General features: G+C 68.3%; 51 protein-coding genes (1 of these 51 running past the window's edge). 41 read left to right on the top strand and 10 right to left on the bottom strand.

Annotated elements, in window-relative coordinates; genetic code table 11:
- The 4 genes from GOHSU_RS00170 to GOHSU_RS00185 form a co-directional block, all read right to left on the bottom strand.
- Window positions 1-886, bottom strand: an 886-nt coding sequence (locus GOHSU_RS00170) for a phytoene/squalene synthase family protein (RefSeq protein WP_005935047.1), incomplete at its 3' end; no start/stop codon positions are given.
- The gene (gene mptB, locus GOHSU_RS00175) at window positions 879-2,426 is read right to left on the bottom strand and encodes a polyprenol phosphomannose-dependent alpha 1,6 mannosyltransferase MptB (RefSeq protein ID WP_005935049.1); all 1,548 of its coding nucleotides are present in this window, start codon (window positions 2,424-2,426) and stop codon (window positions 879-881) included. The genes GOHSU_RS00170 and mptB, both read right to left, overlap by 8 nt.
- Window positions 2,423-3,949, bottom strand: coding sequence for a phytoene desaturase family protein (crtI, locus tag GOHSU_RS00180; RefSeq protein ID WP_005935052.1), 1,527 nt, complete (start codon window positions 3,947-3,949; stop codon window positions 2,423-2,425). Before crtI ends, mptB begins: the two co-directional genes overlap by 4 nt.
- 12 nt (window positions 3,950-3,961) lie before the next feature.
- Complete coding sequence (locus GOHSU_RS00185) at window positions 3,962-5,056, bottom strand: polyprenyl synthetase family protein (protein ID WP_005935054.1); 1,095 nt, start codon at window positions 5,054-5,056, stop codon at window positions 3,962-3,964.
- A 48-nt stretch (window positions 5,057-5,104) separates the two neighbouring features.
- On the opposite strand from GOHSU_RS00185, the gene metF reads away from it, so the two are divergent.
- Window positions 5,105-6,166 (top strand): methylenetetrahydrofolate reductase [NAD(P)H], encoded by a 1,062-nt coding sequence (metF, locus tag GOHSU_RS00190; RefSeq protein ID WP_005935056.1) that lies wholly within the window; start codon window positions 5,105-5,107, stop codon window positions 6,164-6,166.
- A gap of 60 nt (window positions 6,167-6,226) precedes the next feature.
- Here metF and GOHSU_RS00195 read toward each other — a convergent pair whose 3' ends face one another.
- Both GOHSU_RS00195 and GOHSU_RS00200 read right to left on the bottom strand, forming a co-directional pair.
- The gene (locus GOHSU_RS00195) at window positions 6,227-7,246 is read right to left on the bottom strand and encodes an LppM family (lipo)protein (RefSeq protein ID WP_005935058.1); all 1,020 of its coding nucleotides are present in this window, start codon (window positions 7,244-7,246) and stop codon (window positions 6,227-6,229) included.
- A 74-nt stretch (window positions 7,247-7,320) separates the two neighbouring features.
- Window positions 7,321-7,965: a GNAT family N-acetyltransferase gene (locus tag GOHSU_RS00200; protein ID WP_005935060.1), complete on the bottom strand. Its 645-nt coding sequence runs from the start codon at window positions 7,963-7,965 to the stop codon at window positions 7,321-7,323.
- 234 nt (window positions 7,966-8,199) lie between these two features.
- Between GOHSU_RS00200 and GOHSU_RS00205 the strand changes: the two genes are divergently transcribed.
- The 21 genes from GOHSU_RS00205 (at window position 8,200) to GOHSU_RS00305 (ending at window position 33,872) form a co-directional block, all read left to right on the top strand.
- Window positions 8,200-8,679, top strand: a complete 480-nt coding sequence (locus GOHSU_RS00205) for an SAV_6107 family HEPN domain-containing protein (protein WP_245551657.1) — start codon at window positions 8,200-8,202, stop codon at window positions 8,677-8,679.
- A 114-nt stretch (window positions 8,680-8,793) separates the two neighbouring features.
- Window positions 8,794-9,189: an SCO2097 family morphological protein gene (locus tag GOHSU_RS00210; RefSeq protein WP_024332654.1), complete on the top strand. Its 396-nt coding sequence runs from the start codon at window positions 8,794-8,796 to the stop codon at window positions 9,187-9,189.
- A 676-nt stretch (window positions 9,190-9,865) separates the two neighbouring features.
- Window positions 9,866-10,303, top strand: a complete 438-nt coding sequence (gene mraZ / locus GOHSU_RS00215) for a division/cell wall cluster transcriptional repressor MraZ (RefSeq protein ID WP_024332655.1) — start codon at window positions 9,866-9,868, stop codon at window positions 10,301-10,303.
- 196 nt (window positions 10,304-10,499) lie between these two features.
- The gene (gene rsmH / locus GOHSU_RS00220) at window positions 10,500-11,567 is read left to right on the top strand and encodes a 16S rRNA (cytosine(1402)-N(4))-methyltransferase RsmH (protein ID WP_005935068.1); all 1,068 of its coding nucleotides are present in this window, start codon (window positions 10,500-10,502) and stop codon (window positions 11,565-11,567) included.
- On the top strand, window positions 11,564-12,403 hold the full coding sequence (gene ftsL, locus GOHSU_RS00225; RefSeq protein WP_005935070.1) for a cell division protein FtsL: 840 nt from the start codon (window positions 11,564-11,566) through the stop codon (window positions 12,401-12,403). Before rsmH ends, ftsL begins: the two co-directional genes overlap by 4 nt.
- Window positions 12,404-12,426: 23 nt before the next feature.
- A complete protein-coding gene (locus GOHSU_RS00230) occupies window positions 12,427-14,280 on the top strand; it encodes a peptidoglycan D,D-transpeptidase FtsI family protein (RefSeq protein WP_245551658.1) in 1,854 nt (617 codons plus the stop codon).
- 98 nt (window positions 14,281-14,378) lie between these two features.
- Window positions 14,379-16,469, top strand: a complete 2,091-nt coding sequence (locus GOHSU_RS00235) for a UDP-N-acetylmuramoyl-L-alanyl-D-glutamate--2,6-diaminopimelate ligase (RefSeq protein ID WP_005935074.1) — start codon at window positions 14,379-14,381, stop codon at window positions 16,467-16,469.
- 124 nt (window positions 16,470-16,593) lie between these two features.
- The gene (gene mraY, locus GOHSU_RS00240) at window positions 16,594-17,697 is read left to right on the top strand and encodes a phospho-N-acetylmuramoyl-pentapeptide-transferase (protein WP_005935076.1); all 1,104 of its coding nucleotides are present in this window, start codon (window positions 16,594-16,596) and stop codon (window positions 17,695-17,697) included.
- 86 nt (window positions 17,698-17,783) lie between these two features.
- Window positions 17,784-19,919 carry a putative lipid II flippase FtsW gene (gene ftsW / locus GOHSU_RS00245; protein ID WP_005935078.1) on the top strand — a complete coding sequence of 712 codons (2,136 nt, stop codon included), beginning with the start codon at window positions 17,784-17,786 and terminating at the stop codon, window positions 19,917-19,919.
- Window positions 19,916-21,088, top strand: a complete 1,173-nt coding sequence (gene murG, locus GOHSU_RS00250; protein ID WP_005935080.1) for an undecaprenyldiphospho-muramoylpentapeptide beta-N-acetylglucosaminyltransferase — start codon at window positions 19,916-19,918, stop codon at window positions 21,086-21,088. Before ftsW ends, murG begins: the two co-directional genes overlap by 4 nt.
- The gene (gene murC / locus GOHSU_RS00255) at window positions 21,085-22,554 is read left to right on the top strand and encodes a UDP-N-acetylmuramate--L-alanine ligase (RefSeq protein ID WP_005935082.1); all 1,470 of its coding nucleotides are present in this window, start codon (window positions 21,085-21,087) and stop codon (window positions 22,552-22,554) included. Before murG ends, murC begins: the two co-directional genes overlap by 4 nt.
- The gene (locus tag GOHSU_RS00260; protein WP_005935085.1) at window positions 22,551-23,372 is read left to right on the top strand and encodes a cell division protein FtsQ/DivIB; all 822 of its coding nucleotides are present in this window, start codon (window positions 22,551-22,553) and stop codon (window positions 23,370-23,372) included. The genes murC and GOHSU_RS00260 overlap by 4 nt, the downstream gene beginning before the upstream one ends.
- Window positions 23,373-23,546: 174 nt before the next feature.
- Complete coding sequence (gene ftsZ / locus GOHSU_RS00265) at window positions 23,547-24,713, top strand: cell division protein FtsZ (protein WP_005935087.1); 1,167 nt, start codon at window positions 23,547-23,549, stop codon at window positions 24,711-24,713.
- Entirely contained in the window at window positions 24,713-25,459 is a 747-nt protein-coding gene (pgeF, locus tag GOHSU_RS00270) for a peptidoglycan editing factor PgeF (protein WP_005935089.1), read from the top strand. Before ftsZ ends, pgeF begins: the two co-directional genes overlap by 1 nt.
- Window positions 25,456-26,193 (top strand): alanine racemase, encoded by a 738-nt coding sequence (locus GOHSU_RS00275; RefSeq protein WP_005935091.1) that lies wholly within the window; start codon window positions 25,456-25,458, stop codon window positions 26,191-26,193. Before pgeF ends, GOHSU_RS00275 begins: the two co-directional genes overlap by 4 nt.
- 54 nt (window positions 26,194-26,247) lie before the next feature.
- Window positions 26,248-26,991 (top strand): cell division protein SepF, encoded by a 744-nt coding sequence (locus tag GOHSU_RS00280; protein WP_005935092.1) that lies wholly within the window; start codon window positions 26,248-26,250, stop codon window positions 26,989-26,991.
- Between the two features lie 59 nt (window positions 26,992-27,050).
- On the top strand, window positions 27,051-27,383 hold the full coding sequence (locus GOHSU_RS00285; RefSeq protein ID WP_005935094.1) for a YggT family protein: 333 nt from the start codon (window positions 27,051-27,053) through the stop codon (window positions 27,381-27,383).
- A 258-nt stretch (window positions 27,384-27,641) separates the two neighbouring features.
- Window positions 27,642-28,430, top strand: coding sequence for a DivIVA-like cell division protein Wag31 (gene wag31 / locus GOHSU_RS00290; RefSeq protein WP_005935095.1), 789 nt, complete (start codon window positions 27,642-27,644; stop codon window positions 28,428-28,430).
- A 34-nt stretch (window positions 28,431-28,464) separates the two neighbouring features.
- On the top strand, window positions 28,465-29,505 hold the full coding sequence (locus tag GOHSU_RS16145) for a hypothetical protein (protein WP_005935096.1): 1,041 nt from the start codon (window positions 28,465-28,467) through the stop codon (window positions 29,503-29,505).
- A gap of 300 nt (window positions 29,506-29,805) precedes the next feature.
- On the top strand, window positions 29,806-33,018 hold the full coding sequence (ileS, locus tag GOHSU_RS00300) for an isoleucine--tRNA ligase (protein WP_005935097.1): 3,213 nt from the start codon (window positions 29,806-29,808) through the stop codon (window positions 33,016-33,018).
- Window positions 33,015-33,872, top strand: a complete 858-nt coding sequence (locus GOHSU_RS00305; protein ID WP_005935098.1) for a phosphatase PAP2 family protein — start codon at window positions 33,015-33,017, stop codon at window positions 33,870-33,872. The genes ileS and GOHSU_RS00305 overlap by 4 nt, the downstream gene beginning before the upstream one ends.
- A gap of 4 nt (window positions 33,873-33,876) precedes the next feature.
- On the opposite strand, the gene GOHSU_RS00310 is transcribed toward GOHSU_RS00305, so the two are convergent.
- Window positions 33,877-34,656 carry an SGNH/GDSL hydrolase family protein gene (locus GOHSU_RS00310; protein WP_005935099.1) on the bottom strand — a complete coding sequence of 260 codons (780 nt, stop codon included), beginning with the start codon at window positions 34,654-34,656 and terminating at the stop codon, window positions 33,877-33,879.
- A gap of 359 nt (window positions 34,657-35,015) precedes the next feature.
- Between GOHSU_RS00310 and GOHSU_RS00315 the strand changes: the two genes are divergently transcribed.
- The gene (locus tag GOHSU_RS00315; protein ID WP_005935100.1) at window positions 35,016-35,216 is read left to right on the top strand and encodes a hypothetical protein; all 201 of its coding nucleotides are present in this window, start codon (window positions 35,016-35,018) and stop codon (window positions 35,214-35,216) included.
- Window positions 35,217-35,237: 21 nt separating this feature from the next.
- Here GOHSU_RS00315 and GOHSU_RS00320 read toward each other — a convergent pair whose 3' ends face one another.
- On the bottom strand, window positions 35,238-35,936 hold the full coding sequence (locus GOHSU_RS00320) for a TetR/AcrR family transcriptional regulator (RefSeq protein ID WP_005935101.1): 699 nt from the start codon (window positions 35,934-35,936) through the stop codon (window positions 35,238-35,240).
- A gap of 192 nt (window positions 35,937-36,128) precedes the next feature.
- On the opposite strand from GOHSU_RS00320, the gene GOHSU_RS00325 reads away from it, so the two are divergent.
- The gene (locus GOHSU_RS00325; protein ID WP_005935102.1) at window positions 36,129-36,563 is read left to right on the top strand and encodes a nitroreductase/quinone reductase family protein; all 435 of its coding nucleotides are present in this window, start codon (window positions 36,129-36,131) and stop codon (window positions 36,561-36,563) included.
- Window positions 36,564-36,640: 77 nt separating this feature from the next.
- Window positions 36,641-38,011, top strand: a complete 1,371-nt coding sequence (locus tag GOHSU_RS00330) for a DNA polymerase IV (protein WP_051139496.1) — start codon at window positions 36,641-36,643, stop codon at window positions 38,009-38,011.
- Window positions 38,012-38,064: 53 nt separating this feature from the next.
- Here the strand turns inward: GOHSU_RS00330 and GOHSU_RS00335 are convergent, their stop codons facing one another.
- Window positions 38,065-39,003: an asparaginase domain-containing protein gene (locus GOHSU_RS00335; RefSeq protein WP_005935104.1), complete on the bottom strand. Its 939-nt coding sequence runs from the start codon at window positions 39,001-39,003 to the stop codon at window positions 38,065-38,067.
- A gap of 180 nt (window positions 39,004-39,183) precedes the next feature.
- Here GOHSU_RS00335 and GOHSU_RS00340 point away from each other — a divergent pair, with 180 nt between their 5' ends.
- Entirely contained in the window at window positions 39,184-39,810 is a 627-nt protein-coding gene (locus tag GOHSU_RS00340; protein ID WP_005935105.1) for a WKL family lipoprotein, read from the top strand.
- Between the two features lie 81 nt (window positions 39,811-39,891).
- Here the strand turns inward: GOHSU_RS00340 and GOHSU_RS00345 are convergent, their stop codons facing one another.
- The gene (locus GOHSU_RS00345; RefSeq protein ID WP_005935106.1) at window positions 39,892-40,851 is read right to left on the bottom strand and encodes a hypothetical protein; all 960 of its coding nucleotides are present in this window, start codon (window positions 40,849-40,851) and stop codon (window positions 39,892-39,894) included.
- Between the two features lie 107 nt (window positions 40,852-40,958).
- Here GOHSU_RS00345 and lspA point away from each other — a divergent pair, with 107 nt between their 5' ends.
- The 15 genes from lspA to GOHSU_RS00420 form a co-directional block, all read left to right on the top strand.
- Entirely contained in the window at window positions 40,959-41,642 is a 684-nt protein-coding gene (gene lspA, locus GOHSU_RS00350) for a signal peptidase II (protein WP_005935107.1), read from the top strand.
- Window positions 41,635-42,561 (top strand): RluA family pseudouridine synthase, encoded by a 927-nt coding sequence (locus GOHSU_RS00355; RefSeq protein ID WP_005935108.1) that lies wholly within the window; start codon window positions 41,635-41,637, stop codon window positions 42,559-42,561. The genes lspA and GOHSU_RS00355 overlap by 8 nt, the downstream gene beginning before the upstream one ends.
- 150 nt (window positions 42,562-42,711) lie before the next feature.
- Window positions 42,712-46,251 (top strand): DNA polymerase III subunit alpha, encoded by a 3,540-nt coding sequence (gene dnaE, locus GOHSU_RS00360; RefSeq protein ID WP_005935109.1) that lies wholly within the window; start codon window positions 42,712-42,714, stop codon window positions 46,249-46,251.
- Between the two features lie 69 nt (window positions 46,252-46,320).
- Window positions 46,321-46,890 carry an IMPACT family protein gene (locus tag GOHSU_RS00365; RefSeq protein ID WP_245551659.1) on the top strand — a complete coding sequence of 190 codons (570 nt, stop codon included), beginning with the start codon at window positions 46,321-46,323 and terminating at the stop codon, window positions 46,888-46,890.
- A 69-nt stretch (window positions 46,891-46,959) separates the two neighbouring features.
- Entirely contained in the window at window positions 46,960-47,223 is a 264-nt protein-coding gene (locus GOHSU_RS00370; RefSeq protein ID WP_005935112.1) for a hypothetical protein, read from the top strand.
- Window positions 47,192-48,574 (top strand): threonine ammonia-lyase IlvA, encoded by a 1,383-nt coding sequence (ilvA, locus tag GOHSU_RS00375; RefSeq protein ID WP_005935114.1) that lies wholly within the window; start codon window positions 47,192-47,194, stop codon window positions 48,572-48,574. Before GOHSU_RS00370 ends, ilvA begins: the two co-directional genes overlap by 32 nt.
- A gap of 124 nt (window positions 48,575-48,698) precedes the next feature.
- Entirely contained in the window at window positions 48,699-49,451 is a 753-nt protein-coding gene (locus tag GOHSU_RS00380; RefSeq protein WP_024332659.1) for an SIR2 family NAD-dependent protein deacylase, read from the top strand.
- 344 nt (window positions 49,452-49,795) lie between these two features.
- Complete coding sequence (locus tag GOHSU_RS00385; RefSeq protein ID WP_024332660.1) at window positions 49,796-50,593, top strand: MlaE family ABC transporter permease; 798 nt, start codon at window positions 49,796-49,798, stop codon at window positions 50,591-50,593.
- 1 nt (window position 50,594) lies between these two features.
- Window positions 50,595-51,461 carry an ABC transporter permease gene (locus GOHSU_RS00390; protein ID WP_005935119.1) on the top strand — a complete coding sequence of 289 codons (867 nt, stop codon included), beginning with the start codon at window positions 50,595-50,597 and terminating at the stop codon, window positions 51,459-51,461.
- Between the two features lie 6 nt (window positions 51,462-51,467).
- Entirely contained in the window at window positions 51,468-52,862 is a 1,395-nt protein-coding gene (locus GOHSU_RS00395) for an MlaD family protein (RefSeq protein ID WP_005935121.1), read from the top strand.
- Window positions 52,859-53,896 (top strand): MCE family protein, encoded by a 1,038-nt coding sequence (locus GOHSU_RS00400; protein ID WP_005935123.1) that lies wholly within the window; start codon window positions 52,859-52,861, stop codon window positions 53,894-53,896. Before GOHSU_RS00395 ends, GOHSU_RS00400 begins: the two co-directional genes overlap by 4 nt.
- Window positions 53,896-54,888 (top strand): MCE family protein, encoded by a 993-nt coding sequence (locus GOHSU_RS00405; protein ID WP_005935127.1) that lies wholly within the window; start codon window positions 53,896-53,898, stop codon window positions 54,886-54,888. Before GOHSU_RS00400 ends, GOHSU_RS00405 begins: the two co-directional genes overlap by 1 nt.
- Window positions 54,882-55,991 carry an MCE family protein gene (locus tag GOHSU_RS00410; RefSeq protein ID WP_005935130.1) on the top strand — a complete coding sequence of 370 codons (1,110 nt, stop codon included), beginning with the start codon at window positions 54,882-54,884 and terminating at the stop codon, window positions 55,989-55,991. The genes GOHSU_RS00405 and GOHSU_RS00410 overlap by 7 nt, the downstream gene beginning before the upstream one ends.
- Window positions 55,988-57,094, top strand: coding sequence for an MlaD family protein (locus GOHSU_RS00415; RefSeq protein ID WP_005935132.1), 1,107 nt, complete (start codon window positions 55,988-55,990; stop codon window positions 57,092-57,094). Before GOHSU_RS00410 ends, GOHSU_RS00415 begins: the two co-directional genes overlap by 4 nt.
- Window positions 57,095-57,671, top strand: the beginning of a protein-coding gene (locus GOHSU_RS00420) for an MCE family protein (protein ID WP_005935134.1). It continues 581 nt past the right edge of the window; 577 of the gene's 1,158 nt are visible here — the first part of the coding sequence; it begins with the start codon at window positions 57,095-57,097; its stop codon lies beyond the right edge, outside the window.

Genomic DNA, 57,671 nt, shown 5'->3' on the forward strand with positions numbered 1-57,671 from the left:
CGGCCTGGCGCAGCCGGCGCCGCGTCGGCACCACCGCACGGCGCGCGAACACCTGGTAGTCGGACTCCTCGATCTGGTCGAGAATGCCGCTGTAGGACACTGCGGCGGCCGCGATCGCCGGGCGCGTCCGGGGCGGTAGGCCGGCGATGGCCGGTGCGGTACGCCGGTACAGGTCCCGATTCAGGCAGATCAGGTGCGCCAGCGCGCGTCGCAGCGGCGGGCTCGATCGGCGTGCCCGCGCATCGGCGCGCAGCAACGCCTCGTCGACGCCGAAGGCGGCCAGCTGGTCGGCGGGCAGGTAGATGCGGTCGCGGGAAAGGTCTTCACCCACATCGCGCAGGAAGTTCGTGAGTTGGAAGGCCTCACCGAGCAGCGCAGCACCCGGAGCCAGCGGGCCGTCGGGTGCGGCACCGAGGATCGGCAACATCTGCAGCCCGATCACCGCAGCCGAGCCGTAGGTGTATTCGCCCAGCTCGGTCAGGTCGGCGTAGCGACTGCGGAACTCCGCCGTCCCGGGCACATCCATCCGCATCGAATGCAGGAACGCGGTGAAGGTGGCCGGATCGATTCCGAAGGAGTGCACGGTATCGGCCAGCGCGGCCAGCAGGTGGTGGTGCGCCCCGGTGAGAGCGTCCGCAGGCGAACCGGGCACGGGGTCTCGTCCCGCCAGGGCCGCATGCAGCCCCGATTCCAGCGCGTCCAGGGCTGCGGCGGCGGCCGCCGGATCGGCGTCGCCGTCGACCACATCGTCGACGGTGCGGGCGAACCCGTAGAGCGCGAAAACACCGCGGCGCTGGCGGGCCGGCAGCAGCCCCGAGGCCAGATAGTAGGTGCGGCCGGCGTGGGCGGTCAGCGTGCGGGCCAGCCGGTAGCCGGTCTCAGGCATCGGACGAGACCGGAGGAGGCGGGGCGGCAGAAGGTGGGGCGGCAGGTGCCGGAGTGCGGGCGAAAGCCCAGTTCCGGACCCGGTGCAGACGCAGTGGGTCGGCGGTGCCCAGCGAGACCGCGGCCAGTGCGGCCAGGGCCACGGCGATCAGTGTCTCGACCGGCTTGTAGAACAGGATCGAGTCGTCGGGCTGGAAGACGATCAGGAAGTAGACGCTGACCCCCACAACGATCCGGCGGGTCCACAGGGGCAGGTCGAAGGCGACCGCCGGCACCAGCGTCCACACGTAGTACCAGGGCAGGGTGGACGGTTCCAGGAGCAGCAGCGCCAGCATCGCCCAGGCCGCCCCCGCGACGGCCGTGCGCGAGTCGGCCCGGAAACGCCACCACAACCAGACCAGCAGCACCACCAGCACCACCTGGCCGATGGCACGGGTCACCGGCAGGACCTCCTGCAGATTCCAGACCTGCCACGGGGCGGCGATATAGGTGACCACGTGGCCTGCCAGCGTCGGAATCGTGAACGGGTTGATGATGCGCGAGGCCCACGACAGACCGTTGATCCAGCCGACACCGAGCCCCAGGAGCAGTGTGAACACGCCGAAGACCGCCGCCGGAATCACTGCGGTCGCGGCGAACACGCCGATTCGTTCGGCCGGCCGGACGAGCCGTTGTCGGCGCAACTGGTCGAGCCAGATCCAGACGACGAACGGGACGGCGATCGCCGCGGTGATCTTGATCGAGGCGGCCAGGCCCAGGATCACCAGTCCGCCGGCTGGCCGGCCGGTGACAGCGACGGCGATCCCGGCGGCCAGCAGCCCCATCATCAACAGTTCCAGGTGCGCCCCGGCCACCAGGTGGCCCAGCAGCATCGGGTTGAGCAGAACCAGCCACAGCGCGGTGCGGGTGGAGGCGCCGAACCGGGCGGCCAGCACCGGCAGCGCCCACAGGCACAGGATCAGGCCGATCAGCAGCACCAGCCGCATCAGCAACACCCCGAGCCAGACGTTCTCCCCGGCCACCCCGACCACGCCTCGGACGATCAGCAGGAACGCCGGACTGTACGGGGAGGTGGTCGGTGCCCAGATCTGCGCCATCGAGTCGACGATCGGACCGGGATGGTGGGCGGGCCCGTCGTGGTACGGGTCGAAGCCCTGCGCCAGGAGCATCGCCTGCCCGAGATAGGCGTAGACGTCGCGACTGAACACCGGGATCGCGACGACCATCGGTGCGGCCCAGGCGATCACCGTCCAGCGGGCACCGCGCAGATCCAGTGTGCAGGTGCGCTGGTACAGGGCACGTCCGATACGGACCCAGGCGATCACCATCAGGGCCGCGCCGCACCAAAAGATCAGCCAGGCCAGAGTCTTACCGTGCCCGTAGGTCAGCGGAGCCAGCCCCAGGTCCGACAACGCTGAGTCGTTGCGCGGAATGTCGGCCAGCCCGTAGGTGCCGACGGTGAACAGGAGTGCGCCGAAGAATCCGAGAACCGCATCGGGATGCAGGCGGCGCAGCCGGGCGGCCGCAGGTGGGACGCTCACCGCCGGTCGCTCCGGGGCAACCGGGCGTTGACCCGGTCGGCCGCCAGGCCGCCGGAGACCAGCACAGGTGGGATGCCGACGCCGGGGACGGTGGCGCTGCCGGCCAAGAAGAGATTGTCCACACCCGGCCAGGTGTTGCGGGTGCGGAGCGGACCGGTCTGGGCGACGGTGTGGGCGGCCGAGAACGGGGTGCCGGCGGGCAGGCCGGTGCGCGCCCAGGTGCGGGGATGGTCGATCCGCAGCATCTGCAGCGCGTCGATTCCGGCGTATCCGCGGCCGGCCAGGGTGCCCAGCACCTCCTGGGCGTACGGCCGGGCCACCGCGTCCCAGTCCAGTGGTGCGCTGTCGAGGTTGGGGGTCGGCGCCAGCACCGACACCGATTCGAGGCCGTCGGCGATGAAGGTCTGGCGATCGCTGGCGGCGCCGCGGGTGATCAGGAAGGAACCGTCGGACATCGGTGTGCCGCGCCGCCCGGTGATCTCGGCGAAGGTCTTGGTCCAGGCCGCACCGAAATCGAGGGTGTGATGGCCCGACGACCACGCTGCCGTGGTGCCCTCGGGCAGCAGGCCGTGCACGACCACGGCGCTGGGGGAGTAGGTGAGCCGGCGACGTGGCCGCTGTCCGAGCAGGGCGGCCACCTGGTCGCGTTCGCCGGTGGCCACCACCGCATCCGCGGGGAGCATCTGTCCGGTGTCGGTGACCACACCGCTGACGGTGCGCCCCTCGTGCAGCAGTGCCCGGACCGTCGTGTCGTAGGTCAGCGTGACCCCGGCCTCGGCCAGCGCCGTGGCCATCACCTCGCCGACGCGCCCCATACCGCCGGCCGGGGCCGACAGGCCGCGGCCGATGTCCATATCGGCGATGATCGCGTAGATCGCCCGGGCCCGATGCGGGGGGACCCCGGCGTAGAGGGCCTGGAAGGTGAAGGCGCGCTGCAGCCGCTCGTCGTCGACGAACCGGGCGACGGCACCGGTCAGGCCGCCGAGCGTGTGCAGCTGGACCAGTCGTTTGGCCGCCTGTCGGGTCTGCGGACCGGTCAGATCACGCAGACCCCCGTAGTTGCGGTCGATGAAGACGTCGAACTCGGCGTCGTAGACCTGCCGGAGCCAGTCCAGCAGCTGATCGACCCCGCGGGCGGCACGCGGCCCGAAGGCCTGGGCCACGGCGGCGGGGATGTCGGCGGTGTTGCGCGGCAGCGCCAGGCTGGTGCCGTCGGCGTAGTTCATGACGTAGCCGGGGTCGACGGGGGTCAGGGCCAGGCGCTCGAGAACATCGGCCGGGTCGAGCCCCAGCTCGGTGAGCGGGCCGACGATGAGCTCGGGCATCGTGAGCACCGTGGCGCCGGTGTCGAAGCGGTGGCGCGTTCCACCCGGCGCGGTGAGGGTTTCGGTGCGGACCATCCCGCCGGGAGTCGGTGATGTCTCAAGGACGGTCACCGCGTAACCGCGGCCCCGCAGCCGGGCGGCGGCAGCCAACCCGGACAGGCCGGCGCCGATGACGATAACGTGCGGATCAGTGGTCAACGCGAATGTCCTCTAGGCCTGACGGTCGGCGATACGGTGTGCCAGCGCGGTCAGATCGGCGCGGGCGGCGGCGGAGATGTCGAGATCGTCGATCTCGTCGAGTGCGGTGGTCAGGTGACCGGTGATCTGCTCTTCGACGGCGGCCAGAGCACCGGAGTCTGCCAGAATCGCGCGGGCATCGGCCAGTTCGGTGGCCGATAGGTTCCGTCCGAGCAGGCCGCGCAGACGATCGGCGGCCGGCGGAGCGGAGTTCGCCAGGGCCAGCGCGACGATGACGGTGCGTTTGCCGGCCACCAGGTCGTCGCCGGAGGGTTTACCGGTCTGGGCAGGATCGCCGACCACCCCCAGCAGGTCGTCGCGCAACTGGAAAGCCAGTCCCAGTCCGACGCCGATGCGGCCCAGCGCGGTGGACAGCTCGGGTGAACCGCCGGCCAGCGCGACCCCGATTTGGAGGGGCCGGGCGACGGTGTAGGCGGCGGTCTTGAACTCCATCACCCGGTAGGCGGCGTCGGCGGTCTCGTCGGCGGACACCTCGTTGGTAATGTCGAGCAGCTGACCGGCCAGGACCTCGGTGCGCATCCGGGACCACAGGGCTGCAGCGGCTACCGGCAGCACCGGCGGGGCCGGCAGATCCAGCCCCGGACGGAAACCGTGGACCAGATCGTCGGCCCACGACAGTGCGAGGTCGCCGAGCAGGATCGCCACGGATTTCCCGTGATGGGCGGCATCACCGCCCCATCCAAGGCGCTCGTGCTGGGCCTGGAAACGCCGGTGAACAGTGGGGTTGCCGCGGCGGGTGTCGCTGCGGTCGAGGATGTCGTCGTGCACCAGCGCGCACGCCTGGATCAGCTCGATCGCCGCACCGGTGCGCACCATCAGTGATTCGGTGTCCTTTGTGGGGCGTCCGGCAGCGGACACCGCGCACTGCCATCCGGCGTGCACGCACAGGGGACGGATCCGCTTGCCGCCGTCGAGGACGAAATCCTCCAACTCCCGGCCGGCTTGGGCGACGACCGGGGAGATCTGGTCCAGCGCGGCCCGGCCAGCCCGGAAGAAGTCCCGGAGGGCGGCCTCGACGGCGCCGGGCACCTGCTGTTGACTCAACACGCAGGTAAGCCTACCGGGGCCGTTCGACGGCCTTCCCGCGCGTCGAATGTGCGTCTAGCGCACCGGGCGGCCCTGGTCAAGGCGATGCCGACCGGTGAGTTAAACCCCGTCGCAGAATCGATGTTCGGTGCGGCGATCCGTAGAATCAGCCGGGTGAGTGTCGTTTCTGAGCACGGCGGTCAGTTGCCCGTCGTCGAGGCCATCGCCCAGCCGCACAGCGGTCCGGTGCCGTTCTCTGTCGAATTCTTCCCGCCGCGTACCGAGGCCGACGAAGCCCGGCTGTGGCATGCCGTCCGGGTTTTCGAGCGAATGAACCCTGCCTTCGTCTCGCTGACCTACGGGGCCGGCGGGTCCACCCGCGACCGCACCGTCCGCATCGCCGGGGAGCTGGCCGAGGCGACCACGCTGACTACCGTGGCACACCTGACCGCCGTCGACCACAGCGTCGACGAGCTGCGCGGGCTGATCGGCTCGTACGCCGATAGGGGCATCACGAATCTGCTGGCGCTGCGCGGCGATCCGCCCGGTAGCCCGATGGGTGAGTGGGTCGCGCACCCCGACGGCGTGGAGTACGCCAGTGAGCTGGTGGAGTTGATCGGTTCGCTCGGGGACTTCCACACCGGCGTCGCATCCTTCCCCGAAGGCCACCACCGGGCGCCGAATCTGGCCGCCGACACCGGCAACCTGGTGCGCAAGCTGCGTGCGGGCGCCGAATACTCGGTGACGCAGATCTTCTTTGACGTCGAGCACTACCTGCGGTTGCGCGATCGCGTGGTAGCGGCCGATCCTGAGCAGGGTGTAAAACCCATCATCCCCGGCCTGATGCCGATCACATCGCTGCAGAGTGTGCGGCGCATGATGGAACTGTCCGGCAGCGCGCTGCCGGACAAGGTGGCCGACCGGTTGGCCGCCGCGGCAGGAACCGGCCCGGAAGAGGACCGCGCCGCGGTGCGGGCGGTGGGCATCGACCTGGCGACCGAGATGTCGGAGCGCCTGATCGCCGAGGGCGCCCCGTGTCTGCACTTCTGCACCCTGAACTTCGCCCGGGCGACCAGTGAGGTGCTCGACCGGATCGGCGTCGACACCCGGGGTGCACTCGTCCCGGCCTGACCGTCCGATGTCAGCCGGTCCGACCGGCGGCGGTCGCTCGACGTCGAGGCGTCGGCGCCGTCACGACGTCGGGCCTGCGGTCCCCGACCCCTCGGCTGTGACCGTCGGCGTGCTGGGCCCGGCCGTATCGTGGTCGGCCGGCGTCGACTGGTCGGCGGTGCCCTGTGTCGGTCCGGTCTGTTTCGGCCCGGATCGGTGCGGTGCGGCCTCGTCGGCTGCCGAGTCCGGTTCACCCCGGCCCGGTTCACCCCGGTCGCCGGATACGCCCTCGCTGTCTCCGGTCGAAGCAGACTCGCCCTTGGCGCCTGCGCGCCGTTTGGTGCGGGACTTCAGGGCGGCCACGACGGCGGGCAGCGCAGCCTCGCGTTCGGCGGCGCTGGGGACATAACGCGGGGAGCGGTCGCGGTACATGTAGGCGATGGCCCCCACCCCGGCCACGATGATCAAGCACAGCAGGACGAGGAAGATCGTCCACCCGGGGAAGGCGGCGGTAGCCGGATCCGGGTACTCCGCGTCGGCGTTGAACTCGGCGTTCTGTCCCGGTTCGGGCACCCAGGTGACCGAGGAATCGCCGGACAGGTTGCCGTTGGTGGCCACGATCCGGCCGTCGAACTGAACGGTGATCGACAGATAGTAGTTCTGCGGGGAGAGCCCGGCCAGCGCCGCACCGCCGCGCAACCGCACGATGTCTCCGCTGCGGGTGGCGCCCAGGTCGATGGTGGCGCCGGCATCCAGGGAACTGGAGACGATGTCACCGAGCTGCGAGAACTGCCCGATCGTCAGGTTGGTGAAGGTCAAGCGCGAACCGACCTTGCCGGTCACCGAGGTCGGGGTGCCGTCGTTCGAGGTGTTACCGGTGGATCCCTCACTGGGGAACGGGGTCACCGCGACCGAGCCGGCCATCGACGCGGGGACGTCGAAGGTCGGGGCTGCCGGACCGGTGTTCGGCGTGGCAGCGACCACCACGAACCCGGAGAACTCGTCACCGACGTGTTCCGAGCGCGTCATGCAGCCGGTGAGCACCGGGATCAGCATCAGGAGGGCGACGGCGGCCACGATCGGGAAGCGGAGTTTTCGCACGGTGCCATCGTGCCAGAGGCGGCGGTGGTTTCGGAGTGAAGCACCACGCCGGTGTCTGCCGCCGCCGGCCCGCCTCAGTTCTGCGGTGGGCCGATCAACGGCAGCGGGCGGCCGAGGAAGGCGAACGGCCGGGGGTCGCCGGTGAACGTGTGCCCGCGCAGAACATCGGTGAATCCCATGCGCCGATAGAGCGCCCAGGCGCGATTCTCCTCGCCCTGGACCTCCGGGGTGGACAGCAGCACCCGGGCTTCGGGCCGGTCCTGGACCAGCGTGGTCAACAGGGCTTCGCCCAGACCGTGGCCCTGCGCCGACGGGTGGACATGCAATTCGGTGAGTTCGAAGTAGTCATCGGTGATCGATCGGATCTGCTGGGCCGAGTAGCCGCGCCCGGCCAACCCCGCGCGCAGCTGTCGATTCCACCATTGATCGGACCGCCCGGTGTAGCCGTAGGCGACACCGAGCAGAATCTCGCCGTCCCGGGCCCAGGAGGCTTTCACCCGCAGGCGCGACATCGACGGGCGCGGCATCCCGGACGGAGAGGTGGTCGACAGTGCGGCGACCGCGGTCCACCCGGGCCGGCGCAGATGGTCGCGCCACAGTCCGATGCGGCTGTGCTCGGTACCCCGCGGGTAGTCCATCGCGGTCACGTACGTGTGCACCGCCGGATCGATCCAGGCCCGGGCATCGGTGGCAGGCAGCGGGACGACTCGAACGGACATCACGTCTCCTACCTCGTCGTCCCGGCGTGTTCGGACAGAGATTAGCGCGCCTTGCCCGGGCCTGAGTGATAGGGCTACAGTATCGCCATCGAACCTGTGTTCGATGGCGAGTGGCGGCGGGATCCGGAGGGGAAGACTCCGGTCCCGTCGCCGCCTCGGCCGGAAATGTCAGAGTGTCATGAGACGTTCTCTTCAACAGAAGGGAGCGGCGCCATGGCGACGAATATCAGGCCGGTGAACAGTAAGCGATCGAATCGGTCGCATCCGGTGGACCCGCACCTGGTCCACCGCAGCCGGGACCTGCTCGACCGGGCCGAAGTGCTGTTCGACGATGCCGCCGGTATCACCGACGACGGTGCTGAACGGTTCAGGCAGTTCTATCTGGCGGCCATCCGGGCCGCCGGGGCGATCCTGGCGGTCTACGAGCCGCCGGGTCCGGTTCGCCGGCGCCGCAACGCCCGGGATGCCTGGAGTCGGGTCAAGGCGGTTGCCCCGCAATACGCCGAGCTCGCCGAGTACTTCGGGGGGCTGTCGCTGATGCGATCGCGGGTGGAGGCGGGTCTGGTCCGGCAGGTCGACGACACCCTGTGTGCCCGGGTCGAGCGCCGGGCCGCCGAGTTCCTGGATGCCGCCGACGCCAGTCTGCTGGCCTACGAGCAGGGGCGCCTGTCCGTTTCCGGGGCGGTCTCCGACGGCCTCGGGGCGGGAGCGTGACCGGATCGTCGGGGGTAAAGGTGGTCGTCGGCGCATTCTGCTTCTATCATGGGGTAGATGCCGGTATCGGATCGGCGTCGGTGCCGTCTCAGCTGACAGTGAGGGAGGAGCGCAGTGCCGCTTTCGGAGCATGAGCAGCGAATGCTCGACGAGATTGAGAGCGCGCTGTACGCCGAAGACCCGAAGTTCGTCTCGAGCGTCAGCAAGCAACGAGTGGGGCGCCCTAACGCCCGACGTCAGTGGCAGGCGGCTCTGTTGCTGCTGGTCGGTCTGGCGCTGCTGATCAGCGGTCTGATGATCAACGTCTCGATCGGAGACCTGAAGATCGTCAGCCTGGTCGGTTTCTTCGTCATGTTCGCCGGCGGGCTGCTGCTGTTGCTCAGTCCCCGCAACGGTGTGCCCAGTGGCCGGAAGGACCGTGCAGGACGCGGTAAGTCCGCCTCCAGTGGCTCGCTGAGCTCTCGGATGGAAGACAGGTTCAATCGTCGTTTCCATCAGGACGGTCACTGACCGCCCGGCCATCCGGCGGTGCGCCGCCTCCCGGGCCGTGTCTGACGATGCCGCTCTCTGATCCCTGAAGCGGGGGTCGTCCGTTCTCATCGAGCGGACGGCCCCCGCTTTGCTGTCTGCCGCTCCCGCCCGCGGGCCCGGTCTCTCGGCCGGGGACGCTCCGTGTTCGGCCGTCCTTCCTTTCGCCGGGCTCTTCTTTCGGCGGTGCGCTCTGCGCAGCGTCAGCTGTGGCGCTGCGGCGCACTCATGGCTGCGGCGTGCCCGTCGCTGTGGAGATCGGCGAGGGCACTGGTCGCGTGGCTGGGCGGACGGGGGACTGGTCCGGCACCGGGGTTTGCCCCACCGTGCCCCACGTCGGCCGGCCGCCATCTGGCCGGTGGCCCCACTTCTCCCCACCTGGGTTCCCCACTTTGCCCCACTAAACGTCATGAAATAGTCCCACCAGCCACTTTTGCTTGTTTCAGTCACGTACGAATGCCCCGGGACACGCCGTTGCGATGGTCGGCGCTCCGCGAAATATCTAAAGATTCATGCCTTTTACCTGGGGGTTTCCTCTTTGTGGGAGTGAAGTGGGGCGCCGGGGGTGGAAAGTGGAGCAAAGTGGGGTAATGTGGTCCACATCGACCCGGGGGGGATCCGGAACCGCCAGGCCGATACCGGGGTAGGAGGTGACGGAGTGGCTGCTTTCTTCGGCACTTACACCCCAAAGATCGACGACAAGGGCCGGCTCACGTTGCCGGCGAAATTCCGGAACGCACTGTCAGGAGGGGTCATGGTCACACAAGGCCTGGATCACAGCCTGTCGGTGTACCCGGCCGAGGAGTTCGAGGCCACGGCCAGGCGGGCCAACGAGGCCTCGCGCAACGATCCCGAAGCGCGAGCTTTTGTCCGGCTGCTGCTCTCGGGCGCCGACGAGCAGAACCTCGATGGGCAGGGGCGGGTGCACCTGTCTCCGCGGTTGCGTGACTGGGCACACCTGACAAAGGAGTGCGTGGTCACCGGTCAGTACGACCACCTCGAGATCTGGGACGCCGCCCGGTGGGCGGAGTACCAGGACGAGCATTCGGAGGCCTTCGCAGCCGGTGGCTCGGCGGCCCTGGACGCGATCATCTAACGACAAGTGAAGAACTGGACTGCTGCGGTGAGGCGAGGCCTCGGCCCGGCCGACCCTGACGTACTTCCCCAACGCCAGGTGCGACTCGGGCGGGGACCCCGCCTCACCGCAGTCTCCTTTTCTCCACTCCGACTCACCGGCCGCGGCCGGCAACCATGACCCGAACCGACCCGGCAGCGACAGACAGGCAGAGGCGATGACCGTTCCTCCTTCGGCCGACGGAGCCGGTAGCTGGTCGGACGAGTCTGGGGCCCGAGCACACTCCGCCGGCGAATACGGCCACGTGCCGGTCATGGCCGAGCGGATGTTCGAACTGCTGGCCCCGGCGCTGACCCGGAACGATCCGACCGGTGCCGGCGCAGTCCTGATCGACGGAACCCTGGGCGCCGGCGGGCATACCGAGTACTTCGCCACCAGGCTTCCCGGCCTGACCATCCATGGCATCGATCGCGATGAGAACGCACTGGCCATTGCCGGTGCGCGACTGGCTCCGCTGGGTGAGCGCATCGCGCTGCACCATGCCCGTTACGACGAACTCGACCGTGTCGCGGCCGAGGCCGGACTGGCGAGCGTCCAGGGGATCCTCCTGGACCTGGGAGTGTCGTCGATGCAACTGGATCAGGCCGAGCGCGGTTTCGCCTATGCGACCGACGCGCCGCTGGATATGCGGATGAACGCCGATGACCCGCTCACCGCCGCTGATGTCCTCAACACCTACGACCACGGCGCGCTGGCCCGAGTGCTGGCCGAGTACGGCGAGGAGCGCTTTGCCGGGAAGATCGCTTCGGCGGTGCTGCGGGCGCGAGAGCAAGAGCCGTTCACCACCAGTGGCCGACTGGTGGAGCTGCTGTATGCGACCATCCCGGCTGCCACGCGCCGCACGGGTGGGCACCCGGCCAAACGTACCTTTCAGGCTCTGCGCATCGAAGTGAACCGCGAGCTGGATTCCCTGCGCGCCGTGGTCCCGGTGGCGCTGGACCTGCTGGCGGTCGGCGGGAGGCTGGCGGTGATGAGCTACCAGTCGCTGGAAGATCGCATCGTCAAACGCGACTTCGCCCAGGCGGTCCGCAATACGACCCCGGCCGGTCTGCCGATGGATCTTCCCGGTACAGCCGCGCAGTTCGCTCTGGTCACACGGGGTGCGGAGCAGGCCGATGAGCGGCAGCGCCGGGAGAATCCGCGCAGTGCACCGGTCCGCGTGCGGGCCATCGAACGAATCTCCGAACCACAGAACATCCAGGGCCGCAAGGGGGACCAGCGATGACACTTCTGGACGATCGGCCGGCGACCCGGCGGCGCCGGAGCACACAGGCGCCCCCGTCGGATCTGCGTTCGGCCCCGGGGCGCACCCGGACACGCCGTCCGGCACAGACTGCGGCCGAGCCGGTCGTGCGGCAGCGTCGTCCGCGGCGCAGCGGTGACCGACCGGTGCCCTCGGCGCCCTCCGGTGTCTTCACCGGGCTGGCCAATGTGCCGTTCATCGTCCCCGTGGTGCTGCTGGTGATCGGCGCGCTTGGGATGACCCTGTATCTGTCGACCAAGGCCGCGCAGGACTCCTATGCCCTCGAATCGGTCCGCCAGGAGCATCGGCTGCTGACCGAGCGACGCAACGACCTCAAACGCACCGCCGACTCCGGTGATTCAGCGCCCGAGCTGGCCGATAAGGCTGCCCGCCTGGGCATGGTGCCGGCCACCGATCCGGCCCATCTGGTGGTCGGCGTCGACGGTAAGGGGCGGCTGCGCGGGCAGCTGACCCCGGCCGAGGGTCGCCGGCTGGGCTCGCTGAACCCGGCGCCGGATCCGGTGCAGCAGATCGATGTGAGCAAGGTCGACGACTCCGGCGGACTCGGCGGCACACCCCCGCCGCCGGCCACACCGCAACCGGAGAAGCCGCAACCGCAGACGCCCGGGGCGGAGGGCCCGCAGTCGCAGGACCGGCCCGGCAGCCCGCAGACCCCGGCTGCGCCGGAGACCACGGGACAGACCGCGCCGGCGTCGCCGACGGTGACCGCACCCGAAGCGACGACGCCGAAGCCGGAACCCAACGTTCTGCCGCGCTCGGCCGCCACGCCGAACCGCAATAACCCGTCCACACGCTGAGAGAGGAGAGGATGAACAGCACCATGACCGCTCCTCCCTCGCTGACCCGGACGGCTCCCGTCGAGCCCAGCGGTCCGGATCTGCCACCGCGCCGGTTCCTGGGACGCGTGCGAGTCCTGATCGTGCTCGCCGTCGTTCTGGCGGTCGCCGTCGCCGGCCGACTGGTGTGGATCAACATCATCGATTCGCAGAACCTGGCCGAGCAGGCTGCTCAGCAGCGTGAAGACACAGTCACCCTCTACGCCAAGCGCGGAGCGATTCTGGATCGCAACGGGCAGCCGCTGGCCTACACCGGCGAGGCCCGCTCACTGACCTTTCTGCCGCGTGCGGTGCGCAAGGCGATCGCCGCGGAACGGCACAAGAACCCCGCCCTGCCCGACGTGGACACACGGCTGAAGCAGATCGCCGACGGCGTCTCCAGCCGGCTCGGCGAATCGATCTCGTCCGACGACGTTCTGGCCAAACTGACCTCCGAGGACTACTTCGTCTATCTGGCCCGCTCGGTGAGCCCGGAGACGGCCGCGAGTATCACCGCCGAGTTCCCCGAGGTCGGAGCGGATCCGCAGTCGATCCGGATCTATCCGGGCGGGGCGCTGGCCGCCAACGTGGTCGGCGATGTGAACTTCGACGGCAACGGCCTGATCGGGCTGGAATCGTCGCTGGATCCGATCCTGGCGGGCATGGACGGCACCGAGACGATCGATCGTGGTTCGGACGGCGCGATCATCCCCGGCAGCAAACGCAATGTGCACCCGGCCATCGACGGGCGCACCGTGCGGTTGACCCTGGACGCCGACATCCAGTGGTTCGTCCAGGCGCAGGTCAATGCGGCCAAGCAGGCATCTGGTGCGCAGAACGCATCGGCGGTGGTCCTGGATGCCCAGACCGGGGAGGTGCTGGCGATGGCCAACGACAGCACGTTCAACGCCGCGCGCCCGCTCAGCGAACAGCGCGATGCGGACCTGGGTAACCGGGCGGTCACCTCGCCGTTCGAGCCGGGCTCGGTGAACAAGCTGGTAGTCGCCTCTGCCGCCATCGAATACGGCCTGACCACACCGCAGGAGGTGCACCGGGTGCCCGGCTCGATCCAGATGTCCGGCATCACGGTCAAGGATGCGTGGGACCACGGTGTCGTACCGTTCACCACCACCGGAATCTTCGGCAAATCATCCAACGTCGGCACCCTGATGCTGGCGCAGAAGGTGGGCGAGAAGCGGTTCGCCGACATGCTGACCGCATTCGGTCTCGGCGAGCGCACCGGTGTCGGACTGCCGGCCGAGAGCGGTGGTGCGGTGCCGGCACTGAGTCAATGGTCCGGCGGTTCGTTCGCCAACCTGCCCATCGGGCAGGGTCTGTCGATGTCGTTGCTGCAGATGACCTCCATGTACCAGGCCATCGCCAACGACGGCGTGCGGGTGCCGCCGCGGATCCTGGTGGCCGACGGCTCCGAGCACGGCGCCGGCTTCAGCAAGGCCGAACCGGTGACCGTGGTCAGCCCGGCGACCGCGCGCACGGTCCGGGAGATGTTCCGTGCCACCATGCAGGACGATCCGATGGGGGTGCAGAACGGTACCGGCGCCAAAGGCGCGATCGACGGCTATCAGACCTCGGGCAAGACCGGCACCGCCCAGCAGGTGGATCCGGCGTGCAACTGCTATTCCAAATCCGAGTACAACGTCACCTTCGCCGGAATCGCCCCGGCGGATGCGCCGCGGTACGTGATCGGCATCATGCTCGACAACCCGGTGCGCAGCACCGACGGCAGCGGCGGCCAGTCGGCGGCGCCCCTGTTCAAGACGATCGGCTCGTGGCTCCTGCAGCACGAGAAGGTTCCGCACTCGGCTCAGCCCGCGCCGCGGATGAAGCTGCAAGGGTAGAAGCTGCGCACCTGAATCCGGCTGCGGTGGGATTAGGGTAGTGCCGTAGCGCAGGTCCGAGGTGGACCGGCGGCGATGATCGGAAGGGGTCGAGCAGGGTGGCAGAGGAGACCGGACAGACTCTGGTGCGGCCCGACCGGCCGATCGGCACGGACCTGACGGAACTGGCAGTGCTCTCCGGGGCGGAATTGATCGGCAGTGACCGGACGGTCCACGGCGTCACCCTGCGGGCCCAGGATGCCGGTCCCGGCGATCTCTTCGCGGCGCTGGCCGGAAGCCGCAGCCACGGCGCCGACTTCGCCGCTGAGGCCGTCGAACGAGGCGCAGTGGCGATCCTGACCGATGCCCAGGGCCTGACGCGGCTGCGCGCAGAGGCGGCCACCGCTGACGTTGCGGTGCTGGTGCACGACGATCCGCGCCGGATCCTCGGTGGCGTATCGGCCCGCATCTACGGCGACCCTTCCCGGCAGCTGACCCTGATCGGGATCACCGGCACGTCCGGGAAGACCACGACCGCCTATCTCACCGAGGCCGCCCTGCGCGCGGCCGGCCGCACGGTCGGGCTGATCGGCACGGTGGAGGTCCGGATCGACGGCGTGCGCGTGCCCAGCCTGCTGACCACCCCCGAGGCGCCGGATCTGCAGCGGCTGTTCGCGGTGATGCTCGAGCGCGGCGTCGACACCGTGGTGATGGAGGTCTCCAGCCACGCACTGGCCCTCGGCCGGGTCGACGGCACCCGATTCGCTGTGGGCGGGTTCACCAACCTGTCCCAGGACCACCTGGACTTCCATCACACGATGGACGAGTACTTCACCGCTAAATCGGCGCTGTTCGATGCGGCCTCGCCGGTGCATGCCGCGGCGGCGGTCATCTGCGTGGACGATGCATGGGGCGAACAGATGGCGCAGCTGGCGCGCGGCGGCGCCGAGCGCTGTGCGACCGTGTCGACCACCGGGGCGGCGGACTGGTCGATCACCGGAACAGTGACCGCCGACGCCGGCTCACAGACGGTGGTGATGACCGGGCCCGACGGTGCCGAGCACGTGCTGACCGTGCCGCTGCCGGGTGCCTACAACGTGGCCAATGCGCTGTTGGCGGTCGCGCTGGCGGCCACCGCCGGAGTGCCGGTGCCCACGGCGATCGCCGGACTGGGCCACGTCGCCGTTCCGGGGCGGCTGGAGAAAGTGGACTGCGGCCAGGATTTTCTGGCCGTGGTCGACTACGCCCATAAGCCGGCGGCCGTCGAAGCAGTGCTGGCGACGCTGGCGGGACAGGGGTCCGGACGCATCGCCGTGGTGCTGGGCGCCGGCGGGGACCGGGACACCGAGAAGCGTCCGCTGATGGGCGCGGCCGCCGTACGCGGGGCCGATCTGGTGATCGTCACCGACGACAATCCGCGGAGCGAAGACCCCGCGGCCATCCGGGCCGCGGTACGCGGCGGTGCCGAGCAGGTCCCGTCCCGACAGCGGCGAGCCGAGCAGGTGCGCGAGGTCGGGGATCGGCGGGCGGCGATCGCCGCGGCCGTGGACTGGGCCCGCAGCGGCGACGTCGTCCTGATCGCGGGGAAGGGTCACGAGACCGGCCAGGAGATCGCCGGGCACAAGCACCCGTTCGACGACCGGGCAGTGCTGGCCGAAGCGCTCGATGCCGCGGCCGGGCAGACCGCCGCCGGCGACCGTGTGCTGACCGTGTTCACGGCCGGCCCGGAAGCGACCGTCGACCAGGCCAAAGCGCTGTTGCGCACGCTGGCCGCAGCCGCCGCCGACGAGGGTGTCGGCAGCACCCATCGCGCCCCCGGCACCGATGAGACCGTGCATCGTCGTACCTGGGCGATCTTCGGTGACCTCGCCGAAGCCGGTGCGGATGAGAACGCCCGCTGCGTCGCCCACGACCTCCTCGGCCGCCAGGCGGTGCGACTGGCCGTCGACCAGACGCTGGCGGTCGGACAGACGCGAGCGGTACGCGCGCTCTACCAGGGGGCGATCATGGAGGGCTCCTGGGGCGAAGAGGCCGGTTTCTTCACCACCGTCGCCGACCTGACGGCTCGGCTGACCGCTGCGGCCGGCACCTCGGCGGTGCCGCGCGGCGGCGATATGGTGCTGGTCGCCGGCGGCGGAGACCTGGCGGCCTCGCTGCTGACGGTGTGGGACGCCGACCCCGCCCTGGACGTGCGCAGGCCGACCGCATGAGGCTTCGGGGCAGGGGTCTGCCACCGCCACCGACCGGGCACTGTGCGCCAGATCCGAGCCTGCACGCTAGGGTCATCACTCGATCGCCGCAAACGGCGACGGCAGACGACGAAGGATTCTTGCAGTGACTCAGATCCTGATCGCGGGGGCGATCGCGTTGGCGGTCGCGATTCTGCTGACGCCCGTGCTGATCCGGGAGTTCTCCCGGCGGAGCTGGGGCCAGGAGATCCGGCAGGACGGACCGGCCAGCCACCAGGCCAAGGCCGGTACTCCGTCGATGGGCGGTGTGGCGATCCTGATCGCCATCTGGGTCGGCTACCTGGGGTCGTACATCTTCAGCTGGGTGCGCGGCGACGGAGGACCCACCGCTTCGGGTCTGCTTGTGCTGGGACTGGCGACCGGTCTGGGCCTGGTCGGATTCCTCGACGACTTCATCAAGCTCGCTCGGCATCGGAACCTGGGTCTGAACAAGACACAGAAGTCCCTGGCCCAGCTGGTGGTCGCGGTGGTCTTCGGCGTCCTGCTGCTGCAGTTCCGCAACGACAAGGGCCGTACACCGGCCAGCGAACACCTGTCCTACGTGCGCGATATCGAGGCGATCACCCTGACCGGTGTGGGCTTCGTGGTGTTCTGCTGGCTGGTGGTCTACGCGTGGTCGAATGCGGTGAACTTCACCGACGGCCTCGACGGCCTGGCCGCCGGCTCGACGGCCATGGTGATGGGCACCTACGTGCTGATCACGATGTGGCAGGACCAGCACTCCTGCGACAATGTCCGCGCCGGCATCGGCGATATGGCCAGCGACGCCAGCGCCGCCTGCTACCAGGTGCGCGATCCGCACGATCTGGCGCTGGTGGCCATGGTCGCGGCCGCCGCGTGCCTGGGCTTCCTGTGGTGGAACGCGGCGCCGGCGAAGATCTTCATGGGCGACACCGGCTCGCTGGCACTGGGCGGCGTCGTGGCCGGACTGTCGATCACGACCCACACCGAACTGCTGATGGTCGTGATCGGCGCCCTGTTCGTCGCCGAGGCGATCAGCGTGGTGATTCAGATCGTCTCCTTCCGCACCACGGGCAAGCGCCCCTTCCGGATGACCCCGTTCCACCATCACTTCGAGCTCGGCGGCTGGGATCAGACCGCAGTGATCATCCGCTTCTGGCTGCTGACCGCCATCTCGTGTGCACTGGGTCTGGGACTGTTCTACGGCGAGTGGGTCTCGGGAATCTGATGCCCGACGGGCCGATCGCCGACACATTTTCGCGACACGCCCCATAGGTCCCAGTAGTCACACCCTTCACAGGGGACGATGGGCGGGTGACTGTGCGCGACGAGCAGAACGACCCCGCCGCACCCGTCGACACGGCAACGGCGGGGGCCGAGGGGGATCCGGTGGACGAGCACCCGGCGGCCCTCGCGCACGAGAGGGACCAGACCGCGCCGGCTGAACCCGCCGACGATCCGGCGGCCGATCCCGGCGAGTCAGACGATTCCGGCGCGACCAGCGAGACCGATGAACTCGATGACGCCGACGACGTCGATGAGCAGGGTGAGGCCGCCGAGGACGCCCGGGCCGGGGAGGACAGCCAGGCCGACGAGAGCGGCGAGAATGACCGGCCGGTGAAAGACGCGGCCGCAGTGAGCGGCGGCCGGCGGCGTCGTCGAACCGCTCCGCCGGCCCGCCCGCGGCCCACGCGCGCCGCGGTGCCGGCGTTGTCGCTGAATGTGGCGATGCCCGCGGTGGACGTGCGGGCCTGGTTCACCACCGCGCGTGACGGTGTGCGGACCCTGATGGCACGCCCGCTCACCTCATTCCACCTGGTCGTGAGTCTGGCCCTGGTGCTGACGGTGTTCGGCTTGATCATGGTGCAGTCGGCCTCCTCGGTCGAGGGCTACGCGCAGCACCAGTCCGCCTACGGTGCGTTCGTCACCCAGACGATCTTCGCGATCGCCGGCTGGATCGCCTTCTACCTCGTCCTGCGGCTGCCGATCCGGTTCTTCCGGCGGATCGCCACCACCTTCGTGTGGGGTTCGATCGTTCTGCTGGCTCTGGTGCTGGTGCCCAATCTCGGTGTCGAGGTCGACGGAGCCCGGCGGTGGTTCGATGTCGGCGGAATCTCCATTCAGCCGTCCGAACTGGCCAAACTCGCCCTATGTATCTGGGGTGCGCATGTGCTCGCGTCGCGGCGGCGCATCAATCCGTGGGGCTGGGGGCTGCTGGTCCCGTTGGTTCCGGTGTCCGCGCTGATGTCTGTGCTGATCATTCTGGAGCCGAACCTGTCGACGACGGTGATCATCGCGATCATCACCGGTGCACTGCTCTGGTTCAGCGGGCTGCCGGTGAAGGTGTTCGGGGCTTTCGTCGCCGCGATCACCGCCGCCGCGATGATCGCGGCATTGAGCGCCGATTACCGTGCGGCTCGCGTGTTCAGCTTCCTGGGCACCACCGACGATCCCCTCGACGGCGGGTATCAGGCGCTGCAGGCCAAGTATGCACTGGCCAACGGCGGCGTCTTCGGTGTCGGGCTGGGGCAGAGCACCGCGAAGTGGAGCTATCTGCCCAACGCCCACAACGACTTCATCTTCGCCATCCTGGTGGAGGAGACCGGACTGGTCGGCGGCTTGGCGGTGGTCGGACTGTTCCTGCTGCTCGGCTACGTCGGCATGCGGATCGCCCTGCGCTCGGCCGATCCGTTCCTGCGGCTGCTCACCGGCACCATCACGGTGCTGATCTGTACGCAGATGTTCATCAACGTCGGCTACGTGGTCGGACTGCTGCCGGTGACCGGCATCCAGTTGCCGCTGTTGTCCCAGGGCGGAACATCGATGCTGACGATGCTGACGATGCTCGGACTGCTGGCCAGTGCGGCCCGGCACGAACCCGAAGCGGTCGCGGCGCTGGCCACTCGGCGCCACAGCAGATTCTCCGGCGCCCTGCAATTGCCGCCGCCGACGGCGTACCGGCCCAAATACTCCGGCGAACCGCTGGACCGCCTGGGACGCCGCCGTGCAGCCGGACGCATGCCGGACCCGTCCCCGCACCGTACGAAACCTTCGCGGCCGGGCTCGGCGCGCCCCGGTGCTGCCCGCATCCCGGCCGGCCGGACTCAGGCACCCCGGACGCCGTCTGCCGGACGGTCCTGGGCACCCGGATCGGGCGGGGCGCGCACCGCGATGCCGAGGGCGTCGACGGCGCGCCGGCCGGCGCCGCGCGATCGGGGCTACCCGCCGTCGTCTGCGGCTGCGCCCCGTCGACCGTTCGGTGCGCGCACACCCGCGCCCCCTCCGCGCGAGGCATCCGGTCGGCCGCTGCGGACGCGTGCGCAGGTCTCCGATGAGATCCACTATCCTGCAAGGCAGGCGAGCACCCGGTTCCCCAGCGATCCGCGCCGGTCTGCCGGGCGCGACCGGACTGTGAGCTCGCCGCGTGGAACGGAGTACAGGCAGCGGTGAGCAGTCAATCCCGACCGGCCGGAGCGGCCCCCGAGAGCACCGGCGGTCTGTCGATCGTCGTGGCCGGTGGAGGCACCGCCGGACACATCGAACCGGCCCTGGCGGTCGCCGATGCGATCCGCCGGCTGGACCCGCAGGCGCAAGTGATCGCGCTGGGAACCCCGAAGGGGCTCGAAGGCACGCTGGTTCCGGCGCGCGGCTACCGGCTGGAGATGATCCCGCCGGCCCCGCTGCCGCGGAAGGTCGGGTCCGATCTGGCCAAGACCCCGATCCGGCTGGACAAAGCGGTGCGGGCCACCCGAAAGGTGCTGACCGAGGTGGAGGCCGACGTCATCGTCGGTTTCGGCGGCTACGTCGCGCTCCCGGCCTATCTCGCCGCCCGCGGCCGGCTCGCGCGCGGCAAGCGGATTCCGGTGCTGATCCACGAGGCCAACGCCAGCGCGGGGGTGGCCAACAAGGTCGGTGCCCGACTGGCAGAGAAGGTGATGGCCGCCGTGCCCGACTGCGGTATCGCCGAGGCGCAGGTGGTCGGCATGCCCGTCCGGCAGGCGATCGCCGAACTCGACCGCGCGGCGCTGCGCGCCCAGGCCCGCGAATACTTCGGCCTGGACCCGGACGCGCCGACGCTGCTGGTCTTCGGCGGCTCCCAAGGGGCCCAGCAGCTCAATGCCGCCGTAGCCGGAGCAGCCGGTGCGCTGGGACAGGCCGGCATCGGCGTCCTGCATGCGCACGGTGCCAAGAACACGATCGCCCCGGTGTCTCCGGCCGGAGCGCCGCCCTATGTGGCGTTGCCCTACATCGACCGGATGGACCTGGCGTACGCGGCCGCCGATCTGGTGATCTGCCGATCGGGGGCGATGACGGTCGCCGAGGTGACCGCGGCCGGACTGCCGGCCATCTATGTTCCGCTGCCGCACGGCAACGGCGAACAGCGATTCAATGCGCTCCCGGTGGTCGAGGCCGGAGCGGCTCTGCTGGTCGACGACGCCGAGCTGACCGCCGACTACGTCAGTTCCCAGGTACCGGCGCTGTTCGCCGAGCCCCAGCGGCTGGCGGCGATGAGCGCCGCCGGAACCGGCAGCGGCCATCGCTACGCGGCCGAGACGGTTGCGGCCGCCGCACTGGAACTGGCGGCCGGGTACCGGCGTGCGCAGGAGGAACGACGATGAGCGGGCCCACCGAGCAACTGCCGTCGCAGCTGGCCCGCGTGCATATGGTCGGGATCGGCGGCGCCGGTATGAGCGGACTGGCCCGCATCCTGCTGGCGCGCGGCGGAGCGGTCTCCGGATCCGACGGCCGCGACGGCCGCGGCCTGATCGCCCTGCGTGCTCGCGGAGCTCAGGTCCGTATCGGGCATGATCCGTCGGCCCTGGATCTGCTGGACGGCGGACCCACCGTGGTGGTGACCACCCAGGCCGCGATACCCGACGACAATCCCGAACTGGTCGAGGCACGTCGCCGCGGCATCCCGATCCTGTACCGGCCGCAGGTGCTGGCCCAGTTGATGGACGGCTACCGGACCCTGCTGATTACCGGCACCCACGGCAAGACCTCCACCACCTCGATGACGGTGGTCGCACTGCAGCACTGCGGCATCGACCCCTCCTTCGCGATCGGCGGTGAACTCAACGAATCGGGCACCAACGCCCACCACGGCAGCGGGAAGGTCTTCGTCGCCGAGGCCGACGAGAGCGACGGCTCGTTGCTGCAATACCGGCCCGATGTGGTCGTGGTGACCAATATCGAGGCCGATCACCTGGACTTCTTCGGCTCAGAAGACGCCTACATCCGGGTCTTCGACGAGTTCGCCGGCCTGATCCGGCCCGGCGGGGCACTGGTGGTCTGCCTGGACGATCCGGGGGCGGCGGCGCTGGCCGGTCGGTGCCACGGCGCCCTCGCCGAGGCCGGTATCCAGATCCTCGGTTACGGGCGCGGCGAGCACCGGGACCTGGCTCCGCAGGTCCGGCTGGCCGGCGAGCTGATCGGGCTCACCGCCCGCGGTACCGGGAGCGTCGCGCAGGTCCGGTTGCAGCCTCCGGTGACGGCCGAGCCGGCCGACCGGGCCATGCGGGTGAGCCTGCCCGGCGAACACATGACCCTCAACGCGATCGGTGCGCTGCTGGGCTGCCTGGCGGTGGCCGAGTCCGTCGAACCGGACACGGTGCTCGAGGGCATCGACGGCTTCGGCGGGGTGCACCGTCGTTTCGAGAACCGGGGGTCGGTGGCCGGTGTGCGCGTCTACGACGACTACGCCCACCATCCGACCGAGGTGCGCGCGGTGCTGACCGCGGCGCGCGGGGTGGTCACCGAGACCGGCGGCCGGGTCCTGGCCGTCTTCCAGCCGCATCTGTACTCGCGGACCGAGGAATTCGCCGACCAGTTCGCCCAGGCATTGAGTCTGGCCGACGAGGTCGTGGTCGCTGATGTGTACGGCGCCCGCGAAGAGCCCCGGCCGGGGGTGACCGGCCGGCTGATCTCCGAGGCGGTGACGGTACCGGCCGTCTTCGTCGACGCGGTGACCGATCTGCCCGAGGTGGTCGCCGGTCGCGCCCGCACCGGGGATCTGGTGCTGACTATCGGCGCCGGGGACATCACCATGCAGGTTCCGTTCATCCTCGACGCCCTGGACTCGTGACCGGGCAGAGGACCGGACGCGGCGACGGGCTGCCGGTCGACCCGGATTACGCCGAGCTGCGGCGGGTGGGGCGGCGGCGACTGTGGCGGTTACTCGGTGTGCTGGTGGTACTTGCGGTCCTCGGGGCACTGGCCGCCACTGCATACTATTCGTCGACACTGTCGGTCCGGACCGTCACGGTGCAGGGGCGCGCGGTGGCCGGTGATGATCCCGCTGCCGAGGGTGTCCTGGCGCCGTCGATTCCGCGCGCGGAGATCCTCGCGGTCGCCGATGTGCCGCTGGGCAAGCCGTTGCTGCAGGTGGATACCGCCGCCATCGCCGAGCGGGTGGCCCGCATTCCGGCGGTCGCCAGCGTCCGGGTCGACCGTCGGTATCCGTCGACCCTGGTGATCGATGTGCAGGAGCGCACGCCGCGGGCGGTCCTGGAGTTGGACGACGGCCGGCTGGGCGTGATGGACGGCACCGGGGTGGTCTACATCGAGTTCAGTTCCCGCGAAGCGATGGAGAAGGCGACCGCCGCCAATCCCGCTTATCGGGATCTGCCGCTGCTGGAGGTGCCCAATCCCGGGCCCGGTGATCCGGCGACCCGCGCGGTGCTGAAGGCCGCCGGCGAGCTGCCGCCGTGGCTGCGGCCGCTGGTGGAGACGATCTCGGCGTCGTCGCCGGCCGATGTGAAGCTGGGGCTGACCAAGGGGCGTACCGCGGTGTGGGGGAACGCCGACCGCGGAGAGCAGAAAGCCGAAGCGCTGCGACATGTGCTGAAACTGCAGGGCACCGTCTACAACGTCTCCAGCCCGGACTACCCGGCCGTTAGCTGAGTCCGGACGGTCGGGTAGTCCGTCCGGCCCTGAGCGACGAAAAATTCGGGACGACACCGGCGCGCCTCCTGGCGCCTGGCCGGAGCGCTCAATAGCGTCATCCTCAACACCGGTACTTGACATAACTATAACCCTTTGGTTGAGCTTTAGGGTTTGATTCGGAGCAGGAGCATCATGACGCCCCCTCACAACTACCTCGCCGTCATCAAGGTCGTCGGCATCGGCGGCGGCGGCGTCAATGCCGTCAACCGCATGATCGAACAGGGCCTCAAGGGTGTCGAATTCATCGCGATCAACACCGACGCGCAGGCGCTGCTGATCAGCGACGCGGACGTCAAGCTCGACATCGGGCGGGAGTCGACCCGCGGACTGGGCGCCGGGGCGAATCCGGAGGTCGGCCGCAAGGCCGCCGAGGATGCCCGCGATGAGATCGAGGACCTGCTGCAGGGTGCGGACATGGTGTTCGTCACCGCAGGCGAAGGCGGTGGCACCGGTACCGGCGGTGCGCCGGTCGTGGCGGCCATCGCCCGTAAGCTCGGCGCGCTGACCGTCGGCGTCGTGACGCGCCCCTTCTCCTTCGAGGGTAAGCGTCGCGGCAATCAGGCCGACGAGGGCATCGCCGCCCTCCGCGAGTCCTGCGACACCCTGATCGTGATCCCGAACGACCGCCTGCTGCAGCTGGGCGATTCACAGGTCAGCCTGATGGATGCCTTCCGCAGCGCCGATGAAGTCCTGCTCAACGGTGTTCAGGGCATCACCGACCTGATCACCACGCCGGGGCTGATCAACGTCGACTTCGCCGACGTCAAGGGTGTGATGAGCGATGCCGGCAGCGCGCTGATGGGAATCGGTGCCTCCCGGGGCGAAGAGCGCGCCCGCAAGGCCGCCGAGGCCGCCATCAACTCACCGCTGCTGGAGGCGTCGATGGAGGGTGCGCGTGGCGTGCTCATCTCGATCGCCGGCGGCAGTGACCTGGGCCTGTTCGAGATCAACGACGCGGCCACCCAGGTGCAGGAGGCGGCCCACGAGGACGCGAACATCATCTTCGGCACGGTGATCGACGACAACCTCGGCGACGAGGTCCGGGTCACGGTGATCGCGGCCGGGTTCGACGGCGGCGCCCCGCGCAAGCGAGTCGAGACGCCGCCGGCGGCCACTCGGGCACCCGGCACGGTCGAATCCGGCAAGTCCGGCCAGGTCACTCCGCCGCCGGCCAACGATCCGCTCTTCGGCGACCGGCCGACGCGAGCGGGGGACCCGTTCGCCGACGGCGGGGCTCCGAGACGCAACACCGTCCGGCTCGACGATGACGAGGTCGACGTCCCCGACTTCATGAAGTGATGGCGGCGTCGTCTCCGGCCGGCCGGGTGCGCCGGCTGGTCACCACCCGTGCCGGAGGTGTCTCGGCGGCACCCTACGATTCGTTCAATCTGGGCGACCATGTCGGCGATGATCCGACGGCCGTGGCGGCCAACCGGCAGCGGCTGGCCGCCGGGATCGGACTGACTCCGGACCGGGTGGTCTGGATGGAACAGCTCCATACCCGCAATGTGACCGTCGTCGACGGTCCGGTGGACGAGCCGGTGCCGGCCACCGACGCCCTGGTCACCACGACCCCGGGCCTGGCGCTGGCGGTGCTGACCGCCGATTGTGTGCCGCTGCTGCTCAGCGACGACGAAGCGGGGGTGATCGCGGCGGTGCACGCGGGCCGGGTCGGTGCCCGCAACCACATCGTGCCCGCGGTCCTGACCGCGATGGCCGATCTGGGGGCCGAGGCGGCGCGGATCAGCGCCTGGCTGGGCCCGGCCGCCTCCGGCGAGCGCTACGAGGTGCCCGCGGCGATGCAGCAGGACGTCGAACGGCATCTGCCCGGCAGCGCCTGCCGGACGCTGCGCGGGACGGCCGGACTGGATCTCCGGGTGGGAATCGCCGCGCAACTCGAACGCGCCGGTGTGCAGCGTTTGTGGATCGATCCGCGCTGCACCATCTCCGACACCGCCCTGTTCAGCCATCGGCGCGGCGCGCCGACCGGGCGGATGGCCTCGGTGATCTGGATCGACGACGACACCGCCGAGAGGGCGCAGTGACCGAGGATTCGCGCAGCCGGGAGCTGGCTGCCGCGCTGACGGCGACCCGGGAACGGATCGCCGCGGCCGAGGCGGCGGCCGGCCGGGCGTCGGGCAGTGCGCGGCTGATGATCGTCACCAAGTTCTTCCCGGCCGAGGATCTGGCAAGGCTGGTCCGCCTGGGCGCCGACGAATTCGGGGAGAATCGTGAACCCGAAGCCGGCCGGAAGGTGGCCCAGGTGCGCACGGAACTGCCCGAGGCCGACTTCACCATGGACATGATCGGTTCGGTCCAGCGCAAGAAGGCCCGGACCATCGCGCGCTGGGCACGGCGCGTGCAGTCGGTGGACTCTGCCGAGTTGACCGAGGCACTGGCGAGCGCGGCGAGCAAAGCGCTCGACGACGGACACCGCAGCACGCCGCTGGGTGTGCTGTTGCAGATCAGCCTCGATGGCGACCCGGCGCGCGGGGGAGTGGTGGCCGAGCAGCTGCCGGCCCTGGCCGAGCAGGTCCGGGGCCACGACGGGGCGCTCTCGCTGGACGGTCTGATGGTGATCGCGCCGCTGCACGGGCAGGCCGCCGAGCACCTGGCGCACGCCCAGCGCATCGCCGAGGACTTCCGCCGCGATCACCCCGAAGCGGTCGAACTCTCCTCCGGAATGTCCGGTGACCTGGAGACCGCCGTGGAATTCGGATCGACCTGTGTGCGTGTCGGAACCGCGATCATGGGCCCGCGCCCGTTAGTCTCACCGTAGTCACAATGGTCACAGCAGAACCATTTGGATCATTACCACCAGGAAGGCGAGTCGATGACGACGATGCAGAAGTTCAAGGCATATTTCGGCATGGTGCCTCCTAGTGAGTACGAGGACGACTACCTGGCCGATCCGGCTGAGGTGGACGGATACGGCGATGCCCGTCAGGGCGGGCACCGCGGCCCGGTCGGTCGCCGTGATGACGGTGCAATGAGCGCGCGCGAGCGGCTGTACATGGAGCGGTACCGTACCCCCGGACCGGCCGAGCCCTACTACGACGACGAGCCCTACGAGGCTGACTACGCCGAGGTGGCCTACGGCGTCCGCGGCGACGGCGAGCAGGTCTACGCCGAGCGCGTCATGCACGTGGAGGCCGAGCACGCCCCGATGGCTCCGGCCCGTAACCGTCTCGAGCCGCTCTCGCGCAGTGCCAACGTCTCCACGCGCGGCGCCATGGCGCCGGTGCGCGGGGCCAATGCCCTGGCCCCGGAGGTCCGGCCCGAACCCGCCGCCGACGGCGCCAGCCGCATCACCACCCTGCGCCCGGCCGACTACTCCGAGGCCCGCACCATCGGTGAACGCTTCCGCGACGGCAGCCCGGTCATCATGGACCTGGTCGACATGAACAACGACGACGCCAAGCGCATGGTCGATTTCGCGGCGGGTTTGGTCTTCGCGCTGCGCGGATCGTTCGACAAGGTCGCGACGAAGGTCTTCCTGCTGTCGCCGGCCGGTGTCGAGGTCGGTGCCGAGGATCGTCGTCGTCTGGCCGAATCCGGGTTCCACAACCAGAGCTGAGAGGTATTCCACGAGGAGGCGCCGGATGCGTCCGGCGCCTTTCGTGGCACTGTAGACACGTGGGCACTTTCCTCTGGATCCTCTACCTGATCCTCTTCCTCTACTGGGTGTTGCTGCTGGCGCGCCTGGTGGCCGAGTTCGTGCAGTCTCTATCGCGGCACTGGCGTCCGCGCGGCTTCGTGGTGGTGGTGATGGAAGTGATCTTCACCCTCACCGATCCGCCGCTGAAGGCGCTGCGCCGGATCCTCAAACCGGTCGATCTGGGGGCGGTGCGACTGGACTTGTCATTGTTTCTGGTGTTGATCGTTGTGACGATCGGTATGCGTATCGCACAGGCCTACGCGCAGAGTCTGGCGCCCGTCTCGGTCGGCGGGAGTCTGCTCCTGGGTTGAGTCGGTCCAGGTCGCAGGCTTGTCGGACCCTTGTCTGCGGGCGGTGGAAGTGAGCTCGCTGAGCATCGGAAGACAGAGTTTCGGTTGCGAAGCGGCCTCATCCGCGCAACAGAACTTGGTCCTGATGTGACAAGATGACACGCTAGTTACGCAGTGCTACTGGTATTAATAGAACTGCGACCGGCCTGTCGCCGGTGGGAAGACTAACGACCAGAGTGTTTCGACGGACTCGCTCAAGGAACCAAAGGGGATACCGCAATGCGGCTGACACCAGCTGATGTGCACAATGTCGCGTTCAGCAAACCGCCGATCGGAAAGCGCGGTTACAACGAGGACGAGGTCGATCAGTTCCTTGATTTCGTCGAGAACGAGCTCGCGACGCTGATCGACGAGAACGCTGAGCTGAAGCAGCGCAATGCCGATCTGGAGGCCGAGGTCGCAGCCCTGCGCTCCGGTGCGCCGGTCGGCGGCGGCGAGGCGACCCAGGTCTTCGCCACCCCCGAGCCCGCTCCCGAAGCGGCTCCGGTGCCCGTTCCGGTCCCGGCCGCCGCTCCGGCACCGATGGACGAGGACGCGTCGATCCGTGCCGCACGCGTGCTCGCGATGGCGCAGGACACCGCCGATCGCGTCACCGGTGCCGCTCGCGGGGAGGCCGAGGCACTGCTCAACGACGCGCGCCAGCGTAGCGACGCGATGGTAGCCGAGGCGCAGGCCTCTGCCGATGCCACGCTGAACGACTCGCATCAGCGCGCCGAGGCCCTGTTGGCCGACGCGCAGACCCGCGCCGAGACCCAGGTCCGTCAGGCCCAGGAGCGAGCAGACTTCCTGCAGCGTGACGCCGAGCAGAAGCACTCGGAGATCATGTCGACCATCAACCAGCAGCGCAGTGTGCTGGAGGCGCGGATCGCCCAGCTGAAGACCTTCGAGCGTGAGTACCGGACCCGCTTGAAGACCTACCTGGAATCGCAGCTGGAAGAACTGCAGCAGCACGGTAGTGCGGCCCCGGTGGAGCAGGGTTACTCCGCCGAGGGTTACCCGCAGCAGTAATCGATCATTCGAAATAGGGGATAGAGGGCCGGCGATGCTGACCTTGGCACTGGCTACGACCTTGATCGGTTTCGCGCTGTTGGTGATCGCGCTGATCACCAGTAGCTTCTGGCTGGCGGTGGCCTGTGTCATCGTGTGCGTCGTCGGACTGGGGATGCTCCTGGTCGATACCCTGCGGGCCGGACGCCGCGGGGAGGCCGGCATCGACGATCCTCCGCTGTTCACGATCCGTGATCAGGCCCCGGCGAGCCGGCCCGAGCCGCTGCTGAGCGATCCGGACACGTCGGCGCAGGCACCTGCCGGTCCGGACGCCAGCAGGCCCGACGACGCCGCGATCCCCGACGGCGCCGCCGGTGCCGAACCCGGATCCGGACAGTTCGCCGGCCGAGCGCCGGAGTTCCCCGAGGCCGGCGGCGTCGAGAGTCCGGGCCACGACCAGACCGACACGTCGGTGAGCGGGCTCGGCGGTCTGGTGGACACCTCGGCCGTCACGGCCGCGGACGTGCCGATGGTCACCGGCGATGCCAGCGACTACATCAAGTCGATCACCGGTTCGTTCCCGGTCCAGGCACCGACATCGGGCGCATGGCCGGTCTCGGCGCCGCCGGTGCCCGGGCCCGAAGCCGAGGCGGCCGAACAGACTGCCGCGCCGAGTTGGGACCGCGGTCCCGACACCGGCCCGATCCGGGCCAGCTCGCCCTATGTCGGCCGCCGCCGTCGCAGCGCCGACGAGCAGGCTGCGCTCTCGGAAGAGGCGGCCGCGGACCGGCCGATTGCCGGTGAGGAGCCCGTGGCCGCACCCGTCGACGTGCCGCCCGCCGAATCTCAGAACGCCAGGGCTCAGGACGTCGGGGCTCAGGACACCGGGGCTCAGGACGTCGGGGCTCACGACACCGGGACTCAGAACGTCGCCGGGCCCGGTGAGGATGTCGCAACGCCTGAGATGCGTGGAGCGCAGCGACGGGGACGGATCACCGCCCCGAAGCCGGCGTCGGAACTGGACAGCGACAGCATCGTCGTGCACGATCACACCGGTCCGCTGCCCAAGATCGCCATCGTCAATCCCGACGAGTAGACTCTAGCCGCGAGAACACAGCGTCGATCCGGCTATCACCGGGGAGCTCCTGGAAGAACGGGTCTGTCTGCGCAGCACTGCGCGCAGACCTCAGTAGAACCGGGCGGGTGCGGCCCGACACCGCCGCCGAAGACCGCGGGACACCGCAGATCTTCACCGAGAGGCACCGCGCGATCCGGGACAGCCGGACCGCAGCGGGGCAAGCGGGGTGGTACCGCGCGGATATGCCAGAACGGCGGCCGCGTCCCCGTGCCGAGGAGCCGGCCCAGAGTCGGCGTGCGAGGCACGAGGAGTGCGTTGATGACCCAGAATCTTGAGGCCGTGTCCGGTGAGGAGAGCACCTCGTCGTCGCATCCCCGCGTCTACCCACTGGTCGATCTGACCGGCGGACGCGGACCGGGGGCACCCTCGTTCCCTCAGGTTGAAGAGCGGGTCCTGGACTTCTGGGAGAGCGACGGAACGTTCGCCGCGTCGATCGCCAACCGCGCCGGCGCCGAAGAGTTCGTCTTCTACGACGGACCGCCGTTCGCCAACGGACTGCCGCATTACGGTCACCTGCTGACCGGCTACGTCAAAGACATCATCCCCCGCTATCAGACGATGCGCGGCAAGCGCGTAGAGCGCCGCTTCGGCTGGGACACCCACGGGCTGCCGGCCGAACTCGAGGCCGAGCGGCAGCTGGGTATCACCGACAAGTCCCAGATCGAGATCATGGGCGTGGAAAAGTTCAACAACTACTGCCGCGACTCGGTGCTGCGCTACACCGGGGAATGGCGCAGCTATGTGACGCGGCAGGCGCGCTGGGTCGATTTCGACAACGACTACAAGACCCTGGACCTGGACTTCATGGAGTCGGTCATGTGGGCGTTCAAACGGCTCTACGACAAGGGACTGATCTACCAGGGCTACCGGGTGCTGCCGTACTCCTGGTATGAGCAGACGCCGCTGAGCAATCAGGAGGCCAAGCTCGACGACGCCTACAAGATGCGGCAGGATCCGGCGCTCACGGTCACTATGCCGCTGGTGGCACCGGGGTCCCCGCTCGACGGCGTCGATGCGCTGATCTGGACGACGACGCCGTGGACGCTGCCGTCGAACCTGGCGATCGCGGTGCACCCGGACACCGAGTATTCGCACATCACGACCGCCGACGGCAAGCAATACCTGCTGGCTACCGCGCTGGTCGGTGCCTACGCCCGCGAATTCGGCGAGCCCGAGACCGTGGCGACCTACACCGGCGCCGATCTGGCCGGGCTGGGCTATGTGCCGCCGTTCGACTATTTCGCCGGGCACCCGAACGCCCATCGCATCCTGACCGCCGACTATGTCACCACCGACAGCGGCACCGGGGTGGTGCATCTGGCACCGGCCTTCGGTGAGGAGGATATGGAGGTCGCCGCGGCCAACGGTATCGAGGTGGTGCAGCCACTGGATCCGGGCGGCCGGTTCACCGAGCAGGTGCCCGACTACCAGGGCCAGATGGTGTTCGACGCCAATCCGAACATCATCAAGGACCTCAAATCGGCCGGTCGGGTGCTGCGGCACGAGACCATCGAGCACTCCTATCCGCATTCGTGGCGCTCGGGTCAGCCGCTGATCTACATGGCGGTTCCCTCCTGGTTCGTCGATGTGGGTGCCATCAAACCCCGCATGCTGGAGCTGAACCAGCAGATCACCTGGTCGCCGGCGCACATCCGGGACGGCCAGTTCGGCAAGTGGCTCGAGGGCGCGCGGGACTGGAACATCAGCCGTAACCGCTATTGGGGTGCCCCGATCCCGGTCTGGATTTCCGATGACCCCGAATACCCGCGGATCGATGTCTACGGCAGCTTCGACCAGCTCGAAGAGGACTTCGGGGTGCGTCCGGACAACCTGCACCGTCCGGCGATCGACGAGCTGGTACGGCCCAACCCGGACGATCCGACCGGCAAGTCGATGATGCGCCGCGTCCCGGAGGTCCTGGACTGCTGGTTCGAATCGGGGTCGATGCCGTTCGCCCAGGTGCACTATCCGTTCGAGAACACCGACTGGTTCGACGGCGGCAACGGCGAAGAACCGCACAACCCGGGTGACTTCATCGTCGAATACAACGGTCAGACCCGCGGCTGGTTCTACAACCTGCACGTGCTGGCGACCGCGCTGTTCGACCGCCCGGCCTTCAAGACCGTCGCCGCACACGGCATCGTGCTCGGCGATGACGGCCAGAAGATGAGCAAATCCAAGCGCAACTACCCCGATGTCAACGAGGTCTTCGACCGCGACGGCTCCGATGCGATGCGCTGGTTCCTGATGGCCAGCCCCATCCTGCGCGGTGGCAACCTGGTGGTGACCGAGGAGGGCATCCGCGAGGGCGTCCGGCAGGCGCTGCTGCCGCTGTGGAACGCCTACAGCTTCCTGCAGCTCTACGCCGAGCGGCCGGCCACCTGGCGCACCGACTCGACGCATGTGCTCGACCGGTACATCCTGGCTAAACTCGCCGTCACCCGCGACGAGATCACCGCTGCGCTAGACGTCTACGACATCGCCGGAGCCACCGAGAGTTTCCGCGGCTTCTGCGATGCGCTGACCAACTGGTATGTCCGACGGTCCCGCGCCCGGTTCTGGGCCGGCCAAGACGCCGAACCCGATGCCTTCGACACCCTGTACACCGTGCTGGAGGTGGCGGCCCGCCTGGCTGCACCGCTGCTGCCGCTGACCACCGAGGCGATGTGGCGCGGTCTGACCGGTGAGCGCTCGGTGCACCTGACGGACTGGCCTGCCGCCGACGAACTGCCGGCCGATCCGGAGTTGGTCGCGGCGATGGACACCGTCCAGTCGGTGTGCTCGGTGGCCTCCAGCGTCCGCAAGGCCAACAAACTGCGGGTGCGGCTGCCGCTGGCCACCCTGACGGTGGCTTCGCCGGATGCTGCAGCGCTGGCGCCCTACACCGGACTGATCGCCGACGAGATGAACGTCAAGAACGTCGAGTTGAGCACCGATGTGGAGACCCACGGCCGCATCGAGGTCGCGGTCAACGCGCGTGCCGCCGGACCGCGTATCGGCAAGGACGTGCAGCGAGTGATCAAGGCGGTCAAGGCGGGCGACTGGGAGATGGGTGCCGACGAACAGACCGGGGAACCGGTGGTGATCGCCGACGGTATCGAACTGCGCGGCGAGGAGTTCACCCGCAAGCTGGTCGCGACCGCACCCGACTCGACCGGAGAGCTGCCCGACGGCGGCGGACTGGTCGTCCTGGACACCACGGTGACCCCGGAACTGGAGGCCGAAGGCTGGGCCAAGGACCGCATCCGTGAACTCCAGGATGCGCGCCGCAAGCTGGGACTGGACATCTCCGACCGGATCGTCGTGCGGTTCGTGGTGCCGGCGGACTGTGCCGGCAGCGCGCGCACGCACGCCGACCTGATCGCCGGTGAGGTGCTGGCGACCGACTTCCGCGTCGTCGACGCCGAGGCGGCCGAGGCCGGGGTGATCGAACTGGGCGACGGTATCAGCGTCGACATCGAGAAGGCATGAGCGTGCCGCCTCCGGTCGGCGTCGCCCGCTGGTGGGGGCTGACCATCGGTTCGCTGCTCGTGCTGGTCGCGGTCTATCTGGCCGCGGTCCGCACACCCACCGGGCAGCGTGTGGAGAATCAGGCCCTCAGCGGTGCTCGGCAGGTCAATGCCGATGAACTGGCCGGTGCCGATCAGGCGCTGGCGACCTTCACCGTCAGCAGTCTGGGTGTCGCGGTGGCGATCCTGGCCATCATCGGCTGGCTGCGCGGCGGCCTGCGGCTGGCAGCCATCGCCGTGGCAGTGGTCGCTGGCGCCGTGATGGTGGCCGAGGTGCTCAAACGGGTGGTGCTCACGCGTCCGCCGTTGGTCGAGGCTCCGGAGTACTGGCAGCACAACAGTTTTCCGAGCGGGCACACCACGGTCGCGATGAGTGTTGCCTGCGCGTCGCTGATCGTGGTGTCGTGGCGGTGGCGCACGCTGGCGATGCTGGTGGTGATGAGCTGGACCGTGGGTGTCGGGGCGTACACGGTGGTTGCCCGGTGGCACCGGCTCTCCGATACGATCGGCGCCGATGCGATCGCCTTGGCGGCGGCCTCGATCGCCGCGTTGGTCCTGGTGCGTACCGGGCAGGTGCAGGCAGTTCCGGCGGACCGGAAGGCTCCGGTACGGACGGTCCTGATCGTGCTGGCGACGCTCTACGTGGTGGCCATGGGGGCGATCGGCATCGCCCTGGGTGTGGTTGGCATGGGGCAGGAGCCCGGTTCGGTCGCCGAGTACAACGTCTATCTGGCGGCCCAGTCGCTGGCCTCGGTGGGGTCGGTGCTGGCGATCCTGCTGGCCTGGTGGTCGTGGCACCGGCTGGAAAGCGTCTGAGTCGCTAGCCTTCGGCCGTGATCGCTTGGACGGGGGTCGGGCGGCCGTACCGCGGGTGCAGACCGTCTCCCGAGGAGACCCCGCGCAGGCGCCGGCCCAGCCACGGAGCAAGAAAACCGCGCGCCCAGGCCAGATCTGCTCTGCGTGACTGCGCCGTCGACAACTGCGGCCGTGCGGGCAGCGGCAGCGGTGCGAGCGTGTGGTCGATTCCGAGCGCGTCAAGCACGGCCATCGCCATTCGCTGGTGGCCGGCCGCGGACATGTGCAGACGATCGAAATCCCATAGTCGGGGATCGTCGTAATCGCGGATCCGCCAGTAGTCGACCAGTGTGGCCTGGTGGCGGTCGGCGATCGCGCGCACTCCTTCGGCGAGGATGGCGAACCGTCCCCGCAAGGCGCCGAAGACCGGTGCGCTGCCCGGATCGTGGGGGGTGAACAGGACGACGGTCGCGCCCGTGCCGCGCAGTCGGGTGATGGCATCGTCGTAGTAGGAGAGTAGGTCGTCGATGTCGACCCGCAGTCGCAGCAGGTCGTTGCCGCCGGCGTGAATGGTCACCAGGTCGGGGCGCATCGCCAGCGCTGGGGCCAGTTGCTCGTCGACGATCGCCTTGAGTTTGCGGCCGCGGATGGCCAGGTTCGCGTATTCGAAACCGGGCGAGTCCGCGGCGAGGACCTCGGCCACCCGGTCGGCCCAGCCTCGGACGCCGTTGGGAAGATCGGAGGCGATATCACCTACACCCTCGGTGAACGAGTCGCCCAGTGCTACGTATCGCTTGACACTCACGGGGCAAGCGTACGGGCAGCAGGTTATCGTCCACCCCGAGAGGGTGGCCGCGCCGGAGATGAGGGGAGCATCTCCGGAGTCTCCGTGCCCGGCCTGTCGTTCGGGGCAGCGGAGGGGCGGCCACCCTCGGGGGTGCCGGAAATATGAAGTTCTCAAACAACACATCGCGTCAGACCGCGGCCCGGCACATCTTGCGGGCGAGGATCGATCCGATGCGGCCACCGGGTCGAATCCATCCCTGATGCCAGGATACAACTCACTAATGACAAGAACAAGTGTTCGAGAAAGATGATTCTCGGGAGATACGGGCGAGAGCATCGAGCTGGGCGCGAGTCGATGGTCCCGCTAGCGTAAGGGGTATGTCCGACGATCTGGAGCGCCTGCAACGCTGGGTGGACTCCGGCGCGCTCTTCCGGCTGGTGAGCAGGCGCGGCGGGGAGTCGACGATCGCCCTGCTGACCTGCAGTGGCGGTGAGGAGATGGGCAGGATCGTCAGCGCTGATCCGCGGCTGGCCGAATGGTGCGCCGCACACGGCGACTCGCAGGTCGAGGACTTCTGAAGGTTCAGAATCGCTGAAGATTCAGAACTGCTGAAGATTCAGAACTGCCAATTGGTGCTGCAGCTGCATATCGAACAGTGCGGCGGGGTCGTCGAACGTCTCCGGACCGAAACCGCCGGTCACCTCCTGGCCGACGGCGCCGATCAGCCAGCACCACAGCGAGATCGCGGCGACCATGCCGGCGTCGTCGAGCGCGGCGCCGAATTCCTCGGCGGTCGATTGCAGCTCGTGTTGCAGTCGAGCGGGTGGCGACGGGTTGACCCGGGACGGCGCCGTCGGGTGTGCGGTGAAGGCTTCGCCGAGTAGTCCCAGGAGCTGACCGATCACCCGGGTGCCGGGAGCGCTGGTGCGTTCGGGCGGCGCGTGGTAGTCGGGGACGGGGCTGCCGTAGAGCAAGCTGAACTCGGCGGAATGTGCCAGCGCCCAGGCGCGGAAGGCCTGCAGGGCGGTGCGTAGTTCGGCGGCCGGCGGCCCCGGATTTGCGGTGACGGCGGCGGCCACCTGATCGGCGAGATCGTCGTATGCGGCGACCACCAGGCGTGTGAGCAGCTCATCGCGGCTGGCGACGTAGCGGTAGACCGCCGAGGAGGCCAGGCCGAGCTCGCGGGCGATGGCCCGGACGGAGAGGGAAGCGGCCCCGACGTCGGCGAGTTGTGCCCGGCCCAGGCGCAGGATCTCTCGGTCTAGCTCCTGGCGTCGGCGGGCGCGGGGTGTGGTCATGGGCCGATTCTCGCACGTCCGTGCCGGGTTCCGGGGTGAGGTCGACGGCAAGGGAGAGCACTGCTCTTGCATTGTCGGGCGAAGTCCGGCATCCTGTGAAAGGAGAGCACTGCTCACTGATTGGAGAACGATGACCATCCCCCGAATCCCCCCACCGGCGACGCTGCGCCCACGGCCGCTCATCGCACGCCGGTGACCGGCGGGCAGCGCGCCCTCAATGCCACGGTCCGGTGGCTCGCCGACCGCGGCGTCGGACTGGCCGGGGCGCGCACGCTCACCGTCACCGGACGTTCGAGCGGCAATGCGCATCGCATCCCGGTGAACCCGCTGACAGTAGGGGAGCGCCGCTACCTGGTGGCCCCGCGCGGGGTCACCGACTGGGTCCGCAACGTCCGGATCGACCCGCGCGGGCAACTGCGACGCGGTCGGCACACCGAGGACGTCGTCCTGTCCGAATTGGGAGACGACGACCACAAACTGACCGTGGTCGCCGATTACCTTGCACGCTGGGGCTGGGAGGTCGGCTCCTTGCTGCCGGCAGGATTGACGCCTCGATCGGATGAGGAGACGTTGCGGCGGTATCTGGGGGTCCTGCCGGTGTTCGAGGTGACGTCGGCAGCGGACTGAGCCGGGCCGATCTGCAGGGCGCCGATACGATCGACGGCGTGGACATCGACCCGGCTGAAACGAGTGCGCGCTGGGTGATGCACATCGATATGGACGCCTTCTTCGCCTCCGTCGAGGAGCTGACGCGTCCGACACTGGCCGGACGTCCGGTGCTGGTCGGCGGGGCCGGGGGGCGTGGAGTGGTGGCCGGAGCCTCGTATGCGGCGCGCGCCTTCGGTGCCCATTCGGCCATGCCGATGCACCAGGCCCGCCGGCTGGTGGGTCCGGCCGCGGTGGTGATGCCCCCGCGCGGGACGGTCTACCGCGTCGTCAGTGAACGGGTCTTCACCGTCGTCCGGCGGTTTGCGCCGGTGATCGAGACGCTCTCGTTCGATGAGGCCTTCGCCGAGCCGGCCGAGCTGGTGGGAGGCTCTGTCGCCGATGCGCACGACTTCGCCCGCCGCCTGCGGGCGGCGATCCGTGCCGAGATCGGACTCCCGGCCTCGGTGGGCTTCGGGTCGGGCAAGCAGATCGCAAAGATCGCCTCCGATCAGGCCAAGCCGGACGGCATCGCGGTGATCCCGCCGAGCGGCGAACTGGCCTTTCTGCATCGGCTGCCGGTTCGCAGGCTGTGGGGGATCGGTCCGGTCTCCGGAGATCGGCTCGCTCGCCTCGGGGTGGAGACGATCGGCGACTTCGCGGCGCTGGCGCCTTCGGAGGTGATTTCGGTACTCGGTGCCACCACGGGTCCGGCGCTGCATCTGCTGGCGAAGGGAATCGACGAGCGCCCCGTCGCCGAACGTGCCGAAGCCAAGTCCATCAGCGCCGAGTCCACCTTCGCGGTCGACATCATCGATATGCCGGGTCTGCGGGCCGCCGTCAGCGGGGCGGCCGCCGATGCGCACCGGCGGCTCGTCAAGGACGGGCGCAGTGCCCGCACCGTCGTGGTCAAACTGCGGCGCGCGGACATGTCGATCCTGACCCGTTCGACGACGATGCCAGCGGCCAGCGCCGACCTGGAGGTGCTCACCGCCGCCGCGCAGCGGGTGGTGCTCGATCCGCTGGAGGTGGGGCCGATCCGGCTGGTCGGCGTCGGATACGCGGGGCTCTCCGATATCGAACAGGTCAGCCTCTTCCCGGATCTGCACGAGTTCGGTGGTTCGTCGACCGGGCCGGTGATCACGACTCCCAAGGTCGGGCAGTCGGTGACCGGTGAGCCCGCTGCCACAGCGGTGCGGCACGACGACGGGTCGCAGCAGTGGCCGACCGGAGCCGATGTCGCCCACCCCGATCACGGGCACGGCTGGGTCCAGGGCGGCGGCCACGGCTTCGTCACCGTGCGTTTCGAGACGCGGGCGACCGGACCGGGCCGCGCAGTCACCTTCCGGGTACCCGAGGAACGGCTGCGCAGAGCCGATCCGCTGGACAGCCTGGCCTGGGATCTGGATGCTGCGCGCGCGCAGGACTAGCGTGATGAGCGGCGGCCGGCCGCGCTGCTGGCGGCCGGCCCGTCAGAGTGCGGTCAGGAGGGCTGGGACGCCGCGAAGAAGTCCTCGATCTCCGAACGTGAGGCGCCGGTGGACAGCAGTGCGATGAGAGCCATCCGGACCTGTGGCGCCCGCAGCCACGGGGAGAAGATCGCTCCGGCACGGACCAGATCGATGCCACCGCCACCGCCGCCGTAGGTCGCCTCGACCTCGCCGTAGGGCACCCGCGTGGACACCACGACAGGCACGTTGCGCCGATGGGCCTGGGCCACTTCGGCGGTGATGTCGGGATGGGTGTTTCCCGAACCGGTCGCCGACAGCACGATGCCGGCCGCACGCTGTGCGATCGCGGCGGCGATCAGGCCCGGAGAGACGCCCGGGTACAGCGCCAGCAGATCCACGCGGGCGGGCAGTCCGCCCGGGACGGTCTCGGCGACCAGTGGCCGCGGCAGATTCTCGTTCACGCTGTCGAAGGCTTCCAGCGCGGTGGTGGAGAGCTTGAAGACTCCGCGCGCCGGGAGGACGCGCCCGCCAAGGGCCACCTGGACGCCGTTGCCGCGATTGTCCTCGGCAGCGGCGAGGGTCAGAGCCGCCGCGATGTTTGCCGGTCCGTCGGCCATCGGGTCGTCGCTGGGGTACTGCGCGCCGGTGAAGACCACCGGGCGCGGATCGACGGCGAAGACGTCGGCCAGAAAAGCGGTCTCTTCGAGCGTGTCGGTGCCGTGGGTGACCACCACACCGTCGACGTCGTCGTTGTCGAGGGCTTCGGCGATCGCGACGCAGACGGCGAATTGGTCGCGCACCGTCATCGCCGAGGAGTCGAGGTTGAGCAGGTCGACCACCTGGACCGAGACGTGGTCGAGATCCGGCGGAAGCAGATCTGCGCCGGTCAGCACCGGAACTGCCCCGTCTTGTGTAGTGCGGGAGGCGGCGGTGCCGCCGGTGGTGATCATCACTACCTGGCGAGTGTTCATGGTTCGATTCTTCCACTTTGTGAAAAGGAATGCGCGCAGGTCATCGGCGCGAGGGCGGGGCCGAAGTGGCAGTTGGGACGGTAGGGAACCTGTGGGCGCCCTCAGAATTCTTTGGCATAGTGGTTGAGAGCTCGGGGTCAGACCGGATGGCCGAGCAGATTCTCATGGAGGTTTGATTCGGTGAAGTTTCGCAAGTTTGTGGTGATCGGCGGTGCCGCAGCCGTCCTGAGCCTGACCGCAGCCTGCGGCAGCGACGACAGTGTGCCCGTTCCGACTGTGGCCAAGGCCACCAGCGCCGCCTCCTCCTCCGAAGCCTCCGGCGATTCCAGCTACGAAGCACAGGTCACCGACCCCAAGAAGCGCCCCACGGTCGAGGTCCTCAACGAGATGCTGCAGACCGCGCTGGACCCCAAGGTGCCGGCTAAGGACAAGACCGACCTGGTCGAGGGCTCTGAGGTCGATCCGTCTCTCTTCAATCAGCTGGTGAAGCTGAAGAAGGAGAACCCGGACGTCACCTACGAGATCAAGAAGCCGATCAAGAGCAACGGCCCCAAGCGCGCGAACTTCAACGTGATGGTAACGCTGCCGGGCAACGCGCCTACGCCGATCGCCGCCTCGATCGTCTACGACGACGGCCGCTGGAAGCTGTCGAAGCAGACCGTGTGCCCGCTGCTGGCTCAGGGCGATGTGGAGACTCCGCTCTGCGAGGACCAGTCGGCCGCGCCGTCGGGCAAGTCGACGAAGAAGAGTGCGGCCTCCTCGAGCAAGGCCACCCCCAAGAGCAGCGCCGCTACGCCGTCCAAGTGACGCGCGCCGGGCACTGACGACCAGACGGCGGGCTGGTGGAGATCTTCACCGGCCCGCCGTTTCGCATCGAGCGCGCCCGGGTCAGCGGGTCGGCTGCCAGGCCAGCGCGAACGAGGTGTGCTGAAGGATCGGCCGGTTCGGATCGGCGCCGACCAGTTCGCGGGCGCCGGTCAGGGTCAGCGACCCGTCGACTGGGAAGAAGCTCCGCAGATCGACGGTGACGGTACCGGTACCGGAGTTGCTGTACCGGGTGATGTCCAGGGTCGACGACATTCCGGGGATACGGAAGGTCGGATCGACCGGATTCTCCTCGAGAATGATCTCCAGGGTCAGGCGGTCACCCTCCCACGACTTGAGCGTGGCCTCGATCGTCTGACGCACACGGGTCGCGGCGGTGATGGTGCGCTCGACACGCCAGCGTGCTCCGGCGCCGATCGGTTCGGTGGGCAGCGGGATGCTGTGCGCCATCGCGTTGAGCAGCGACTGCTCCACCGCACGGCTGGCCGGGTCCCCGGCGTCGGCGGGAGGAAAGATCCGCAGGGAGTTGGCCGCCAGCCCGGGCGAGTAGCTGACACCGCCGGTGGCGCCGTCGAACGTCGCCAGATCCAGCGCGGTATCTGGGGACGTGACCTCGCCGAAGGTGAATTCGGCGTTGGTCGGATCGTCGCAGACGGCCCGCACGATCAGCGCCGACGAGACCTCTTCGACGTTGGTGGTCGGCGGGTCCGTGTCGGTGCCGATCACCGAGGTCTCCCGGGACGCGGTCGACACCGTGACGCGCTGCGGAGTGTCGGTGCGGGGCGCGACCGCCGGTACCTGCAACTGACCGTCCCCGGGGGCGGTGACCGTCACCTGTGGCAGCGCCAGATCGATCGGACGGACGTCATCGGCCCGCACGCTCGACCGCGACTCGCAGCCGCGCGCCGGATCGGCGGCGGGGGACTGGTCGGTGGAGCAGCCGGTCAGCGTCAGCACGATCGCGGCCGACAGCGGCAGCAGGCCGGCGGCGGCACGGGGAAGTCGGACTCGAGGAACGGGCACGAGCTCAACCCTAGTGCGCGGTCCACAGCGGCCGAGCGCCCCCCGCATGCGCGCGGTGACCGGGGTCGATGTGTGCGCCACGACGGCGATTGTGGACAATCGAGACCATGATCGACGCCGCACCCGGGGAACCCCGGCCCGACGACGCCGGACCGCCCGATACCGGGAACGGAGCCGCCGGTACCGCAGACCCCCAGGTGCAGCCGCCGAGTACGTCGGCGACCGGTTCGCGCGCGCTGCTGCTCGGGCTGATCGTGATCGCCGTCGTCGCCTACCTGGCAGATCTGGCGACCAAGACCCTGGCGGTGCGCCACCTGGATCCGGGCGAGCCGGTGTCGATCATCGGCGATACGGTCACCCTGCATCTGGTCCGCAACAGCGGTGCCGCCTTCTCCATGGCCACCGGCTACACCTGGGTGCTCACGCTCATCGCGCTGGTCGTGGTGGGGGTGATCATCCGGTTCAGCCGGCGGCTGCGATCGCCGGGCTGGGCGATCGGACTGGGTCTGGTGCTCGGCGGCGCGCTGGGGAACCTGACCGACCGGATGTTCCGGGAGCCGGGCCCCCTGCGCGGTCACGTCGTCGACTTCGTCTCCGTCGGCTGGTGGCCGGTGTTCAACGTCGCCGACTCGGCCGTCGTCTGCGGAGCGGTTCTGCTGGTGGTGCTGACCCTGCTGGGTTACGACTACGACGGAACCCGGTCGGGCTGGGCGGCCCGGCACACCGCTTCGGCCTCGCAGGGGACGAACGACGATGTGAGCACCGACGGCGACGGGAACCGGGATGCGTGACTCGCGGGCCATGCCGGTGCCCGACGGGCTGGACGGAATGCGCGTAGACGCCGCAATGGCGCGCCTGCTGGGGCTGTCGCGGACAGTGGCCGCCGCGCTCGCCGACGACGGTGATGTGACCGTCGACGGAACCCCGGTGGCCAAATCGCACAAGTTGCGGGCCGGCACCTGGCTGGAGGTGACGCTGCCCGAGCCGCAGCAGCCGCTGCGCGTGGAGCCGACCCCGGTCGAAGACCTCGAGGTGATCTACCACGACTCCGACATCATCGTGGTGAACAAGCCGCCGGGGGTGGCGGCCCACCCCTCGCAGGGCTGGACCGGCCCGACGGTGGTCGGGGCGCTGGCGGCGGCCGGTTTCCGGATCTCCACCTCCGGGGCCGCCGAACGGCAGGGCATCGTCTCCCGGCTGGATGTGGGCACCTCCGGGGTGATGGTGGTCGCGGCCTCCGAGCACGCCTACACGCTGCTCAAACGCGCCTTCAAACAGCGCGAGGTCGAGAAGGTCTACCACGCGGTGGTGCAGGGGCACCTGGATCCGCCGGAAGGCACCATCGACGCGCCGATCGGGCGGCATCCGGGGGCGGACTGGCGCTTCGCGGTCACCGCCAACGGCAAGGAGTCGGTGACCCACTACGAGACGGTGGAGATGTTCGCCGCGGCCTCGCTGATCGATGTGGACCTGGAGACCGGCCGCACCCATCAGATCCGGGTGCACTTCTCGGCGCTGCATCACCCGTGCGTCGGTGATCCGACTTACGGGGCCGACCCCATGCTGGCCGCCCGGCTCGGTCTGGACCGCCAGTGGCTGCATGCACGGACACTGGCCTTCGCCCATCCCGCAGACGGCCGCCGGGTCGAGTTCACCGCGCCTTACCCGGACGACCTGCGTCACGCCCTGGACGTCCTGCGACACGCCTGACACCGGCCCACCCGGTCACTGCGGTCCCCTTCTGTCACAGGCGGGCGAGCCGGATCGGACTTGTCGCAGGGGCGGCATACAGTGGAGTCGTTCCCTGGGTTCGGACCGAGCCCTCGGGGATCGTCATTCGTCGGGTAGGAGAGTGCTCAAGTGTCTGGATCCTTCGTTCACCTGCACAATCACACCGAGTACTCGATGCTCGATGGTGCGGCGAAGGTCTCGCCACTGTTCGCCGAGGCCGAGCGGCTCGGGATGACCGCGATCGGCATGACCGACCACGGCAACATGTTCGGCGCCAGTGAGTTCTACAACACCGCGCGTAAGCACGACATCAAACCGATCATCGGCATCGAGGCGTATATCGCCCCGGACTCCCGGTTCAACACCAAGCGGGTGCTGTGGGGCAGCCGCGATCAGAAGAGCGACGACGTCTCCGGTTCGGGTGCCTATACGCACATGACGATGGTCGCCGAGAATGCGGAGGGACTGCGCAACCTGTTCCGGCTCTCGTCGCTGGCCTCCATCGAAGGCCAGCTCGGCAAGTGGTCGCGCATGGATGCCGAGCTGATCGCCCAGCACGCCTCGGGCATCATCGCCACCACCGGCTGTCCCTCCGGCGAGGTGCAGACCCGGCTGCGGCTGGGGCAGGAGGCCGAAGCGCTCGAAGCCGCCGCCAAGTGGCAGGACATCTTCGGCAAGGACAATTTCTACCTGGAACTGATGGAGCACGGGCTGGAGATCGAGCAGCGCGTGCGCGGCGGACTGCTCGACATCGGCCGCAAACTCGGTATCAAACCGCTGGTCACCAACGACTGCCACTACGTCACCCGGGACCACGCCGCCGCGCATGAGGCGCTGCTGTGCGTGCAGACCGGTAAGACGCTGTCGGATCCCACCCGGTTCAAGTTCGACGGCGACGGCTACTACCTCAAGTCCGCCGAAGAGATGCGGGCGCTGTGGGACCACGTGGCGCCCGACGGATGCGACAACACCGTCGAGATCGGCGAGCGCGTCGAGTCCTATGCCGAGGTCTTCACGCACCGCGACCGGATGCCGATCTTCCCGGTGCCCGAGGGGTACACCCAGGAGACCTGGCTCGAGCGCGAGGTTAACCAGGGACTGGTGCGCCGCTTCGAAAACGGCCCGGTGCCCGATGCTTATATCGAGCGGGCCGCCTTCGAGTTGCAGGTCATCAACGAGATGGGCTTTCCGGCCTACTTCCTGGTGGTCGGCGACCTGATCGCCCACGCCCTCAAGGTCGGTATCCGGGTCGGCCCCGGTCGTGGCTCGGCGGCCGGCTCACTGGTCGCCTGGGCACTGGGGATCACCAATATCGACCCGATCCCGCACGGGCTGCTGTTCGAGCGGTTCCTCAACCCCGAGCGCGTCTCGATGCCCGATATCGATATCGACTTCGACGACCGCCGCCGCGGCGAGATGGTGCGCTATGCCACCGAGAAGTGGGGCGAGGACAAGGTCGCCCAGGTGATCACCTTCGGCACCATTAAGACCAAGGCGGCCATCAAGGACTCCGCGCGCGTCCAGTTCGGTCAGCCGGGTTATGCCATCGCCGACCGGATCGCCAAAGCGCTGCCGCCGCCGGTGGCCGCCAAAGACATCACCGTCGCCGGCATCACCGATCCGTCGGACGAACGCTATGCCGAGGCCACCGAGGTCCGGACCCTGATCGAGACCGATCCGGACGTCAAGAAGATCTATGACACCGCCCTGGGTCTGGAGGGACTGATCCGCAACGCCGGCGTGCACGCCTGCGCGGTGATCATGTCGTGCGATCCGCTCACCGATGCGATTCCGGTGTGGAAACGTGCCCAGGACGGCGCGATCATCACCGGCTGGGACTATCCGTCGTGCGAGGCCATCGGCCTGCTGAAGATGGACTTCCTGGGATTGCGCAACCTCACCGTCATCGGTGACGCGATCGACAACATCAAGGCCAACCGCGGCGAAGACCTGAATCTGGACAAGCTGGCGCTGGAGGACCCCGCGACCTACGAACTGCTGGCCCGCGGCGACACCCTGGGCGTGTTCCAGCTCGACGGTGCCGGTATGCGTGAGCTGCTGAAGATGATGCAGCCCACCGGTTTCGAGGACATCGTCGCGGTTCTCGCGCTGTACCGGCCGGGCCCGATGGACGTCGGGGCGCACCACTCCTACGCGCGCCGGAAGAACGGCCTGGAAGAGATCAAGCCGATCCACCCGGAGCTGGAGGAACCGCTGGCGGAGATCCTCGCCGAGACCTACGGCCTGATCGTCTACCAGGAGCAGATCATGGCGATCGCGCGGAAGGTGGCCGGCTACAGTCTCGGCGAGGCCGATCTGCTGCGCCGGGCGATGGGCAAGAAGAAGAAGGAGATCCTCGACGAGGCCTACGGCGGCTTCGCTGAAGGGATGAAGAAGAACGGCTTCTCCCAGGGCGCGATCACCGCGCTGTGGGACACGGTGCTGCCGTTCGCCGGGTACGCCTTCAACAAGTCGCACGCCGCCGGCTACGGCTTGGTGTCGTTCTGGACCGCCTACCTCAAAGCGAATTATCCGGCCGAGTACATGGCGGGTCTGCTCACCTCCGTGGGTGACGACAAGGACAAGTCGGCGATCTATCTGGCTGACTGCCGCAAGATGGGCATCACCGTGCTGCCGCCGGACGTCAACGCCTCGCGCGCCGACTTCGCCGCCGTCGGCGAGGACATCCGTTTCGGGCTGGCGGCCATCCGCAACGTCGGGACCGGCGTGGTGGCCTCGATCATCGCCGCCCGCGAGGAGAAGGGTGCCTTCGCCGGCTTCTCGGACTATCTGTCCAAGATCGATGTGACCGCCTGCAACAAGAAGGTCACCGAATCGCTGATCAAGGCCGGCGCCTTCGACTCGCTGAACCATCCGCGCAAGGGACTGTTCCTGGTGCACGCCGATGCCGTCGACTCGGTGGTAGGCACCAAGAAGGCCGAGGCGATGGGGCAGTTCGACCTGTTCGGGGACATGGGCGGGGCCGATGAGTCGGTCGCCGAGGTCTTCGCAGTCAAGGTGCCTGAGGAACAGTGGGACTCCAAGCACCAGCTCGCACTCGAGCGCGACATGCTGGGCCTGTATGTCTCCGGTCATCCGCTGGCCGGTGTGGAGCACGCGCTGGCAGCGCAGACCGACACCTCGATCACCCAACTGCTCGAGGATCAGGTGCCCGACAACGCCCAGATCACCATCGGTGGCATCATCTCCTCGGTCACCCGCCGAGTGAACAAGAAGGGCGAACCCTGGGCGTCGGTGACCGTCGAGGACATGGTCGGTGGGGTGGAGGTCAACTTCTTCCCCCGCGCGTATCTCGCCTACGGGATGGACCTGGTGGTCGACAGTATCGTGTTGGTGCGGGCCCGGGTGAGCAAGCGCGACGACCGCAACATGATCAGCGCCAACGATCTGGCAGTGCCGGACCTGTCGGCTGTCGGGACCACCCGTCCGCTCAACCTGACTCTGGCGGCCCGGTTGTGCACACCGTCGAATGTGAGTGAGCTCAAACAGGTCCTCAGCCGCCATCCGGGTAACTCGGATGTGCACGTCACGCTGATCAGTGAACGCAATCAGACCCGGCTACGGCTGACCGATGCACTTCGGGTGACGCCGTCGTCGGCGCTCATGGGTGACCTGAAGGCACTGCTCGGGCCGAGCTGTCTGGGCTGAGGCGTCCGGGGGCGAAGACAGTTGCTGGTTCTGGATCGATCCGGCGGACCGATCGTGGCGAGCCGGACCGTGAAGAAGTCGCGCTTCGTCGCTACCGTGATGAGCGTCGGAGACGAAGAAGAGTTCCGCAAACACCGCCGCGAGATCGCCGATGCTGCGGCGGCCTCGCACGCCTGCTGGGCGGTTGTGCTCGGCTCTGGCACCGGGCAGGTCACCCGATCCGGCGACGACGGCGAGCCGGCGGGAACAGCCGGTCCGCCGATCCTGGCAGCGCTGGCGGCACGCGGCGTGGTCGACGCCGGGATCGTCGTCGTCCGCTACTACGGCGGCATTCAACTGGGTACCGGAGGACTCATCCGCGCCTACGGCGGGACCGCCGCAGCAGCGCTGGAGGCCGCACCCTTGCGGCCGGCCCGCCTGGTCCGCCGGATCACCCTGCACATTCCGGTGCACGAGGCCGGTCGCGTCGCCCCGGTCCTGCATGCGGCCGGTGACGTCCAGACCGTCGACTACACCGCCGACGGCGTTGACTACCGCGTCGAGGTGCCCGCAGCCGACGCCGACGCCCTCTGCGATCAGCTCCGATCGGTCACCTCCGGTGCTGCACTGATCACGCAGAGCGACTCGCGGCTGGCGTGACACCGGGACCCGGACGAGAATGATTCGGGTCACCGAAACATTTCCCTCGGACGGGGGTATAGTGAAGGCATGACCGCCCTGAATGAGACTTTCGCCCGTCATCGGCTTCGCCCGGCGACCGTCGATGTCTTCGGGGTGCCGTGGCCGGCCTACAAGGCCTACGCCGTTCTGGCAGGACTGCTCACCGTGGTGACGGTGCTGGCGTTCGGCGGCCCCGGTGTGACGGCGATGTGGGCCAGCGCCGTCGTGGTGTTGACCGTGTGGTGGGGTCAGCGCGCGGCGCTGAGCGGCCGGTGGGACCATGGAGGGCGTGACCACCACGCCCGCAGCTGAGCACATCGTCGTTCCCGGCCTTTCTCTGGCGACCATTGAGGAGTCCGCCGGGCGGCTCGACGGCGTCGTTTCGCGCACCCCGCTGGAAGCATGTCCGCGCCTGTCGGAGGCGACCGGTGCCGATGTCTACCTCAAGCGGGAAGATCTGCAGTCGGTGCGGTCGTACAAGATCCGCGGCGCCTACAACGTGATGGCGCAGTTGAGTGAGGAGGAGCTGGCCGCTGGAGTGGTCGCTGCCAGTGCCGGAAACCATGCGCAGGGTGTGGCCTACGCCTGTCGTGCGATGGGTGTGCCCGGGCGCATCTACGTGCCGACCACCACGCCGAAACAGAAGTGCGACCGCATCTCCTGGCACGGCAAGGAGTTCGTGGAGTTGCTGGCAGTCGGCGACACCTACGATGCGGCCGCCTCGGCGGCGCAGACCGATGTCCTGCGCACCGGGGCCACCTGGATTCACGCCTTCGACGATCCGCGCACCGCATCGGGACAGGGCACCATCGGACTCGAGATCGTCGAACAACTCGGGCAAGCCCCCGATGTGGTGGTCCTGCCGGTCGGCGGTGGCGGCTGCCTGGCCGGAATAGTCACCTACCTGCGTCAGGCCTGCCCCCAGGTGGCGATCGTCGGTGTGGAACCGGCCGGAGCCGTCTCGCTGAGCGCTGCGCTGGTGGCCGGCGAACCGTACACCCTCGACGAGATCGATCACTTCGTCGACGGAGCAGCAGTCAAGCGGATCGGCACCCTGGGGCACAGCGTCATGGCCGCAGCGGGCGCGCGCGTGGTCGACCACCCGGTATTCGTCCAGATCACCGACGACCCGCAGGTCCCGGTGATCGGTCGAGACCAGATCGAGCTGTCTCCGGGTTCGGTCACCGTCACCCACGTCGACGAGGGTGCGATCTGTTCGACGATGCTCGAGCTCTACCAGAACGAGGGGATCATCGCCGAGCCCGCGGGAGCGTTGGCCGCCACCGCCTTGGCCGAACTCGACCTGCCCGCCGATGCCAAGGTGGTAGCCCTGGTGTCCGGCGGAAACAACGACGTCTCCCGATACGGCGAGATCATCGAACGGTCCCTGGTGCATCGGGGGCTCAAGCATTACTTCCTGGTGAACTTCCCCCAGGAACCGGGTGCGCTGCGCCGGTTCCTCGACGAGGTCCTGGGGCCCGACGACGACATCACCCTGTTCGAGTACGTCAAACGCAATAATAGGGAAACCGGGGCGGCGTTGGTGGGTGTGGAATTGGGCGACCGATGGACCTTCGATGCTCTGATGGACCGGATGCGCCGCTCCCGATTGGACGTGGAGTTGCTGGAGCCGGGCACTGCCGCCTACGAGTACCTCACCTGACCGGCTGCTGATCGCACGAGCCCGGCGTTGTGTCATCCTCGATGCACGCCATGTGCGCCCCGACGCGAGAACGGGGACGCGACAGGGAGGGGAGTGCACGATGACCGAGCTCGCCGGCGCCGACATCTCCAGCGTGCCTGCGGATCTGCTGGCCGCCGTCCGGGCTGCCGAGCGGATCGTCGTGTTCACCGGGGCCGGGATGTCCGCCGAAAGCGGTCTGCCGACGTTCCGGGACGAGGAGACGGGACTGTGGTCCCGCTACGACGTGAGCAGGCTCGCGACGCCGGAGGCCTGGGACGCCGATCCGGCGCTGGTGTGGGCCTGGTATCAGCGACGCCGCTTCCAGCTCGCGGCTGTCGAGCCCAATCCGGGCCACCGGGCCATCGCCGCACTCGGTCGTCATCGCCGGGTCGACGTGGTGACCCAGAACGTCGACGACCTTCACGAACGCGGCGGCAGCGAGCGGGTGGTGCACCTGCACGGGCGGCTGGCAGAGACCTTCTGCGACACTTGCCGCCTCCCGTATCCGGTGCCGGCGGTGGACCCGCAGACCGAGCACCTGGAGCCCGAGCGCTGCGTGTGCGGCGGACGGATCCGGCCGGGCGTGGTCTGGTTCGGCGAGCACCTGCCGGCGGACGAATTCGCCCGGGCCGTCGACCATGCCGAGAACTGCGATCTGATGTTGGTCGTCGGGACGTCCGGGATCGTCTATCCGGCCGCAGGACTGCCGCAGGTGGCTCGCGAGCACGGGGCGACGGTGGCCGAGATCAATCCGAACCGGACCGATCTGAGCGAGGCCGCCGATCTGGTCTGGCGCGCCCCGGCGTCGACGGCGCTGCCGGCCCTGCTGGAAGTGCTGAGCGGGACCGCATCGTGACGGATCTTCCCCCGTTGTCCCTGGTCATCGGGTCAGGTAGTCCTGCTGCGGCGCTTGTGGCAGCGACGGCCGACTAGCGGACCGCGGCCCGCTACGGGCCGGTTCGTGCCGATTCGTGAGGGTCGACACATATCTGGAACCCTGTGACGTATATTGCTACCGACGGGTCAGGAAGGCCGGGGGACGCGCAACCGCGCACCGCGTGCACTCACCGATCCAGGTGCAGATGACGCCCGGACGAAGACGATGACGAGACGACGAGTGAAGGCGGGGGAGTGAGTACAGACGCGGTCGACGCCGGCCTGGCGACAACCCGGACGCGGCGACGCTGGTCCGACTCCGGTGTGGGTAAGTGGTGGCACGATCACATCACCAAGTCGTTCGAGACCTTCGGACGCCAGCTCGCCATGTTCGTCGAAGTCTTCAAGGTCCTCATCAAGGACCTGGTCAAGGGACGGTTCCCGTTCGCCGAGTTCATCCGGCAGTGCGCTTTCATGACCTCGACCTCGGTCTTTCCCACCCTGCTGGTGGCCATCCCGATCGGCGTCATCGTCTCGATCCAGGTCTCCAACATCGCCGGGCAGATAGGTGCGACCTCGTTCGCCGGTGCGGCTACCGGTCTGGGCGTGATCCGCCAGGGCGCGCCCCTGGTGACGGCGCTGATCATGGCCGGAGCCATCGGCTCGGCGATCGCCGCGGACCTGGGCTCGCGGACCATTCGCGACGAGATCGACGCGATGAAGGTGATGGGCGTCAATCCGGTCGAGCGGCTGATCTCGCCGCGCCTGCTGGCCACGATGGTCGTGAGCTTCCTCCTGTGCGGCTTCGTCTGCTTCGTCGGCTTCATCACCGGCTACCTGTTCAACGTCTACATGCAGGGCGGCACGCCCGGTAGTTACACCGGCACGTTCGCGTCCTTCGCCGGCCCGCCGGACCTGATTTTCGCGCTGGTCAAAGCGGTGATCTTCGGCGCGATCGTGGCGATCGTGGCCTGCGACCGCGGGCTGTCGACCAGCGGCGGGCCGGCGGGTGTGGCCAACTCGGTGAATGCCGCGGTGGTCAACTCGGTGATCCTGCTGTTCACCGTCAACGTGGTGCTGACTCAGGTCTTCGCCCTCGTCGTCCCAGCGAAGGTGGTGTGACGTGACCGCCTCCCGGTATATCCCGCCGGCCCTGCGGCCGCTGGAGTGGCTGAAGAAGCTGTGGACCGTTCCGCGTGACGGTGTCGTGTCGATGGGGCACCTAATCACCTTCCTGGCCAAGTCCATCGGACTGGCACCGATCACGTTCCGGCACTACCAGAAGGAAGTGTGGCGGCTGCTCGCCGATGTGGCCTGGGGCAACGGTGCGATCGTCGTCGGCGGCGGCACCGTCGGCGTCATGGTGATTCTCGGCATCATGGGCGGGGCGACCGTCGGCATCGAGGGGTACACCGCGCTGAACCTGCTCGGCATGTCTCCCCTGACCGGTGCGCTGTCGGCGTTCGCGACCACCCGCGAGATCGCCCCGCTGCTGGCAGCGACCGCATTCACCGCGCAGTCCGGCTGCCGGTTCACCGCGCAGCTCGGCTCGATGCGGATCAGCGAGGAGATCGATGCCCTCGAGGCCATCGCCATCCGCCCGCTGCCGTACCTGGTGACCACCCGCATGGCGGCGGCCGTGCTCTCGATCATCCCGCTGTACGCGGTGTCGCTGGCCGCCAACTACGTCGCCGCGCAGGTGATGTTCCAGCTGCAGAGTGGTCAGGGCGCGGGAACCTATCTGCACTACTTCCAGCAGTTCATGCTGACCTCGGATGTCTTCTTCTCATTCCTGAAGGTCATCGTCTTTGTGCTGCTGACCACATTTATTCAGTGCTACTACGGATACTTCGCCTCGGGCGGACCCGAAGGGGTCGGCGTCGCTGCCGGCCACGCGATCCGCCTGGCGATCATCACGATCGTCTTCGCCAACCTGATCATGACGCTGGTGTTCTGGGGCACCACGTCGGGAATCAAGATTTCGGGGTAACTGAGCATGGTTCGTGTCGATACCGGAGGCCGCGATCCGTCGATCGGGCAGTACTTCTGGCGGGGCGTTGCCCTGCTGGTGGTCGCTGCGATCGTGTTCGCGCTGCTGCTCCTGCGCTATCAGGGCAAGTTCGACAGCTACACGCGCGTCACCGCACAGCTGACCGACGTCGGTGACGGCCTGGTCACCGGTGCCGACGTCCGCTACAACGGCTACATCGTGGGCACCGTCGCGGCGGTGGAGGCCACCGGCAACGGCACGGCCGGACCCACCAAAGACGTCAAGATCGAACTGTCGCCGGCGCAGGCCGACGGCATCCCGAAGAACACCACCGCCCGGACGGTGCCGTCGAACCTGTTCGGCGTCAACTCGGTGGAGCTGATCCAGCCGGCCGACCCCTCGTCCGCCCGCCTGAGCAGCGGCACCGTCATTCCGGCCGATCAGACGGCCGACACTATCCGACTGCAGGACGCGCAGAACGACCTGCGTGATCTGCTGCAAGCGGTACCGGCCGAGGATCTGGGCATGGTGCTGGGCACCATCTCCGATTCACTGCGCGGAGGAGGTGCGGCCTTCCGCACCTTCCTGCCGGTGCTCGACAGCTACTTCAAGAATCTGAATGCGCAGTTCCCCGCCGGTGCGCCATCCGGTTTCGACAACTACAACCGGGCGATCAGCGGTATCGCCGAGTCGGCTCCGGAACTGCTCGACACGCTGGGCCGTAGCGTCGTTCCGGCGATGACCATCGCGGAAAATCAAGCGAATCTGACCGCTCTGCTCTCCTCGGGGCAGGGGCTGCTCGATCAGACGCAGACCATGTTCGCCAAGAACGGTGCCGGCGGAATCGACCTGGTCGGTGACTTGAACACGATGGTCGGCGCCCTAATGTACGACCCCGATGCGATGCCGCAGGCGGTTCGGGAGCTGTACCTGTTGGCCGGCCGCGTCCTCGGGGTTTTCACCGGAACCAACGGCAAGGTCCAGCTGAACATCGGCGTGAGCTTCAGCGCCTTCGAGATGTACACGCGGCAGAATTGCCCGGTCTACGACGGCGGGCCCTACGGTCAGCTGCGCGGCCCGGGGTGCGTCGGACCGGGCACCGGAACCGGCCCGACCCAGTCCGGCCCGCTGCGGATCTACCCCGAGGGGATGGTGCGGCGCACCGTCGCCGGCCAGGTCACCACCAAACAGGACGGTGAGCTCCTCTCGGCGGCACTGGGTCGCAAGCCGTCGACGGCCGAATCGCTCATGCTCGGCCCCCTCGTTTCGGGCGTCAAGCCCGCGCCGGCACCGGCCAAACCCCAGGGCAGCAAGCCCCAGAGCAGTAAGACCCAGAAGGCTAAGCCCCAAGCGACGACGTCGGCCACGGCAGTGCCCACGACACCGGGAGGAGACAGGTGAGTCAGCCCTCAGCCACCCTGCGTAAACCGCTGTTCGGCTTCCTGGTGTTCGCCGTCATCGCCATGTTCATGACCTACCTGATCTGGTCGACGCTCCAGCGCACCCTCGACGGCCCGACCGGCGACTACTCGACCACCTTTACCGATGCGTCGGGTCTGGCCGTCGGCGACGACGTCCGGATGGCCGGCGTCCGGGTCGGCCGCGTCGAGTCGATCAAGTTGGAGGATGGGAAGGCTCGCGTCGGCTTCGACGTCCTCAACTCCCAGAACATCTACGACAACACTCAGGCCGCGATCCGCTACCAGAACCTGATCGGTCAGCGGTACCTGGCGCTGACCCTGGACGGGGACACTCCGGGCAAGCCCCTGGCCAAGGGCAGCGCGCTCAAACTCGGCGGCGTGGACTCGTTCGATGTGACCCGACTACTCGGTGGTTTCCAGCCGGTCTTCGACACGATGACCGCCGAGGAGGTCAACGGCCTGACGATCAGTCTGATCGACACCTTCCAAGAAGGTGATGCGATCTCGCTGAGCAATACGATCACCCAGATCGGGCAGGTCGCCGAGGATATGGCCAACCGTGATGAGGTGCTCGGAGCCATCATCACGAACCTGTCGGTGGTGATGCGCGAGCTCGCCTCGCAGGGAGACCAGGTGGAGACACTGTTGACCAACACGGCGACCCTGGTCGAGGGTCTCAACAGCAACTCGGCGGCCTTCGGTAAGTCGGTGGAACTCATCGGCCGGACGGCTCAGGGGTTCGGAACCGTCATCGCTCAGAGCCAGGAGTCGTTACGGTCGGCCTCGTCGGCGGCCCGTAGCGCCACCAACCGACTGATCGGTATCGGCAGCACCCTGGACCGGGCGGCCGAGGTGCTGCCCGAGTTCCTGGTGCACTTCCCGATGGTGATGAGCCAGGGCGCCTACCTGAACATCTACGCCTGCGATCTGGACATCTCGTTCGGCGATGTCTTCCTGCCGCCGGGCCTGCTGCACGCGATCGGCGGCAATCAGCATTCGGTGGTGTGCCGCTGATGAAGAAGGCACTGCGCTCATCCTGGGAGTCCCGCCGCTACCTGTGGTACGGCCTGATCGGAAGCATCTCGATCATCGTGGTTCTGCTGGCCGTCGTCGGATTCAGCGAACTGGGAATCGGCAAGACGAACTACACTGCCAAGTTCACCAACGCCGGAGGCATCCGGCCCGGCGACAAGGTGCGGGTCGCCGGTATCGACAAGGGGGAAGTGACCGACACCAAGCTGACCGGAGACCGAGTCACGGTCAGCATGCGCGTCGACAAGGACGTCAAGGTCACCGATGACGGACTGGCAGTGATCAAGATGTCGACGATGCTGGGTCAGCGATTCGTCGAGGTCAGTGTCGGTGACGGCGAGAAGCCGGCACCCGACGGCGTCATCCCGAACACCGAGGTGCCCTACGACCTGCAGAAGACACTGGAGGCCGGTGTCCCGATCATCGACGAGATCGACAATGCGCAGCTGGCAGCCAGCCTCAAGGGCCTGAACACCCAGCTCGACGGCGTCCCCGATATCGCGGCGACCACCCTGGACGCGCTGACGCAGATGTCCGATGTGATCAACAACCGCACCGATCAGATCAATCAGCTGATCAAGGACACGCGCTCGGTCACCAATCAGGTCTCCGACAGCCAGCAGCAATTGTCAGTGATCGTCGGACAGGGCGCGCAGCTGGCCGGCAAGATCACCGCCCGCGAGGCGCTGGTCACCCGGCTGCTCGACGGTCTGGCCGATCTGACCGCACAGGCTGAGCTGCTGGCCGAACAGAACCAGAACCAGTTCGCCCCGCTGATGGTCAACCTGAACACCATCAGCCAGGGACTGGAGAAGAACCGAGACAACTTGCGTGCGATGCTCGACATCCTTCCGGTCACCGCCCGGGCGATGACCAACTTGATGGGCGACGGTCCCTACGCCAACGGCTACCTGCCGTGGGGCATCTTCCCCGACAACTGGCTCTGTAAGGCACGGGTGGTGGACGGATGCTGACCGTGAAGAACCGCTGGCGCCGGGCGCTGGCCGCAACGGCACTGACCACAGCCGGCATCCTGGGCCTGAGTTCCTGCTCGCTGGTACCCACCAGCTGGAAGACGGCGGTGGGGGCCTACGACACCTACACCGCCTACTTCGACAGCGCGGCCGGCCTGTACGAGGGCAACGACGTCGCCGTCCTGGGCATGCCGGTGGGCCGCATCACCTCGCTCAACCCCGAAGGAACCCGAGTCCGGGTGGAGCTGGCCGTCGACAGCGGGATCACCATTCCGGCCGAGGCCACTGCGGCGATCGTGAACACCTCGATCGTCACCACCCGGCACATCGAGCTGACCCCGGTGTACACCGGCGGTGAGAAGCTGGCGGCCGGGGGCACGCTGGCGCACACCGCCTCCCCGGTGGAGATCGGCACGCTGTTCGACGCGATCAACGATCTGGTCGCCAACCTGCAGGGCGAGGACGGCGGCGAGCAGCCTATCGCCGATCTGGTCGACATCGCCTCGGGTGTGGCCGACGGCAACGGCGAACGTCTCCGGCAGGCACTGACCGCACTGGAGAAGGCGGGCCGCCTCGGGGCGAGCAATGCCGACGGACTCGGCGAGGTGATCAAGAACATCGCCGTGCTCACCGATGCGCTCACCGCCAACTATCCGAAGATGGCGGCGTTCTCCAAGTCGGTCACCCAGGTCTCGGAGATGCTCGGTGATCAGAGCGTCGGTCTGCAGTCGACCCTGGCGAATGTGAACCAGACCCTGGAGAATACCGCGGCCTTCCTGGAAGGGAACGCCGGAACGCTCTCCTCGTCGATGACGAACCTGGCCGCGCTGGCGGCCAACCTGTCGGACTACTCCCGGCAGCTGGTCGACACCATCGACATGGGGCCGCTGCTGTTCCAGAACCTGGCGAATTCGATCTCGGCCGAACAGGGCGCCTGGCGCGCCCAGGTGATGCTGGACAAGTCGCTGATCGACAATGAGCTGCTGGCCCGCTTCTGTGAGGCGGTCAACCTGCAGAAGAACGGCTGTCGAACCGGCCAGCTGGCCGATTTCGGTCCGGATCTGGGCGTGTTCTCGGCGCTGCTGGAGTTGAGTAAACGATGAACCGCTGGAAGAAATACACGATGGGCGCGGTCTCGGTGGTCACGGCGCTGAGTCTGACCGCCTGCGGCTCGATGCCGGGTCTGACGGTCGAACAGATCCCGCTGCCGTCGCCCGGCGGGCTCGGTGACACCTTCGAACTCAAGGCGAGCTTCGCCAACGCACTGAACCTGCCGAGCCAGGCCAAGGTCCGGCTCAACGGCTCCGATGTGGGCGAAGTGGTCGACATCGCTGCGCAGAACTACCGGGCGATCGTGACCATGCACGTCTCCGAGTCGACCAAGATCCCGGTCGGGACCGGTGCGGAGCTGCGCCAGGCCACACCACTGGGCGATGTCTTCGTCGCTCTGCAACCACCGGCGGAACAGTCCGCCGGGTTCATGAAGGCCGGCGACACCCTGAGCGGAGCCACATCGGCCGCCGCCACGGTCGAGGATCTGCTGATCTCGATGACCGCGCAGGTCGATTCGGGGTCAATCGCCTCGATCCAGAACATCTTCACCGAATTGTCGACGGCGATCTCCGGGGAGGACCAGTACATCGAACTGCAGGGCGCGATCAACGGCTTCACCACCGCGATCACCAAGTTCAACAAGAACGCGGCCGCGGTGGACAAGGCGATGGCCAACACCCGCACGCTGACCGCGCAGCTGGCGGCCGGACGCGATCAGATCGCGGCCGGCGTCAACAAGCTGCCACCGGCCATCGCGGCGATCAACAATGATCTGGGCCTGATCGTGGACACGCTCGGCAAATCGAACAAGGTCACCGAGGCCACGACGGATTTCCTCAACCAGCGGCAGGACGATCTGATCGAGCTGTTCACGCATCTGAACACCACGCTGATCGCCCTGGACAAGACGGCACCTCAGCTGGGCCCGCTGATGAAGCGGCTGTTCGAGCTGAACCCGAAGTGGAAGGGCTCGACCCCGGGCAGCGCGGCGGCGGTCTCGGCCAAGGTCTACTGGCTGACGCCGGGTGCCGGTTTCGATGCGGCTTCGCGTCTTCCTGAGGTCCAGGACCTGGACAACGGGCTCAAGACGCTGCAGCAGACGCTGTCGATCATCCTGGCGCGACTGGATGGGCCGAAGGGGGCGGGCAGATAGATGATGGTCTTCTTGCGCAAGCACTCGGTGCTGCTGGGCAACCTGGCCCTGGTCCTGGTGATGCTGCTGGCCCTGGCTTTCTTGGCGTTCGTCTCGCTGAGTCTGCGTCCCTGGCAGGGACGGTACGACGTGGTGGTCAAGTTTCCGATCTCCGGTGGTCTGCAGGACACCTCGAAGGTGACCCTGCGCGGCGTGGAGATCGGTGATGTGAAGAACATCCAGGTGACCCCGCGCACCGTCGAAGTCACCGTGTCCCTGGACAAGCAACACAAGATCAACCGCAATGCCACGTTCGCGGCGCTGGGGCTCTCGGCGGCCGGCGAACAGTACGTCGACATCGTGCCGACTACCGACGCCGGGCCGTACCTGAAGGGCGGCGATGTGGTCGAGTCCGGACAGACCGAGGTCACCGTCCCGTTCTCCACCGTGCTCGAGTCGAGCCTGGAACTGATCTCGCAGATCGATACCGACAAACTGTCGGGTGCGCTCGACGAGCTCACGATCGCCCTCAACGACGACCAGCCCAACCAGCTCAAGTCGATCTTCAACTCCGGCGGCACCCTGTTCGCACAGCTGT

It is taken from the genome of Gordonia hirsuta DSM 44140 = NBRC 16056 (assembly GCF_000333015.1).
In the GTDB taxonomy this organism is placed as follows: Bacteria; Actinomycetota; Actinomycetes; order Mycobacteriales; family Mycobacteriaceae; genus Gordonia; species Gordonia hirsuta.

Coding starts and splice junctions, on each gene's coding strand:
- murC (WP_005935082.1), top strand. CDS start 21,085: ATGAGCGGGCCCACCGAGCAACTGCCGTCGCAGCTGGCCCGCGTGCAT.
- pgeF (WP_005935089.1), top strand. CDS start 24,713: ATGGCGGCGTCGTCTCCGGCCGGCCGGGTGCGCCGGCTGGTCACCACC.
- ftsL (WP_005935070.1), top strand. CDS start 11,564: ATGACACTTCTGGACGATCGGCCGGCGACCCGGCGGCGCCGGAGCACA.
- ileS (WP_005935097.1), top strand. CDS start 29,806: ATGACCCAGAATCTTGAGGCCGTGTCCGGTGAGGAGAGCACCTCGTCG.
- lspA (WP_005935107.1), top strand. CDS start 40,959: ATGATCGACGCCGCACCCGGGGAACCCCGGCCCGACGACGCCGGACCG.
- GOHSU_RS00330 (WP_051139496.1), top strand. CDS start 36,641: ATGCACATCGATATGGACGCCTTCTTCGCCTCCGTCGAGGAGCTGACG.
- GOHSU_RS00305 (WP_005935098.1), top strand. CDS start 33,015: ATGAGCGTGCCGCCTCCGGTCGGCGTCGCCCGCTGGTGGGGGCTGACC.
- GOHSU_RS00320 (WP_005935101.1), bottom strand. CDS start 35,936: ATGACCACACCCCGCGCCCGCCGACGCCAGGAGCTAGACCGAGAGATC.
- GOHSU_RS00355 (WP_005935108.1), top strand. CDS start 41,635: ATGCGTGACTCGCGGGCCATGCCGGTGCCCGACGGGCTGGACGGAATG.
- GOHSU_RS00280 (WP_005935092.1), top strand. CDS start 26,248: ATGACGACGATGCAGAAGTTCAAGGCATATTTCGGCATGGTGCCTCCT.
- GOHSU_RS00415 (WP_005935132.1), top strand. CDS start 55,988: ATGAACCGCTGGAAGAAATACACGATGGGCGCGGTCTCGGTGGTCACG.
- GOHSU_RS00315 (WP_005935100.1), top strand. CDS start 35,016: ATGTCCGACGATCTGGAGCGCCTGCAACGCTGGGTGGACTCCGGCGCG.
- ilvA (WP_005935114.1), top strand. CDS start 47,192: ATGGAGGGCGTGACCACCACGCCCGCAGCTGAGCACATCGTCGTTCCC.
- GOHSU_RS00405 (WP_005935127.1), top strand. CDS start 53,896: ATGAAGAAGGCACTGCGCTCATCCTGGGAGTCCCGCCGCTACCTGTGG.
- rsmH (WP_005935068.1), top strand. CDS start 10,500: ATGACCGTTCCTCCTTCGGCCGACGGAGCCGGTAGCTGGTCGGACGAG.
- GOHSU_RS00200 (WP_005935060.1), bottom strand. CDS start 7,965: ATGTCCGTTCGAGTCGTCCCGCTGCCTGCCACCGATGCCCGGGCCTGG.
- GOHSU_RS00395 (WP_005935121.1), top strand. CDS start 51,468: ATGGTTCGTGTCGATACCGGAGGCCGCGATCCGTCGATCGGGCAGTAC.
- ftsZ (WP_005935087.1), top strand. CDS start 23,547: ATGACGCCCCCTCACAACTACCTCGCCGTCATCAAGGTCGTCGGCATC.
- GOHSU_RS00335 (WP_005935104.1), bottom strand. CDS start 39,003: ATGAACACTCGCCAGGTAGTGATGATCACCACCGGCGGCACCGCCGCC.
- GOHSU_RS16145 (WP_005935096.1), top strand. CDS start 28,465: ATGCTGACCTTGGCACTGGCTACGACCTTGATCGGTTTCGCGCTGTTG.
- GOHSU_RS00410 (WP_005935130.1), top strand. CDS start 54,882: ATGCTGACCGTGAAGAACCGCTGGCGCCGGGCGCTGGCCGCAACGGCA.
- wag31 (WP_005935095.1), top strand. CDS start 27,642: ATGCGGCTGACACCAGCTGATGTGCACAATGTCGCGTTCAGCAAACCG.
- GOHSU_RS00230 (WP_245551658.1), top strand. CDS start 12,427: ATGACCGCTCCTCCCTCGCTGACCCGGACGGCTCCCGTCGAGCCCAGC.
- GOHSU_RS00370 (WP_005935112.1), top strand. CDS start 46,960: ATGACCGCCCTGAATGAGACTTTCGCCCGTCATCGGCTTCGCCCGGCG.